Origin of the sequence: Streptomyces sp. NPDC056128 (assembly GCF_042263835.1) — a bacterium.
Lineage (GTDB): Bacteria > Actinomycetota > Actinomycetes > Streptomycetales > Streptomycetaceae > Streptomyces.
In genome coordinates this window covers 56,471-97,671 of the sequence record NZ_JBHJVQ010000023.1, presented here as the reverse complement: position 1 = coordinate 97,671, position 41,201 = coordinate 56,471, and the positions used below count along the sequence as shown (strand labels likewise).

Below are 41,201 nucleotides of genomic sequence, written 5' to 3'. Positions count from 1 at the left end.
GTCTCACCTCCGCTGACACTCCCCCCCCCCCGCCGCGCATACTGGGCGCCCGGCGGTTGCCGGGGGGGCCCCCCCCGCCACCCCGGGGGCGCCCGCCCGTGCTCGTGCCCGAAGGGCCCTCAGCGGCCGTCAGGCGCTCTCGCGCCGTCGCTCGGCGGTGGCCGTCGCGGCGGCCGTGTCCCAGCCGAGCGTCCGCAGCATCGAGGAGACGCGCGTGTACACCCCGGGACTGCCGGGGCGCCCGCAGCCGCTACCCCAGGACACCAGGCCGATGAGCCTGCCCTGGCCGACCAGCGGCCCCCCGCTGTCCCCCTGGCAGGCGTCGCGCCCGCCGGCGTCCTCGCCCGCGCAGAGCATGCTGCCCTCGAGGTAGCGCCCCTCGTCACTCCCCGGGTACGCCTGCCGACAGCTCGCGTCGGGGAGTACGCGTACGCGTGCCGCCCGCAGGCCGTTCGCGTAGTCCCCGGCCCCCGAGGCGTCCCCCCAGCCGTACACGAGCGCTCCCGTGTCCGGCGTGTAGGCCGGGTCGCCCTCGGCCGCCATCCCTATGACCGAGCCGGCGGGCAGGGCTTCGGAGAGGGTTAGTACCGCGAAGTCGCCGGCGTTGCTGGCGTCGTCGTGCCCCGGGTTGACCCAGACGGCGCGGACGCGGATCTCCTGGCCCTGGAGCGACTGCAGGTCGGTCCGGCCGGCGATGACCTTCAGGTCGTCCACCTGCTCCGGCGGCGAGCCGAGCACTTCCTCCCCCAGGCAGTGGGCCGCCGTGAGGACGGTGGTCCGGCCGACGGCCACTCCCCCGCAGAACTGTCCCGCCCGCGCACCTCCGAACCGGTCACGGCTGGACAGGGCGACGGTCCACGGGCTGTCGGAGACTTCGACCGGAAAGCCCCCGACGACGATGCTGTCGGCGGACGCGGGGGCGGCTGATCCCAGCGGTATCGCGGTCGCGGCGGCCGCCAGGACCAGCGGCCGGGCCAGTGCCCGGGCAAAGAGGCGACGCATGCAGGCTCCTCACTCCTAGGTGGTCGTGGGACACCCAGAGTGATCCAGTACGCCGTGACACGCACCCGCTGATCAACGCGAAGGCCCGGTTCCGCTGTGCCGGAACCGGGCCTTGTCGCTCGTAGGACGAGTCCTAGTCGAGGTAGTCGCGCAGCACCTGGGAGCGCGACGGGTGACGCAGCTTCGACATGGTCTTGGACTCGATCTGGCGGATGCGCTCGCGCGTGACGCCGTACACCTTGCCGATCTCGTCGAGGGTCTTCGGCTGACCGTCGGTGAGACCGAAGCGCATGGAGACGACGCCTGCCTCGCGCTCGGACAGGGTGTCGAGAACGGAGTGCAGCTGCTCCTGCAGGAGGGTGAAGCTGACCGCGTCGGCCGGGACGACCGCCTCGGAGTCCTCGATGAGGTCACCGAACTCGCTGTCGCCGTCCTCGCCCAGCGGGGTGTGCAGCGAGATGGGCTCGCGACCGTACTTCTGGACCTCGATGACCTTCTCCGGGGTCATGTCGAGTTCCTTGGCCAGCTCCTCCGGGGTGGGCTCGCGGCCCAGGTCCTGGAGCATCTGGCGCTGCACACGGGCCAGCTTGTTGATGACCTCGACCATGTGCACCGGGATACGGATGGTGCGGGCCTGGTCGGCCATCGCGCGGGTGATCGCCTGGCGGATCCACCAGGTGGCGTACGTGGAGAACTTGTAGCCCTTGGTGTAGTCGAACTTCTCCACCGCGCGGATCAGACCGAGGTTGCCCTCCTGGATGAGGTCCAGGAAGAGCATGCCGCGGCCGGTGTAGCGCTTGGCCAGGGAGACCACCAGGCGGAGGTTGGCCTCCAGGAGGTGGTTCTTGGCGCGGCGCCCGTCCTCGGCGATGATCTCCAGCTCACGCTTGAGCTTGGGCGCGAGCTTGTCGGAGTTCGCCAGCTTGTCCTCGGCGAACAGGCCGGCCTCGATGCGCTTGGCGAGCTCGACCTCCTGCTCGGCGTTGAGCAGGGGGACCTTGCCGATCTGCTTCAGGTAGTCCTTGACCGGGTCGGCGGTGGCACCGGCGGCGGCGACCTGCTGGGCCGGAGCGTCGTCCTCGTCGTCGTCGGACAGCACGAAGCCCGCGTTCTCGGTGCCCTCGGGCTCCTCCGTCGCAGCCTTCGGCTCCTCGATCGCCTCGTCCTCGGGAAGCTCGCCGTCTTCCTTCTTGGCGGTCGTCTTCTTGGCCGCGGTCTTCTTGGCGGTCGTCTTCTTGACCGCGGTCTTCTTGGCGGTGGTCTTCTTGGCCGCCGCCTTCTTGGCGGGCGCCTCCACCTCTTCCTCGACGGCGGGCTCGGGGGCGGGCGCCGTCGGGGTGGCGGGAGCGGCGGCCTTCCTGCCGGGCACCGCCTTCGCCGCGACCGCCTTCGTGGCGGTGCGCTTGGCGGGGCTCTTCGCTGCGACGCTCTTTCGGGTGCGCTTGGGCTCTGCGGCACTGACCATCAGCGTCACACCCTCTTCCTCGAGGATCTGGTTGAGGCTGCGCAGTACGTTCTTCCACTGAGTGGCCGGAATCTGGTCAGCTTCGAAGGCCCGACGCACGTCGTCGCCGGCGATCTGCCCCTCAGCCTTTCCCCGCTCAATGAGCGCCATGACAGAGACGGACTCGGCGATCTCCGGCGGGAGCGTACGGGATGTGCTGGCCGACACGAACAACCTCTCGGAACGTTGGAAAACGGCTTCCGGCCCCGTCCACGGCGGACTGGAGCCGACCACCGGCTTGGGGATGGGCCGACGGTGCGGGCGGCGCCGGGGGAGATGCACAGCGCCGTGAACGGCGCCCGTATTCCCTCCGCGGCTGTCACCTCTTAGGTCATCGTGTTGTTCCCGGGAGCGTTACGCCCAATCCGCGTGGCCCGAGTCACACCCCGTAAGCAATCAAAATCGGTCAGACACGGATAAACAAGGCCATCAACTCACACGATTCGACCGAGCGGGGAGGCTCAGCCTCTCATCACACGGTCGGACCCCGTGGCGTCACTGAGGACACCACGGGGTCCGACGGTGGCGGCGTTCGTCCGGTCACTGCCACAGGAGGGGTTTGGCGTGCCCGGACCGCGCCGATCCGGCGGGACGCGGTCAGTGCTCGCGCGGGGCGGGCACCACGCGTTCCACCTCGGGGTGGACGGTCAGAAGCTGGCGCATGGCGGTCTCGGCCGCCGCGCCGTCGCCCGCGGCGAGGGCGTCGACGATCCTGCCGTGCTGGGCCAGCGACACGTCGTTCGGCCGGTCACAGCCCGTGACCGGGCCGCCGGAGACATGGAGGGCGGCGGAGACGATGCCCGAGAGGTGGTCCAGCATGCGGTTCCCGGCGACCTGGATGAGCAGTGTGTGGAACTCGGCGTCGGCACGCGAGAAGGTCAGCGCGTCACCCTGCCCCATGGCGTGGCCCATGATCCCGACCATGTCCGACAGGCGCTGCTGGACGTCCTCGCGCCCGTGCCCGGCGGCCAGGCGCGCGGCGAGCGGCTCGATCGTCCAGCGCAGCTCGCTCAGCTCGCGGCGCTGGTCGTCGCGCTGCGGCCCGAAGGCGCGCCATTCGATGATGTCGGGGTCGAGGAGGTTCCAGTCGCTCACGGGGCGCACGCGCGTGCCCACGTTCGGGCGCGCGCTGACCAGGCCCTTGGCCTCCAGCACCCGGAGGGACTCCCGGACCACGGTGCGGGACACCTCGAAACGCTGGCCGATCTCCTCGGGCACCAGCGGGCGGTCGGCACCGAGGTCACCCGAAACGATCATCTGGCCAAGCTGCTGGACGAGTTGCCCGTGCAGTCCGCGGCCACGGTTGCCCGCGGTGCGCCGGCCCACGCGCCCCAGCTCGGGTTCCACCCCTTCCCAGGAGGGCGTCCCGACGCGGTCGACGGCGGGCGTCTCCGCGTAGGGGTAGCGGTCGAGTTCGCCCGGATTCGCGAGGCCGGAGTCGGCGGAGCGGGCGGCGGTCATCATGGTGTGCGCAAGGGTACTCACGCATCCTTTGTCGGCGCCGTTCCCAACTCCCTTGAGGTCTTTGGTGAAAAGCACACGAAAGGGTGATCGCTCACCCCGTCGCAATTGACGCCTTATCGGAAAGAAATGGGCTTTCCCCGGGAAGTTGCGCGCAGGGTCGGACCGGAGGAGCGCGACGACCGTCACCGGACCCTGCTGCGCAGGGTCGTGAGCAGGAAGGCGCAGAGCAGAGCGGTCAGCGACAACGTCATTGCGCCGCCCACCGGTTGGACGACGACGCGCAGCACCTCTGCCACATAGCGCTCACCGCCGAACGGCCACTGCGTCAGGAGGACCTCGCGCACCCGCAATGGCAGGCCGGCCGCGGTCCGTACGTCCGGCCCCTCCCAGACCTTCTGTACGAGCGGCACGACGACGACCGGAACGGCGACCACCGCGGCGAGTCCGGCGGTGGTGGAACGGAAGAGGCCCGCGGCGAGCACACCGGACCAGGCGCACGCGACGACGAGCCCGGCCCAACCGGCGCCCAGCACGGCCCAGTCGGCGGGAATTCGCGCGAGTTCTCGCCCGTAGAACAGATGGAGCACTTCGGCGTTGCAGCCGGCCGTCAGGGCGGCCAGCACGAGTGCGACGGCGGCGGACACGAGCAGTTTCGCAGTCAGCAGCCCCAGCCTGCGCGGCACCGTGCCGCGGTCCGCCGCCAGGGCGGGGTGGCGGAACTCGTCGCCGAAGGCGAGCGCGCCTAGCAGCCCCGCGCCGAGCGCCGCGGGCGGCAATGGCAGTTCCCGCGGCCACGCCGCCAGGAGCCGCGCCTGCGGGGTGTGGCCGACCCGCGCGAGGACCACGGCCATGACGGCGGACACGACGAGCACGACGGCGCCGATGACGAACCCGGTGCTGATGCCGACCGCACGCCGGATCTCGTAGCGGAGCGGACGGAGCGGGCTGGGGGCGGAGCGCACGGAGATGGGCGGCGGAAGCACGGACGCCGCGCCGGGGGTGAGGGCGGCGTACGTGGGCTGGGTGGGCTGGGTGGGCCGGGGGCGGTCGGTGGGGTCGGGAGTCGCGGGGGCCGTGGGAGCCGTGGGAGCCGTGGGAGCTTCGACGGCGGTGGACTCGGCGGCTTCGGGGCGCCGGTCTCTGGCGGAGGACGTCTGGTCGTCGCTGGTGGAGGACGCCTGGTCGCCACTGGTGACGGTGGGGTGGTCGTCCGGGGGTGGCTGTGGGGCGTCGGCGCGGGAGGGGTCGGAGGCGGGCGACGGGGGATCCGTCGCGGGCATCGCGGTCGCTGGTAGATCGACCGCCGGTTGCTCGGGTGCTGGCGGCTCGGTCGCCGCAGGACCAGTCCCCGGCAGCTCGCTCGCCGAGGGTCCGGTCACGGCAGGATCGATCGCCGCAGAATCGACCGCAGACGGATCGGGCGCCGGTGTATCGACCGCCAGTGGGGCGGTGGCGGTCGGGCGCGGTGGGCCCGTGGGTGAGGGCCGGGTGACAGTCGGCCTGCGGGGGGCCGGTGCCCGCTCGCCGTCCGCCGCCCAGTGACGCGCCGGGGGAACGACCGCGCCGGCCCCGGCATCCGCACGAGCACCACCACTGTCGTCGGCACCGGCACCGGCACCAGGGCCCATGTCGCCCACCTCGTCGGCGAGTTGATGTACGAGGATCCCGTGCCGGAAGGCGGTCTCGCCGATGTCCGCGCATGTGCTGCCGTACACCGCCAGCCGGTTGCCGCCCTCGCGTACGACCTCGACGGAACGGCGTGCCGAGCGGGCCTCTTGGGCCAGCAGGGCACCGAGGCGCGCGGCGTGCGGGCTGCGGACGGCGACGCGTGGGCGCAGCCGGGTGCGGGAGAAGTCCGCCGCCTCCTGGTCGGCGACGACCCGACCCTGTTCCAGCGTGACGACGTGGTCGGCGGCACGCGCGGCCTCCTTGGGGTCCGCGGTGCTGAACAGGACGGTCCCGCCCTGGCCGGCGTGCGCACGCAGGGCGCCGTGCAGCCAGCGGGCCTCGCGCACGGAGAGTGCGCCCGCGGGGTCGTCGAACACCAGGGTGTGCGGGTCGGGGACCAGCGCGCAGGCCAGTCCGAGGCGGCGGTCCATGCCCCGCGACAGGGTGCCGAGGCGTTCGTCGCGCAGACTCACGAGTCCGACCGACTCCATGACTTCGTCCGCCCGCTGGACCGGGACTCCCGCCGCCGCGCACAGCATGCGGAGGTGGCCCCGCACGGTGCGGGCCGGATGTCCCGGAACGTCTCCGAGCAGTACGCCGACCTCGCGCGAGGGGTGGGCGATGCGGTGCAGGGGGCGGCCTCTGAAGTAGGTGAGCCCCCGGCCGTGTTGCAGTTCGAGCATCAGTCTGAGCGCTGTCGTCTTGCCGGCGCCCGGCACTCCGAGCAGTGCGGTGACGCGGCCCGCGCGCACTTCGAAGGAGACGTCGTCGACGGCGGGCGGAAGCTCCTTGCGGGGGTTGCTGGTCAGTCCGAAGGCCTGGATCACCCGCAGCAAGATAGCGTGCCATATCCGGTTTTTCGGGCACCGCAGGGCCTATCGGGGGCGAGGAACCCTCAGACCTCGGGACGCAGCATCGGGGGGTTGAGGAGCGTCGCGCCGCCCGCCCGGAAGAGTTGGGCGGGACGGCCGCCCTGGCGGGTGGTCGTGCCCCCGGTGGGAACGAGGAATCCGGGCGTGCCCGTCACCTTGCGGTGGAAGTTGCGCGGGTCGAGGGCCACGCTCCACACCGCCTCGTAGACGCGGCGCAGCTCGCCGACGGTGAACTCGGGCGGGCAGAACGCGGTCGCCAGCGAGGAGTACTCGATCTTGGAGCGGGCTCGCTCCACCCCGTCCGCCAGGATCTGGGCGTGGTCGAAGGCGAGCGGCGCCAGAGGCTCGCCGGCGCGGCCGTAACCGCTCTGTTCCAGCAGTTCCTCGACCGGCGCCCAGCGCGCGTTGCTGGCGTCACCGCCCGCGCGCGGTGCGGGCAGGTCGGGGGCGAGCGCGAGGTGGGCGACACTGACCACGCGCATCCGGGGGTCGCGCTCGGGGTCGCCGTACGTGGCGAGCTGCTCCAGGTGGGCACCGTTGTCCTGGGTGGGCGCGCTCGGGTCGTGGACGCACAGCCCCGTCTCCTCGGCGAGCTCGCGCGCCGCCGCCTGCGCCAGATCCTCGTCCGCCCGTACGAAGCCTCCGGGCAGGGCCCAGCGGCCCTGGAACGGCGGCTCTCCCCTGCGCACCGCCAAAGCGCACAGGGAGTGACGGCGCACGGTCAGCACGACCAGGTCCACAGTGACGGCGAAGGGTGGAAAGGCTGACGGGTCGTAGGGCATGCGGCGATCATAGTCGTCTGCCTGACGATAAACACTCCCTTCACCGACCGCTTCGCACGCTGATCCACGTCAGTCCGACAGGTACCTCGCCGTCTCCTCCCGATCGCCGGGCGGGGCCACGTCATGCCAGGTCAGGCTCAGCTTGCGACCTCCCCTTCGCCATCATTCGCCGCCTCCCTCGGCCGGTGTCCCCGGGGTACGCGAACGCGTCCGGCCAGTCCGCCCGGCTCCAGAGCGTTCAGCCCTCGACGGGGTGCGGGGGTGCGCGTTCTCCGGCCTCGGCTCGCGATTCTGCGGCTTCGCACGGCGCCGGGTGCCGTCCGCCGAGGGGAGGGAACGCGTGCGGCGCCGACGGCCGGACGGCGGCCGCGGAGCGGGTGAGGGCTCTCCCGGCTCTCGGGACCCGGGCCCGCCGGTCCGCTCGCCGTCGTCGGAGCTGCTGACTTCCGCGCTGCCACGGTCCTCGCGCTCCGCGCGCAGACAGCGGCGGATCGACTCGGGATCCAGGCCCTCGTTGCACGCCTGGTGCAGGAGCCGGGCGAAGAGGTAGTCGGAATCTGCGCCGAGTGCCATGGCCAGGGCCTCGCGTGCCTCCAGTTCGTCACCCGTGGACCAGGCGACCCAGCCCGCGAGGGTGAGCGGCGCGGCCGCGTGTTCCCCGTACGGTCCGACGCAGCGACGGGCGAGGGCCCGCCAGAGGCGCAGCGCGGGTCCTGCCTCGTCGCCCTCCATCCACCCGGCCGCGCGGTCGCGGGTGGTGCGGTCCTGGAGGCCGAGAATCAGGGCCGCCGCCTCGTCGTGCCCGAGCAGGTGGTCGTCGCGCAGATCCTCGGCCGGCATGCCGGACACCGGCGTGGCATCGGCGAGCCGGCGCATGACCCGCTCCGCCGTCTCCAGCGTCTCCCGGGCCACCTCCGAGCGGCCGTCGGTGTCGAGGATCCGGGCGACCAGAGTCGTGGCGGCGGCATCAAGGGCGGCGGTCTGCTCCGCCGCCTCCGCGTTCTCCCCCGGCAGCAGCCTGGCCCGCAGGTCGCTCAGCGAGCCGCGCACCTGAATACCGGCGTAAGTGGCCGCCGCGGCCAGCACCGAGGTCCCCGGCAGCCCCATGGGCAGGCCCTCGGCCGGGCAGCATGCCTCGTCGTCGCAGCAGTAGGACCAGAAGCGTCCGGCCGAGATGCACAGCGCCTCGACCACGGGTACGTCGAGCGTGCCGCACTCGACGCGCAGGCGCTGGGCGAGTGGTCGCAGTCGCTCCATCACGTCTCGGCCGGTCTCGCCCCGCGCCGGTTCCTGGCAGAGGTAGGCGACCATCTGCTCGGGACGGACGCCTCGGCGCTCGCTGCCGGTGACCAGGCCGTGGACCAACTGTCCGGCCGCGCACGCCCAGTCGTCCGGGCTGGCGGGGATGCCGAGCCGCGCCCGGCCGCCGAAACGGCCGCGCCCCTCCCTGTCACGCAGGGCGGCCAGGACGATGCTGTCCTCCGGGCGGTAGCCGAGGAGATAGGGCAGGGCGTCGGCCAGTTCGGCGGGGGTGCGCAGGGTGACCTGGTGCTCGTCACCGGGACCCTCATACGAGGTCAGGGCCTTTCGGCTTGGCTGCTCGGGGCGCGGGATGTCACCGTTGTCGGAGGGTCCGGTCGTTTCGCTGTGGTTCGTCATGGCCCGACGATCTCGCGGATCGAGACGTTCCGCTTGCCCTGTGGATAACTTCAATCAGGGACACGTCACCCTCGGACGCCGAGCCGGCCTCAGCGCCTTCCTCCGTCCACAGCTCGCCCGCTTGTCGGTCCCGTCCTGTTGTATGGAACGCATGGAGCACACGAGCAACGCGGATCTGCGGACAGCGGCCGACACGGTCCTCGCCCGTCTCGTTGGGGACGCCTCCGGCGGCGCCCGGCTGCGGGAGGACCAGTGGCGGGCGATCGAGGCGCTGGTCGCCGAGCGGCGCCGGGCCCTGGTCGTCCAGCGCACGGGGTGGGGCAAGTCCGCGGTGTACTTCGTGGCGACCGCTCTGCTCCGTGACCGGGGCGCCGGGCCCACGGTGATCGTCTCCCCCTTGCTCGCACTGATGCGCAACCAGGTCGAGGCCGCGGCCCGGGCCGGCATCCGCGCCCGGACCATCAACTCCTCCAACACCGAGGAGTGGGACACGGTCCAGGACGAGATCGCGGCGGGCGAGGTCGACGTGCTGCTGGTGAGTCCCGAGCGGCTCAACAACCCGGACTTCCGCGACCAGGTACTGCCCAAGCTCTCCGCCGCGACCGGACTGCTCGTGGTGGACGAGGCCCACTGCATCTCCGACTGGGGCCACGACTTCCGCCCCGACTACCGGCGGCTGCGCACCATGCTCACCGATCTCCCGCCCGGTGTCCCCGTCCTGGCGACCACGGCCACGGCCAACGCGCGGGTGACCGCCGACGTGGCGGAGCAGCTCGGCACGGGTGGCACGTCCGACGCCCTGGTGCTGCGCGGTCCGCTGGACCGGGAGAGCCTCAGTCTGGGGGTGCTGCGGCTGTCCGACGCCGCGCACCGGATGGCCTGGCTCGCCGACCACCTCGACCGGCTCCCGGGTTCCGGCATCATCTACACGCTCACCGTGGCCGCCGCCGAGGAGGTCACCGCCTTCCTCCGGCAGCGCGGCCACACCGTCGCCTCCTACACCGGCAAGACCGAGAACGCGGACCGGCAGCAGGCCGAGGACGACCTGCTCGCCAACCGGGTCAAGGCGCTGGTGGCCACCTCGGCGCTCGGCATGGGCTTCGACAAGCCCGACCTGGGTTTCGTGGTGCACCTGGGTTCGCCGTCCTCCCCCATCGCGTACTACCAGCAGGTCGGCCGCGCGGGGCGCGGTGTCGAGCACGCCGAGGTGCTCCTGCTGCCCGGGAGGGAGGACGAGGCGATCTGGCAGTACTTCGCCTCGCTGGCCTTCCCGTCGGAGGACCTGGTGCGCCGCACGCTCGACGTCCTCGCGCGCGCCGAGCGTCCGCTGTCGCTGCCCGCGTTGGAGCCGTTGGTGGAGCTGCGCCGTTCCCGCCTGGAGACCATGCTGAAGGTCCTCGACGTGGACGGGGCGGTCAAGCGGGTCAAGGGGGGCTGGATCGCGACCGGACAGCCCTGGACGTACGACGCGGAGCGCTACGACTGGGTCGCCCGCCAGCGGCAGGCCGAGCAGCAGTCGATGCGCGACTACGCCGCGACGACCGAGTGCCGGATGGAGTTCCTGCAACGGCAGTTGGACGACGAGGGCGCGAAGCCCTGCGGCCAGTGCGACAACTGCGCGGGCCCGCGTTTCGCCGCCGACACCTCCTCCGACTCCCTCGACGCCGCGCGGGTCGACCTGGGGCGGGCCGGCGTCGAGGTGGAGCCGCGCCGCATGTGGCCGACCGGGCTTCCGGCGATCGGCGTCGACCTGAAGGGCCGGATTCCGGCGGCGGAACAGGCGGCGTCGGGCAGGGCCCTGGGCCGGCTGTCCGACATCGGCTGGGGCAACCGGCTGCGGCCGATGCTCGCGGCCCAGGCGCCGGACGGTCCGGTGCCGGACGATGTCGCCCAGGCCGTCGTGACGGTGCTGGCCGACTGGGCGAAGGGGCCCGGCGGCTGGGCCCCGGGCGCGGCCGACGCCCAGCCACGGCCCGTCGGCGTGGTGACCGTCGCCTCACGCGCGCGGCCTCAGCTGATCCACTCCCTCGGTACCCGCATCGCCGAGATCGGCAGGCTGCCGCTGCTCGGTTCGGTCGAGTACACGGGTGAGGCGCCCGGCGGCTCCCGCAGCAACAGCGCGCAGCGGCTCAAGGCGCTGGACGGTGCCCTGACGGTGCCGCCCGCCCTCGCCACGACCCTCAGCGGGCTGGACGGCCCGGTACTCCTCGTGGACGACTGCACCGAGACCGGCTGGACCCTCGCGGTGGCCGCCCGGCTGCTCCGCCGTGCCGGCGCCCAGGGGGTGCTGCCGCTCGTCCTGGCGGTGCAGGGGTGATCGCGCGCGCCGCGCGCCTGCCGCGTCCCAGGCGTCACCCGGCGGCACTCCGGGTAGGGATATAGGACGCGCATCAGCAGATAACGGTCGCCGGTCCCAATTGCTCGTTGCCGCATCCAAGTTCGACAGGAAGAATTGAAGTCCGCTCCCCGCACGGCCCGGCCGTGATCCGGCAGGGCTTCACTGCGGTGCGCGCTCCCCGAATCCGACCCCTGCCCGCAGTGTGGGCGCGTAGCCGAAGGGAGGAACGTGACCTTCGGATTCGCTCCGTCCTCGGCCGCCTCGTTTTCCTCGTCCGCCGCTTCCGCCACTCGCCTGCTCGAACCGGCGGAGTGGGCCGCCGCCGGAATCCCGCTGCTGCGCAATCCGCGGGAGGTCGTCAGCGGCCTCCACTCCCGGCACCGCCCCAGGCCGGCGACCGCGATCGTGGCCGTACTCGATCCGGACGAACGGCTGCGCGCCAGCGCCTCGTTCACCAGCCGCCGGTCACCGGCGGACGGCTGGATGTTCCGCAACGCGCTGCTCTCGCAGTTGCGCCGCGTCATCCCGCACGATCTGCGGCGCCGCACACCGGTGCGCACCGCCGTACTGCTCTACTGCCGTGACGGCGACGGGCGTTGGACGGAGGAGGACGGCGCGTGGATGTGGGGGCTGCGGGACGCCTGCACGTTGCACGGGCTGCGCTGCGGCGCGTACATCACGCTGACCCGGGACGGCTGGCAGGTCCTCGGCGAGGGCCGCGGCGGGCGCCGGCCCAACGCGGCGTCGGCGCCGGAGCCCTTCGCCACGTCGGCGACACCGCCCCCGCCACCCCGCACCGGCGGTGTCGCCTCGGAGGTACTGCGCCGCGCGGCGGCTCGCTGAGCGCCACGGACACACCACGGTGCACCGCGGTGTTACCGCCGCGGTGCACCGAACAGGCACACCACGGCGGTCCGCACCGGTACAACCCTGGTCAGCCCGAGGACGGAAACACAGGCGCACGCCGAAGCGACCGCCGTGCCAGTACCCCTGACCGAGGTCCGCCGCACGCGGCGGAAACGGCTCAGACGCCCGCGCCCAGCACCGAGTTGATCCGCTGCGGGTCTCCGCAGACGATCAGCAGGGCACCGGCCCGGGTGTGGGCCACGCCGAGGGCGCGGGCGGCTGCCGCTTCGGGGCCGCCGTTGACCGCGACCACGACCACGGCCCGCGAGGCCGCACGGTCCGCGACGGCGGCGTCCGCGTAGAAGACGTCGTCGCCCGCGTCGTGCTGCGCCCAGTAGGCGGCGTCGCCGAAGGACAGTTCGTGGGCGGCCCACGGGTGCGGTTCGCCGGTGGTGAGCACCAGCACGTCACCGGGGGTCCGACCCGAGTCCAGCAGCAGGTCCACGGCCTCTTCGGCGGCGTCGAGCGCGCCGTCGGGGGTGGCCGGGATCAGCTGGATCTGCGGAGCCGCGACGGTGGCCGCGTTGGCCGCCGGAGCGGCTTGGGCGACCGGAGCGGCCGGGGCTGCCGGGGCTGCCGGACCCGGGGGTCCGGGCTTGGTGGTGGTCGTGTCGCGTGGCGCGCGTTGCGCCGGCGCGGTCGGCCGCACCGGGCCGGGACGACCGGGGCGCGGCGGGGCCGCGGGACGGGGGCCGGGTACGGGGCGAGGGGTCGGCGCGGTGCGGCCGCTGGCCGGAGTGGCGCGGGGACCCTGGGCCTTCTCGTGAATCTGAGGCTCCTCGGGAATGAGAGGCATGAGCTGATATTTATCAAACGTTGGTGCGGCTCGCGTCGGCGGGTGGCACATGTCTGCGAGCGGAACCGTCAGAAATCGAATCCGAGCTGACCCTCGATTTCCGGAACGCTTCCCTCCACCCAACTGCGGACCTTCTTGAGGTGCCGCCACTGGGGCAGCGCATCAAGATACGCCCACGACAACCGGTGGTACGGGGTGGGCCCCCGCTCCTCCAGTGCGGCCCGGTGCACGGGTGACGGATACCCGGCGTTGTCCGCGAAGGCGAAGTCTGCATGGTCGATGCCCAGTTCGGCCATCATTTTGTCGCGCTGGACCTTGGCCAGGACCGAAGCCGCGGCGACGGCCACGCAGGACTGGTCACCTTTGATCACCGTACGGACCCGCCAAGGCGCCCCGAGATAGTCGTGCTTGCCGTCGAGGATGACGGCGTCGGGGCGGACCGGCAGGGTCTCCAGGGCGCGCACCGCCGCCAGTCGCAGCGCGGCGGTCATCCCCATGGCGTCGATCTCCTCGGGAGAGGCGTGCCCCAGGGCGTAGGACGTCACCCAGGTCCGCAACTCGACGGCGAGTTCGGTGCGTCGCTTGATGGTGAGCAGCTTGGAGTCGGTGAGGCCGGCCGGGGGCCGGCGCAGTCCGGTGATCGCGGCGCAGACGGTCACGGGACCGGCCCACGCACCGCGCCCCACCTCGTCGACACCGGCAATGATCTTCGCTCCGGTCGTGGCGCGAAGGGAGCGCTCGACGGTGTGTGTGGGTGGTTCGTACGGCATGGCGCACCTAGCGTACGCCGCTGGGAACCCCGGGCGACACCCCGGTTCCCCAAACGGGCCCGGGGCCCTCCACGGCGAGGATCAGGTGGCGTCGGGCCGCAGCAGCGGCACCATCAACTGGTCGATCATTTCCTCCAGCTCCAGGTCCGGCCATTCACTTGCACAAATCTTGGAGCGGTACATCATCATCGCCGGGATGGCGTCGAAGACGTATCCGTTGGCCGCGTCGCGCCTGACCTCTCCCCGCTCTATTCCACGGTTGATGACCTCGCGGAGCATCTCGAGCGTCGGCTCGACCACACCCTTGAGGATCACCGTGTGGAAGCGCTCGGCCTGCACGCTGTCGCATTCGTGAATGACCGAGCGAAGGGCGAACCCCGGCCGGGAGTACATCGCGTCGCGTGCCCTGCGGCACAGCGCCAGCAGGTCCTCGCGCACGCTCCCGAGGTCGGGCACCGTGTCGAAGCGCGGCAGCCCGGCCCGCAGCGCGTCGGCGACGAGGTCCTCCTTGGACGGCCAGCGCCGGTAGACCGCCGCCTTGCCGGTCTGGGCGCCGGCGGCGACGCCCTCCATCGTGAGGCCGTTCCAGCCGACGGTGCCGAGTTGCTCCAGCGCGGCGTCGAGGATCGCGCGTTCGAGGACGGCACCACGCCGCCGCGAGGACGTCTGGGCGGAGGCGGCCGCCCAGTTCGAAGCAACCATGTCGCGGGTCTCCAGTAAGCGGGTGCAGCGGGTTTTCGGGGGCGGGGGAAGCGCCGCGCGGCCACAAGGGGGACGGGACACACGACGACGCCACAAGTGAACGGTTGCGTTCACTGTCGGGGAGTCACTAACGTTGGCGCAACAGTGAACGCGGGCGTTCACTAAGTGATTCGTGGGGGACACACAGTGACAACCTCATCTCTGATCCGAGACCAGAAGCCGGGAGCGGCCCGCCGGGAGGGGCATCCCGGCATCGCGCTCACCGTCATCGCGGCCTGCCAGCTCATGGTGGTACTCGACGCGACGATTGTGAACATCGCACTCCCGCACATTCAAGACGCGCTCAAGTTCAGCACCACCGACCTCACCTGGGTCGTCAGCGCCTACACGCTCACCTTCGGCGGCCTGCTCCTGCTCGGCGGCCGAGCCGGTGACATCCTCGGCAGGCGCCGGGTCTTCATGACCGGCATCCTGCTGTTCACCTTCGCCTCGCTGCTCGGCGGCTTCGCCCAGGAACCCTGGCAGCTGCTGGCGGCGCGCGTCCTGCAAGGTGTGGGAGGCGCGATCGCCTCGCCCACGTCGCTCGCCCTCATAACCACCACCTTCCCCGAGGGCCCGGAACGCAACCGGGCCTTCGGCGTCTTCGCGGCCGTGTCCGCGGGTGGTGGCGCCATCGGTCTGCTGGCCGGCGGCATGCTCACCGAGTGGCTGGACTGGCGCTGGGTGCTCTTCGTCAACGTGCCGATCGGCGTGCTGATCGCGGTGCTCACCCCGATGTACATCAGTGAGTCCGAGCGGCACTCCGGCCGCTTCGACATCGCCGGGGCGGTGACCTCGACGGCGGGTATGGCGTCCCTCGTCTACGGCTTCATCCGCGCCGCGGACGAGGGCTGGCGGGACAGCCTGACCATCGGTTCCTTCGTGGCGGCCGTGGTGCTGCTGCTGTCCTTCGCGTTCATCGAGTCGCGCGCCAAGGAGCCGATCACCCCGCTGCGGATGTTCGCCGACCGCAACCGCTCGGGCACGTACGTGATCATGCTCAGCCTGGCCGCGGCGATGTTCGGCATGTTCTTCTACATCGTGCTGTTCGTCCAGAACGTGCTGGGCTACACCCCCATCGAGGCGGGTCTGGCCTTCCTGCCGGTCACGGTGGTGATCGCGCTCGGCGCGGGGATCTCGCAGCGGTTCCTGCCGGTCCTCGGACCCAAGCCGTTCATGATCGTGGGTTCGGCGCTCGCCGCGGTCGGACTCGGCTGGCAGGCCCTCATCAGCTCCGACAGCTCCTACGTGGGCGGCGTGCTGGGGCCGATGCTGATCTTCGGCTTCGGCATGGGACTGAACTTCGTGACGCTGACGCTGACCGCGGTCTCCGGGGTCGCCCAGCACGAGGCGGGCGCGGCCTCCGGTCTGCTCAACGCCATGCAGCAGGTGGGCGGATCGATCGGCCTGGCCATCCTGACCACGGTCTTCGGCACGGCCGGCAGGGACGAGGCGGAGAAGCAGGTGCCGGACTTCCTCACCAACGGCTCGCCGGAGCAGAAGGCCGAGTTCGCCCAGACGCAGCAGCTGCCGGCGCCGTGGGGGCACGAGGTCCTGGCGCAGGGCATCTCGGCGGCCTTCATCCCGGCCGCGGCGATGGCCGTACTCGCCCTCGCCACGGCATGGCTGGTGATCCGGGTCCGCAAGAGCGACCTGGAGGCCCTGTCCGGCTCGGCGGGTCCAGGGGTCGGCTGACCGTGTGGTCTCGCGGGGGCGGGCACCGGGAGGCGTCGGAACCGCCTCCCGGCGCCCGCCCCGCCGTCGGCGTCCGGCGGTCGGCAGCGCGAGCACGTCCATGTCCCACCCCCTCGTGACTCTCACGGCCCCGTCCGGGGGCCGGACCGCGCACAGCGGATGTCTCGACAACGCCCGAGCCGTCACGGAGAGTTCCCACCCTGCACGGAGAGTTCCGTCGTACGGGAGAAGTCGACTAGGACCGGGCCGCCATCCACTCGGGCAGCTCCTCGACCCGTCCCGCCCACTCGGCCGGGGGCGCGCCCGCCTCGCCGGCCGCGATCACTCCGCCCACGATCGCGCAGGTCGTGTCCACGTCCCCGCCGACCTGGGCGGTCGTCCAGAAGGCCGTTTCGTAGTCCCCGAGGGCGCGGGCGGCGGACCAGAGGGCGAAGGGCACCGTGTCGTGCGCGGTCGTACGCCTGCCGCAGCCGAGGACCGCCGCGACCGTGGCCGCGTCGCCGTAGTCCAGCATGTCGCGGGCGCGCCGGAGTCCGGCGCCCACAGCGCTCTTCGGCACCAGGGCGATCACCCCGTCGAGGAGCGCGTGCGCCTTGGGCGGTCCGGCCGGGTCCGCGGCCAGTGCGGCGGCTGCGGCGACCGCCATGGCGCCGACCACCGCCTCGCGGTGCTGATGCGTGGGGTAGGCGGAGATCTCGGCCTGGTGGGTCGCCTGTTCCGGGTCGTCCGCGTACCAGGCGCCCAGCGGGGCGATGCGCATCGCGGCACCGTTGCCCCACGAGCCCTGGCCGTTGAACAGGGCGGCGGCCAGCTCGCGCCAGTCGCCGCCCTCGCGGACCAGCCGCAGCAGTCGGTTGACCGCGGGGCCGTAGCCGCGGTCGAAGTCGTGGTGCCGGGCGAAGGAGAGGGCCAGCGCGTCCTGGTCGACGCGCTGGTGGGTGGCCAGGACGGAGACCACGGAGCAGGCCATTTCCGTGTCGTCCGTCCACTGCCAGACGCCGGGCGGCAGCTCGCGGCGCTTCAGCAGCGGATAGTTCGCGGGCACGAAGAACTGGGAGCCCAGCGCGTCGCCCACCGACAGTCCGCGCAGGCTGGACAGGGCCCGGTCCAGGCGCCCGTCAGGAGATGAATGAGCGGTCATCGCCCTGCCACTCTATCCGGTGATCCCGTACGGTTCCGGATCTCGCCAGCGTTCGAAGGGCCGGTCAAGGGTGTACTTGCCGTCCTCACCGAGAACGAGCATCCGCATCTCGGCGTTCCCGGGGTTCGACAGGGACTCGAACTCCGCGACCGTCCAGTGGAACCACCGCATGCAGAACAGCCGCATGGCCAGTCCGTGGGTCACCAGCAGCACGTTCGGCGGATGGTCGGGGTCCTCGAAGCTGCGGAACAGGCTCTCCAGGAAGCCGCCGACCCGGTCGTACACGTCGGCGCCGGACTCCCCCTGGGCGAAGCGGTAGAAGAAGTGGCCGTAGGCGTCGCGGTAGGCCTTCTGCAGGCGTACGTCGTCGCGGTCCTGCCAGTTGCCCCAGTCCTGCTCGCGCAGCCGGGGCTCCTCCCGTATCCGTATCAGTCCGGGGTCCAGGTGGAAGGCGCGGAGCGTCTCGTGCGTCCGGCGGTACGGGGAGACGTACACGCTGACCCGCTCGCGGCCGAAGACGTCGCGCAGCTCCTTGCCGGTCTCCTCCGCCTGCACCCGGCCCCGGTCGGTGAGGGCCAGCGCGTGGTCGGGTTCGCGCTCGTACACGGTGTCATCGACGTTTCCGGTCGATTCGCCGTGCCGGACAAGAACGATGCGCCGTGGTCGTGCCATGCCAGCACCCTAGATCGAGTCGGCCGGAACCAAGCACTCGTACGGGCGCCGTACGGCGTACGTCACACAGTTTCCACACCCCGGCGGCGGGAGGGCGGGTCCGGATCTCAAATCGTCCAGGTGGGCTCCATCTGCACGACGTCCCCGGTCAGCGCCGAGATGTCGGCCTCCGTCTGGGCGCGCAGGGCGAGCCGTTCGACGCGCTCGGTGCGGTACTTGCCGTGCTCGGCCGCCGACCGCCACATGGACAGCACGAGGTACTCGTGCCCCGGAGCCTCGCCGAACAGGCCGCGGACCATGCCGGGCGAGCCGGCCATCGCGGGGTTCCAGACCTTCTCCTGCATGAGGACGTAGTGCTCGGCCCGCTCCTCGTGGACCCGGCAGAGCGCCACCCGCAGCAGGTCGGCGTCGGTGAAGCGCGGTTCGAAGCCCGTCTTCACGTCGAAGCGGTAGTCGAAGAGCCTGACGCGGGCGTCCTTGAAGGTGCCCACCTGGGCGGAGGCCAGCCGGTCGTGGGAACGGGCCATGAAGGAGTCGTAGAAGGCACGGCTCTCCCAGAACGCGAAGACGTGCGCCACGTCCGGACGCCGCCGGCTCCAGCCACCCCCCTGTCCCCGAAATCCCGGCTCCCCCGGAAGCCCCGCCCACTTCCGCTGCCCCCGCTCGAAACCGCGGCGGTCCACCACGGTGCAGCGAATCCACTTGACCAGCACCGCGCCATGGTAAGGCCAGAGAACGTGGCACCGGTCACGCTCCGGCGGACCGCTCGCCCCACGTGCGTCGCTGTGCGTGGCAGGATGGACAACCGGCCGTCACCGCTCGGCAGTTCAGGTCGCCGGGCAGGGCGGGGGACCTGGGAAGGGGAAGTCTGTGAACGGCCTCAGCAAGGGGACGGGCAAGGTCGAGATCGCGCTGCGGTGGGACCCGAGTCCGGCGGGAGAGCCACCCGCCGACCTGGACCTCGTCGCCGCGACGTATGCGGCGGACGATCCGTACGGCGAGCCCTCGTACATCGTGCACTTCGACAGCCGCTCCCCCGACGGCACCATCTATCTCAACCGGGACAGCAAGGACGGCAAGGGCTTCGGCTTCGACGAGGTCATGACGCTCGAACTGGAGCGGCTCGACGCCCGGTACGCGCGCGTGGTGGTGGGAGTCGCCATACAGCAGCGCGCCGAGGACCGGACCTTCGCCGACGTGACCAACCCGGGTCTGCGGATCCGGGAGGGCTACACGGACCTGGCCGCGGACGACTTCACCGGCGTCCTCGGCGCCACCGCGGCGACCGTCGCGGAGTTCGTCCGGGACGAGACCGGAGCGTGGGAGTTCCGGGCCGGGGTGCACGGCTTCGAGGAGGATCCGGCGACGTTCACCCGCGCCATGGGTGCGGCGCGCCGTTCCTGACCCTCATAGGCATGAGTAAGGGGCGTCCGCCACGGCGGACGCCCCTTACTCAACGGTGATCAGGCTTCAGTGATACTGGCGCAGGCCACTTTTTCCGGGCGTGCGGTATTCAGAGGTGGCCGTTGATCAGTTCCGGGTGTCCCGTTTGCGGGCAGCGACATAATCGGTCCAGTCACGCTTGGCGAAGTTCGACCATCGGACGGCGTTGTCGACGCTGGTGCCGGTGAGGTCCGCGAGGACGGATGCCGGCAAGTTCGCGGCCAGAGCCAGGCGTGCAGTGTTGCGACCGCCAAGCCCGTAGAGGCCGTACTCGCGGAACTTCAGGCTGAGGTATTCCACACGCAAGGGGCGCGCTGGGCTCTGGCCGGGCATGAGCCAGGGCCGTGTGTCAGCAAGTTGGTTCAACCGCCAGCGATTCGCGGACTGATCACGCAGGCGTCGGATGAGGTGCGCTAGCTTCGGCAGCAGGTGTAGGCGTCGGCCACTGAGGTCAATCTGAAGCGACGTTCCATCGTCGACGAGGTCGTCCTTGGTGAGCTGCAGAACCCTTGAGCCCTGGAGTCCGAACAGCAGCATGAGTGCGCCTGCGACCCGCACCCAGAGAGGGAGTTCTTCGTCATCGATGCATCGGCGTAACTGGGCCACCCGCTCGGCGTCTTCAATAAAGGTGACGGGGTGGGCTCTGCCGGGCAGTGGAACCTTAAGGTCGCCGATGAGATTGTGCTTGCTGGCCCAGACGATGAAGGCCCGGATGTGCTGTCGGGTGCTAGTTCCCTCGTCCAGCCATCGGGCTAGTTCAGGCTGCCTGAACTCTCCTAGGTTTATGCCTTGTTGGTCGAGCCAGACGAGAAGTTCCAGCGTGCGTCGAAGGCGTGATCGGAGGATGCTCTCCGTGCCGCCCTGAACCCGTTTTCCCCCACGCCGGTGATGAGCTTGCCTGAGACGGCGTAAAAGGAACCAATGGGCGAACGGGGCCGCGATCTTTCGGTGATGCTCAGGGGCGGTTGCCAGCAGTTGTTCGACCCAGACTGGCTGCCGCTCGAGGTATTCGTCCCGAAGCGGTAGGACACCTGCGGTGACCAGGAGTTCGCGCGCGTAGTGCGTCGCATGGGTGGCAGGGAATGCGTCCAGACGCTCGTGAGTGATGGGCTCGCCGGTTGCGGCCAACTCCACCAGCAGGCGGGGGGCTTTGCTGCGGTCGAGCCAGCTGAATAGGCTGCGCGGCCGGTCGGCCGCGCAGAGCGCCTGCCTCACCAGCTCAAGGTGGGATGGATAGTGCCGTCGTCTGCACTCAGGAGATCGGTGAGTCGCTCGGCCAGGACGCAGCGAGCACAGCATCCTGCCTGGTAGAGATCCCCGCTGCGGTCACACTTGCGGCACGTGTAGGTCAGCTCGACTCCCACGCAGGGGCCGCAGAGCTCCTCGCCTGCAGGGTTGAGCCCGATGAGCGGGCGCTGTTCGCCGCAAGCAGCGCAGGAAGCTGGATGGGAACGAACGTATTCGTAACATGTTCGGCAGACGGGCCCCATGGGCCATTCTGCGTGGACCGGCTGCGACCTCGAACAACGGGAGCACGGTCGGCGGGGCCGGGGTCGGCACCCCTGGCAGACCGGCGTTCCAGATGCAATTCGGTCGCAGGGACGGTGGCGGCCGCAGGTCGCGCAGACCGCGGTCTGCGGCCGGTAGCAGTGCGCGCAAAGATCGGGTTGCTCGCCCCTGGCTCGCTGCACGATGCGGCTGACGGAGCCGCATTTCCCGCAGGTCCTCTCAGGCTGTCGGTAGCACCGGCGACAGACTGGGCCCACGTCTGTGAACGCTTGCGCAGGGGCCATCACTCCGCAGCTGCTGCAGAGCCGATCCGGCCGAGGAACGCACCTCTGACAACGAACGGTTCCGTCTGCCAGACGGGCTGCGGGGCGCCGTACTCGACCACACCCGCCGCATTCCAAAACCACTTCCTTGCCGTAACAAGAGCCGCAGAGCGCACCCTCCGGCCTGCGGGCATAGATTCGTGCCACCCGCCGACAACGACCACATGCCTCCCGTCGCTCTCTTCCTGAGCAGTTGGAGCAAACACGGCCCGCCGACGTCCGGTGATCCAGATGGACCGTGACTTTGCCGCAGCCGGAGCAGGCCGGCGGCGCGATGTCAGCGTGCCCCCTGTTGATCAGGGCGTGAGCAAGCCGCACCAAGGCAATCGGGAAATCGGCTCCCGGCTGCTGCAAAGCCTCGGGGCGCTGTCGGAAGTGCTCTTCAAGCAGGTTCCAGGAGCGGCCTCGAATCCGTGCCGCATCGGTGACCTGGATCGCTCCCTCTGGCGTCAGATCGCCGACCGCCTCTGTCAGGAATGCCAGCACGATGGCGCGTGCCGCCGCCGCCTTCGTCTCTTTCATGTCAGGTCGGGGCGGCGGATCGTACTGCGCCGGACGCGCGGAGCGGTTGCGGACTGGCCTCCATCCGCTTTGCGGACCTCGGCGTTGACGACGTTGATATCGATCAGATCGTTAGGACGGCAGTCGAGAATGTCGCAGAGCGCCGCGAGGGTGTCCATCGACAACCTTTGTGGCGTCTGAGTTACCAGGCGGAAAACCTGTTCCCTCGACAGGTGGATGCCGCGTTCGGCCAGCAAGGGCACCAGGTCCGAGGTCTGAAACATGCTCTTCTCGGCCATTCGTAGCCGTAGTTGCCAGGTGATCCCCATCTTCCGGATCACGGTGAGCCCTCCCATAGGTCTGCGTGACGCTCCTTCAGCACGCGCTGCAGGAGCCGGTTGCGGTAGTCATCGGAGACACCGGTATAGATCGCCATGGTGCTTGCGTAGGCGTGGCCGACCTGATCCTGGACGAAGCGTTCGGGGTAGTCGAACTCGATCAAGTGCGTCACGTAGCTGTGCCGCAAGGAGTGCAAGTCGAGTTCGTCGGGCAGGTCTGCCGATCGGCGAGCGGTGTCGAAGGCCTCGTCGAGGCGGCGGGGAGATAACCGTCCCCGCCGCTCGGTGACCCAGAGCGCGGGATGCTTGGCCGGCTCGAAAGCCGGACGGACCTCGTCGATGTACTGGTTCAGCACGTCCACGACCCAGTCCATCTCCGGGACGGTGAGCACACTGCGTCGCTTGGGCGGCCCGCCCTTGGAGGCCTTGCCGTGCCGAACGAACAGAGCACCAAATCGCCCGTAGTCCGGTGCCTTCGGGTTTCTGCGTAGATCAGCAAGATCCAGGCCTCATGCCTCCCGACGGCGCAGGCCGTAGGCGTACACAGTCTTGAGAAGTATGGCGTCGCGCAAGGCGGCCAGCGAACCCTTGCGCCCTCGGCGACGGATTTCCTCGACCCGAGCATCCGCTGCGTCGAACAGCGCCTGCACTTCATCGTATGTCAGCGGTCGACGACCGGATCGGCCCTCGTATTCGCTGGTGTGCACGACGGTGTTCCACTCGTGCAGGATCTGTACGGGCACCTGCCCGAAGCGGTCCGTGCAAGTGCACGGCCAGCCGTAGCGCGCATCGGTGGTGTACTCGCAGAAGAGCCGCAGGGCGTTCTGATAGTTCCGCGCCGTCGACACAGCCAGCTGCGGGTTCCGGGTCCTGAGGTGATCGAAGAACGCCTCCACCTCCACCGGCGCCCACTGCCACGGGTACTGGTTGGAGAACTCCGCGAAGCGCCGGACCAGCGGCACCCGCGGCTTGATCGTCGCCTTCTCATCCAGAAAACGGGTGCGCTGCTGGCGAGCCCACCCCTCCAACATGGCCTCAAAGACGGCCGGTTCGGGATCGAGATGAACGACCCCGTCAGCGAGAACCAGGTGCGCAGCACCGGGCAGATCCACCGCTCGACTCACGTTGCATTCAACGCAACATCGTTAAATTGGTTACGCCGAGGACCTGACCAGCGGTCATGATGCGACCGCCCCAGGCGAGAGTCCTGGCCTGGGGCGGCCAGGGTCACTTCTTCTTGCTCTTGCTCGACGGCGCCTGCGACAGCGCGCTTGCCGCCGCGGACTTCTCCGCCTTGGTTGACTTCGGGTTGGCCAGGACCTTAGCTGCGGCCGAAGCGGCCTTCTTACCCGTTTGTCGCGGATTCTTGGGCATGATCACGTTTCCTTTCGTACCACTTTGCGTCGCGGCTCAGAACGTGATGTCATGCATGCCTGGATGCGGTACAGGACGTCACGTTCTGGCTGCGGTGATCGTCTGACCCGTCCGAAGGGTCAGACGATCACCAATCCGGCGGCTCTTCCGCCGGAATTCTCAAACAGTTCGAGTCACCCAGCATCACGTTGGGCGTCGCCCTCTCGAATCACGCTGGCGATCTCATTGGCGATTTCCTCGACCGTGTACTGTGCGGTACTCCTCGCCAACTTGTCAGCCAGGGACGGGCTTTGCGCCATGACCTCGTCCTTGGTGATGTTGTGCCAGATGGGCAATAGGTTTTGTTGCCCTGTCACGTACCTCGTCACCAAGCCGTCAAGCTCGTACTGGGGCCACCCCTTCTCGAAGAAGGGGCGCGAGAGAATTACGATGCCGAACTGGCTGCTAGCCAAACCGTGGTCGATCTTGCGGCGGAGGCTGTCGCCGATCCTCAGTTCGAGAATGTCGAGCCACACGGAGATGCCGGCTTCTTGCAGATACTGCGCGAGCGGTCGGGCCACGGCCTCTTTGTCTTCACTGGCATGGGAGATGAAGACATCTCGTACGGGCTCGCTGCGGCCTGCAGAGTAAGGCGGCAACTCATGCCTGATGCCCGCCAGGGAACCAGCATTGCTCGGGCGGAGCGCAGGCAGCGGGGGCGGTTCGACGGAGGCCGAAGACCTCACCTTGCCCTTGAGTCCCATTAGATCAACGGTCACGTACCAGTGGCCGCTGCTCGGAATCGCAAGACGTACCGGAGAGCGCCTTGCCAGCCCACCGATACACCGGTGGTCTCGCCCGCTTTTGTACTTCTGATAGTTGCTGCTGCCCATCAGACGCACATTGGCTGCGCTTCCGGACAGATTGATGACTGCGGTCGCACCCTTGGACTGGCGACCGAGATCGTGGACTACGTAGTCCATGAATTTTCCGCTGTATCACCTTCACCGGGGACCTGTAGGGCGGTTGCGCCGGATGCAACATTGTTGCGTGCGCTTCAGCGGCGGGTGTATCCCCAGGCCAGCCGCTACGCGGGAGGGGCGTCAGCACGAGGCTGACGCCCCTCTCATCAGGGATTACTTGTCAGGTGAGCGTTTGCCGAGTGTTGCACTCGATGCAATTCCGCCCAGTTTCAGCTGCAACCGCTGGTCGAGCCGCAGCCCTCGCAGATGTAGCAGGAACCGGCCCGCTGCATCTTCGTGCCGCAGGAGAAGCAGAGCGGGGCGTCCGCCTGGATGCCCAGCTGCATCTCCACCAGCTCGGCGCTGGTGTGCGCCTGCTGCGGGACGGGCTTGACGGCCTCGACCTCGGCCTTCGGCGTGGCGACGGCCTTCAGTTCCTGGGCGCGCGGCGCGGACTGCGCCAGGCCCTCGACGTCGACCTCGTCGTCCGAGGGCTCGTACGAACCCGTCTCCAGGTGGCGCTGACGCTCCTCGGCGGAGTGGATGCCGAGCGCGGAACGCGTCTCGAAGGGCAGGAAGTCCAGCGCCAGGCGGCGGAAGATGTAGTCGACGATCGACTGCGCCATCCGCACGTCCGGGTCGTCGGTCATGCCGGCCGGCTCGAAGCGCATGTTGGTGAACTTCGAGACGTACGTCTCCAGCGGCACTCCGTACTGGAGGCCGACCGAGACCGCGATGGAGAAGGCGTCCATCATGCCCGCGAGGGTCGAGCCCTGCTTGGACATCTTCAGGAAGACCTCGCCGAGGCCGTCGTCCGGGTAGGAGTTGGCCGTCATGTAGCCCTCGGCGCCGCCGACCGTGAAGGAGGTGGTGATGCCGGGACGACCCTTCGGCAGGCGCTTGCGGACCGGGCGGTACTCGATGACCTTCTCGACGGTCTCGCGGATGGCCGCCTCGGTCTTCTCCGTGACGGCGTCGGCCTCGGTCTTCTCCTTCTCCTTGGTCTTGGCGGAGAGGGGCTGGCCGACCTTGCAGTTGTCGCGGTAGATGGCGAGCGCCTTGACGCCCATCTTCCAGGCCTCGAAGTAGACCTCCTCGACGTCCTCGACGGTCGCCGACTCCGGCAGGTTCACCGTCTTGGAGAGCGCGCCGGAGATCCACGGCTGGATGGCGGCCATCATGCGGACGTGGCCCATCGCGGAGATGGAGCGCTCGCCCATGGCGCAGTCGAACACCTCGTAGTGCTCGTGCGCGAGACCGGGGGCGTCGATCACGTTGCCGTTGTCGGCGATGTGGGCGACGATCGCCTCGATCTGCTCCTCCTGGTAGCCCAGGCGGCGCAGGGCCTGCGGGACGGTGCCGTTGACGATCTGCATCGAGCCGCCGCCGACCAGCTTCTTGAACTTGACCAGCGCGAGGTCGGGCTCCAGGCCGGTGGTGTCGCAGGACATCGCCAGACCGATGGTGCCGGTCGGGGCGATGACGGACGCCTGGGAGTTACGGAAACCGTTCTTCTCGCCGAGGCGCAGCACGTCCTGCCAGGCCTCGGTGGCCGCGGCCCAGACCGGCGTGTCGAGGTCGTCCACGCGGACGGCCTTGCCGTTCTCGTCGGAGTGCTGCTTCATGACCCGCAGGTGCGGCTCGGCGTTGCGGGCGTAGCCGTCGTACGGCCCGACGATCGCGGCCAGCTCGGCGGAGCGCCGGTACGACGTGCCGGTCATCAGGGAGGTGATGGCGCCGGCCAGCGAGCGGCCGCCGTCGGAGTCGTACGCGTGGCCGGTCGCCATCAGCAGGGCGCCGAGGTTGGCGTAGCCGATGCCGAGCTGGCGGAAGGCGCGGGTGTTCTCGCCGATCTTCTGGGTCGGGAAGTCCGCGAAGCAGATGGAGATGTCCATCGCGGTGATGACCAGCTCGACGACCTTCGCGAAGCGCTCGGCCTCGAAGGACTGGTTGCCCTTGCCGTCGTCCTTGAGGAACTTCATCAGGTTCAGCGAGGCGAGGTTGCAGGACGTGTTGTCCAGGTGCATGTACTCGCTGCACGGGTTCGAGCCGTTGATGCGGCCGGACTCCGGGCACGTGTGCCACTGGTTGATGGTGTCGTCGTACTGGATGCCCGGGTCGGCGCAGGCCCAGGCGGCCTCGGCCATCTTGCGGAAGAGCGACTTGGCGTCGACCTCCTCGATGACCTCGCCGGTCATCCGGGACGTCAGGCCGAACTTGGCGCCGTCCTGGACGGCCTTCATGAACGTGTCGTTCACGCGGACCGAGTTGTTGGCGTTCTGGTACTGGACGGACGTGATGTCGTCGCCGCCCAGGTCCATGTCGAAGCCCGCGTCGCGCAGGGCGCGGATCTTCTCCTCCTCCTTCACCTTGGTCTGGATGAAGTCCTCGATGTCGGGGTGGTCGACGTCGAGGATGACCATCTTGGCGGCGCGGCGGGTGGCACCGCCGGACTTGATGGTGCCGGCGGAGGCGTCGGCGCCGCGCATGAAGGAGACCGGCCCGGAGGCGTTGCCGCCGGAGGAGAGCAGCTCCTTGGAGGAGCGGATCCGGGAGAGGTTCAGGCCGGCGCCCGAGCCGCCCTTGAAGATCATGCCCTCTTCCTTGTACCAGTCGAGGATCGACTCCATGGAGTCGTCGACGGACAGGATGAAGCAGGCGGAGACCTGCTGCGGCTGGGGCGTGCCCACGTTGAACCAGACGGGGCTGTTGAAGCTGAAGATCTGGTGCAGGAGGGCGTAGGCCAGCTCGTGCTCGAAGATCTCGGCGTCGGCGGGCGAGGCGAAGTACTTGTTGTCCTCGCCGGCCTTCCGGTACGTCTTCACGATGCGGTCGATGAGCTGCTTCAGGCTCACCTCGCGCTGCGGGGTGCCCACGGCACCGCGGAAGTACTTGCTGGTGACGATGTTGACCGCGTTCACCGACCAGAACTCGGGGAACTCGACGCCACGCTGCTCGAAGTTGACCGAGCCGTCGCGCCAGTTGGTCATGACGACGTCACGACGCTCCCAGGCCACCTCGTCGTAGGGGTGGACTCCGGGAGTGGTGTGGACGCGCTCAACGCGGAGTCCCTTGCCCGCCTTGGTGCCCTTGGCGCGGGTACTCCGTGCCGGACCGCTCGCCGTCTCTGTCATGCCGCCTCCCTGTACGGGCGAAAACGCCCTGAAGTGCCGCGTTTGTTCCCGTGGCACGGTGTTTCTGTCTGGTGTCGAGGACATCTCTCACTGCGTCCCCGACAGGTCTTTGTGACGCGCCGCCGTCCGGCCGGGCCCGGGCGCCGAAGCCGGGTCCGGCCCGCCGGTCAGTCGGCGGCGCCTGCGGGCTCGGGGACCTGTGCCGCCCCCGTGGACCCGCGGTCCTTCTGGTTCTCCCGGCTCCCCTCGACGGCCCCGTCGCCGTCGTCGCCGGGATGCCCCGTCGCCTCCCTGAGCTCCGCGATCGCGGCCTCGAAGTCGTCGAGCGAGTTGAACGCCCGGTAGACGGAGGCGAATCGCAGATAGGCGACGAGGTCGAGCTCCTGCAACGGGCCGAGTATGGCCAGCCCCACGTCGTGGGTGGTCAGCTCGGCGCTTCCGGTGGCCCGCACCGCCTCCTCGACCCGCTGGCCGAGCTGGGCGAGCGCGTCCTCGGTGACGGGCCGGCCCTGACAGGCCTTGCGCACACCGTTGATGATCTTCGTGCGGCTGAACGGCTCGGTGACCCCGGACCGCTTCACCACCATGAGCGAGCACGTCTCCACGGTCGTGAACCGACGGGAGCAGTCAGGGCACTGGCGGCGCCTGCGGATCGACGTGCCGTCGTCGGTCGTACGGCTGTCGACGACACGGCTGTCGGGGTGCCTGCAGAAGGGACAGTGCATGGCTTCCGAACCCTCCTCACAGCAGACTCCATAGCCTCGAAAGGCCCTTCAGGCCCCTCGAAGCAGCCCCCAGCATAGGCGATCTCGGCGGGCTCGAAGACCCGGGGGACCACAACTTATGGGCTGCTGTTGCAATCCAACCACTAGATGTGGGGATTGGCGCATACGAACACGCCCCGCACGCATGTCGTCTCCGTACGCACAGACCCGCCCGCGCCCCGCACACCCGGACGGACGTATCGCCGGGAGGCATGCGGAGATAGCGTGGGCACCGCGCGGAGGGGACGTGGGACTACCGCAACAGATGCGGGCCCCACCCCGTCGAACGGGCTGCTGGATGGCAGACTGGGGCGACATCCCCGAGGTTGTCACCACGGCGGTGAAGAGTACAGCAATGTGCCCTTTTGCCGCGTTTTCGCCTGTCGGCCACCGCGGTAGCCATACACCCAGACACACAGTACGAGCGAGCGATTCACGTTTTTTCACTCGAACGTGTGTTTGGCGCAACCTTTCGAAAGCTACTACCGTTGTGCAGCAGGGAGACCATCGAGAGGGGCCGACGTGACCACCACCGCCGACAGTGCCACCATCACTGGCCAGGACCGCCCCCAGGGCCGACCTGAGCCGGCGCACGCGATGAGCGACGCCGCGAATCCCGAGGGACACAAGCGCTCCCTACCGGGCCGACCTCCCGGCATCCGGGCGGACAGCTCGGGGCTCACCGACCGCCAGCGCCGGGTGATCGAGGTCATCCGCGACTCCGTGCAGCGCCGCGGCTACCCGCCGTCGATGCGGGAGATCGGCCAGGCCGTCGGTCTCTCCAGCACCTCCTCCGTCGCGCACCAGCTGATGGCGCTGGAGCGCAAGGGCTTCCTGCGCCGCGACCCGCACCGCCCGCGCGCCTACGAGGTGCGCGGCTCCGACCAGGCCGCCAGCGTGCAGCCGACGGACACCGCGGGAAAGCCGGCCGCGTCGTACGTCCCGCTCGTCGGCCGCATCGCCGCCGGTGGCCCGATCCTCGCCGAGGAGTCCGTCGAGGACGTCTTCCCGCTCCCCCGGCAGCTGGTCGGCGACGGCGAGCTGTTCGTCCTCAAGGTCGTCGGCGACTCGATGATCGAGGCCGCCATCTGCGACGGCGACTGGGTCACGGTCCGCCGCCAGCCGGTCGCCGAGAACGGCGACATCGTCGCCGCGATGCTCGACGGCGAGGCCACCGTCAAGCGCTTCAAGCGCGAGGACGGCCACGTCTGGCTGCTCCCGCACAACTCGGCCTACGAGCCGATCCCCGGTGACGACGCGACCATCCTCGGCAAGGTGGTGGCCGTACTGCGTCGCGTCTGAGCGCCACGGCGGGCGGGCACGCCACGACAGCGCCCCGCCGACCCGACCGGGCCCCGGAACCTCTGCGCCGGTTCCGGGGCCCAGCGCTGTGCGGGACCCCGTGCCGGGCCGGACCTCAGGCGCCCTCCGTCTCCCCGGCGCCCTCCGCCTCCCGGGCCTTCGCGTCGATGGCGGCGAGGGACCTGCGGACCTGATTGCGGTCGGTGGTGAACCAGAAGTCGGGCAGGGACGCCTTCAGATAGCTTCCGTACCGGGCCGTCGCCAGCCGCTGGTCCAGTACGGCGACCACGCCGCGATCGCCCGACGCCCGCACGAGCCGGCCCGCGCCCTGCGCCATCAGGAGGGCGGCGTGGGTGGCGGCGACCGCCATGAAGCCGTTGCCCCCGGCCTCCTCCACCGCCTTCTGGCGCGCGCTCATCAGCGGGTCGTCCGGGCGCGGGAAGGGGATCTTGTCCATGACGACCAGCTGGCAGCTGGGCCCGGGGACGTCGACGCCCTGCCACAGCGACAGTGTGCCGAAGAGGCAGGTCGCGGGGTCGGCCGCGAAGTTCTTGATCAGCTCGCCCAGGGTCTCCTCGCCCTGGAGGAGGATCGGGTACTCCGGGATGCGGGAGCGCAGCTCCTCGGCGGCCAGCTGGGCGGCGCGCATCGAGGAGAACAGCCCCAGGGTGCGGCCGCCCGCGGCCTGGATCAGCTCGGTCAGCTCGTCGAGCATGTCGCCGCGGTCGCCGTCGCGCGCGGGACGGGCCAGGTGCTTGGCGACGTAGAGGATGCCCTGCTTGCGGTAGTCGAAGGGCGAGCCGACGTCGACGCCCTTCCACTGGGGCACGTCGTCGCCCTCGGTGCCCTCGGGTGCGAGTCCGAGGGAGGCCCCGACCCCGTTGAAGTCCCCGCCCAGCTTCAGGGTCGCCGAGGTCAGGACGACCGAGCGGTCGGTGAAGAGCTTCTCGCGCAGCAGGCCCGCGACGGACATCGGCGCGACCCGCAGCGAGGCCCCGCTGTGTCGATATGCGGCTCCGCCGCGGGGCTCGTGCCGCTCGTACCAGACGACGTCCCACTCGGAGCCGTTCGTGATGCGCTCCGCCACGTCGTGCACGGCCTCGACGGAGGCCAGGGCCTGCTTGCGGACCGCGTCCTCGTCCTGCACGGACTTGTCGCGGGTGGCCCCGATGGCCGAGATGACCGTGCGGCAGGCGTCCCGCAGTGCCATCAGGGCGTAGCCGAGGTCCTCCGGGATCTCCTCCAAGCGGCCCGGCAGCGCCAGCTCCATCAGCCGCTCGAAGCCCTCGGCGGCCGTCTGGAGCTGGTCGGCGGCCTTCTCGTTGGCCAGCTTCGCGGCGCGGCGCACGGCGCGGTTGACCTGGCCGGGGGTCAGCTCGCCGGTGGCGACGCCGGTGACGCGGGAGACCAGCTCGTGCGCCTCGTCGACGATCAGCACCTCGTGCTGCGGCAGGACGGGGGCGCCCTCGATGGCGTCGATCGCGAGCAGGGCGTGGTTGGTGACGACGACGTCGGAGAGCTTGGCGCGCTCGCGGGCCATCTCGGCGAAGCACTCGGCGCCGTAGGCGCACTTCGTGGCGCCCAGGCACTCCCGGGAGGAGACCGACACCTGTGACCAGGCCCGGTCGGAGACGCCCGGCGTGAGGTTGTCGCGGTCGCCGGTCTCGGTCTCGTCGGCCCAGTCGCGCATCCGCAGCAGGTCCTGGCCCAGCTTGCTGGTGGGGGCGGCCGCCTCGAACTGGTCGAAGAGGCCCTCCTCCTCGTCCTGCGGGGCGCCCTCGTGCAGCCGGTGCAGGCACAGATAGTTCGACCGGCCCTTGAGCATCGCGAACTCCGGGCGGCGGCGCAGCTGGGGGTGGAGCGCGTCGACCGTGCGGGGCAGGTCGCGCTCGACCAGCTGGCGCTGGAGGGCCAGCGTCGCGGTGGCCACGACGACCCGCTCCCCGTGCGCCAGCGCGGGCACCAGGTAGCCCAGGGACTTTCCGGTGCCGGTGCCGGCCTGGACCAGCAGATGGGAGCCGCCGTCGATGGCTTCCTCGACGGCTTCGGCCATGGCCACCTGGCCGGGACGCTCCGTGCCGCCGACGGCGGTGACGGCGGCGTGCAGGAGTTCGGGGAGTGAGGGCTTCGTCATAGCGCGACCACCCTACGACCCGGCACTGACAAACGGGCGGGCAAGGCGGGTTCGAGGGACGGGAGAGGCGATGCGAGGGGCTGGAGGGACAGGTGGGGCAAGGGTGTCTCCGGGACGGGCGACTGGCTGGCGGGGAGGCGGATGGGGCCCCAGGGGGCGGGCCGGCGCTTCACGGTGACTCGCGCGGCGCCCGTTCGCGGATCATGAGGGCGGCCCGCTTGCCGGGCAGGTCGACCTCGGCGGAGTACCGGTACCCGGCGCCGAGGAACGCCGCGACGGAGGGCGCGTTGCGGACGTCGGGTTCGGCGAGGACCCGCGTGCAGGCGGGCCGCGCGGCGAGGACGAGGCCGGTGACGGCCCGGATGAGCGCGGTCCCGATGCCCTGCCCGCGGTCGGCGCCGTCGCCGATCAGGAGGTGGAGGCCGGTGTCCTGCGGCCTGACGGGACAGTACCGGGCCAGCGGGTCGAGGTCGGCCCGGTAGATCTCCCAGTAGCTCATCGGCACACCGTCGAGCACGCCGACGCACGGGACGCTGCGTCCGTCGCCGGTGAGCTGCGCCCTCACGTGGTCCTCCGTCACGCTCGGCGGCCCGGTCAGTTCCCAGTACGCGGCGACGGCGGGGTCGTTCATCCAGCGGGCGATGAGCGGAACGTCCCGCTCGGCGTGGACGGGCACCAGGTGGAACACGCCCGCCGGTGTGTCGGCGGGGCCCCAGTCGGCGACCCGGCCGAGCAGGTCGTCCCCCGCCTGCCCGTAGAGGGCGACGAACTCCGCGGGAAGGTGCAGGTCGAGGGTGTCGTCGGCGCTCGCGTCGGTGGAAACCAAGGGTTCGCTCCTTCGAGGACGGAGGGGACGGAGGGGGCGGAGGCTGCGGAGGGGACAGGGACCTGGATGGGCTGGAGTCGGGGCGGCGCCCCGCTCAGGCGCGCAGTGGGTTGGCGATGGTGACGTAGACGGACTGCGTGTCCACCGGGCCGACGAGTTCGTCGAGTCCGCGCAGCCGGGTCAGCAGGTTCGCCTTGCAGCGCAGGACGGGCGAGTCGAGCAGGTGCGCCGGAAGTGAACCGCCCAGCGGGGCGGAACCCGGGGCCGGCCCGCTCAGGAACCGTCGGAAGGCGGCGAGCAGCAGTCCCTCGTCGGCGAGGCGCTGGGAGCCGAAGGCACCGATGAGCCCGAACACGTTGTTCACCGCGAGGTAGTACGCGAAGCGCTCGTCGGTGACCGCGTCGGCGACGAACGTGTCGCTCCGCTCGCCGATGCCGGGCAGCCGGGCGTCGAGTACCGCGCGGTGGGACTCCCGGAAGTAGTAGCCCTGGTTGTCGCGGTAGCGGCCGCCGGCGGGCCAGCCGTCGGCGTCCAGCAGGAGGAGCGTGTTCTGCTGGTGCGCCTCCAGGGCGATCCCCGCGTGGGCGTCCAGCCACAGGACGGGACGTACGACGTGGTGGAGGTAGCGCAGGAACCACTCGGCGGCGACGGCTCCGCGCGTGCGGCCGGTCCGCCGGGCGAGTCGTGTGACGAGACCGGCTAGCCGGGAACGGGGGGCGTCGGCGTCGGAAGCCTCCGGGCCGCCGGAACCGTCCACCCGCGCGTGCGGCTGCGGCGCGACGAGGCCGGCGACGCAGGAGACGTCGTCCGAGGGCCGGAAGGGGTTGTGCCGGACGACCACGTCGAGTCCGCGCGCGGGACTGCCGTCCGGTCCGTCGACGGCGAGCCAGGCCGGGTCGCGGACGATGTCGAAGTCCGGGTGGACGGCCTGCCACTGGCGGGACAGTCCGCCGCGCAGCAGCCGGTGGACCTCGACGCCGCGGTGGAGCTCCTTGCGGAGGTTCTCGCGGCGGGAGTTGGTGATGTGCAGGGCCAGCGAGAGCTTGAGCATGGCGGGCGCGCCGGTGCGGTGGACGGTCCGCAGCGAGGATGTGGGATGCCATGGGGCGCCCCGCGCACCGAGGTCCCTGAGCAGCCCGGCGTCGAGCAGCGCGGCGGTCGCGGGGCGGTGCTGGACGGCGCGGAACTGCCAGGGATGCAGCGGCAGGAGTGCGTATCCGTCCGGCGGCGCCGGCCCGTCCGCCGCCAGGCGGGCGGTGAGGTCGGGCGCCGTGACCCGGCGGCCGCGCTCGGTCCAGGCCGAGTCGGTGGCGAGGACGGACGGGGCGACGGCCACCCAGTGCAAGGGGAAGGAGCCGCGCAGTTCGGGTGAGTACCGCCGGGCCTCCGCCTCGGTGAGGCCCTCACGGCTCTTGGGGGTGGGATGCAGCGGGTGCCCGAGCAAGAGCGCCTGCTCGGCGGCGAGGAACAGGTCGGTGCCGGCTTCGGCCGGGGAACCGCCGTCGGGGCTTGCCTCGCGGTCGCGGAGGAATACGGTGGTACGGCGGACGGAGTCGGCCACGCGCGCGACGAGGTCGGTGCCGTCGGGTCCCGGGTCGCCGGACGACTCCCGCGCGAGCAGCGCGGCGAGCGTGACCGCGTCCACGGGCGGCGCCGAGACCGGGGCGCCGGCCAGGCGCGGGAGGCCGAAGCGGTGGTGTCCGGTCGGGGACCGGTGGCGGACGGGAACGGCCAGGGCGGTGCCGCAGGCCGGGAGCGGGATGTGCAGGACGCCGTCGTCCGGAGCGTCCAGGCCGGCCTCGCGGACCCAGCAGCGGAGCAGGTTCTCGACGGTCGCCGCCTGGGCCACGGCGTGATGGCCTGCCATCGCAACACCAGGCGCCGCCGGAACGGCGGCGGTCGCCGGTCTCGGAGCGGGGACCGTCCTCGCGGCGAGTGCCGCCGGCGGGGTGGCGGGCGGGCGGGTACCGGTCGGCTCGGGGGTGGGGGTGGTGTGCAACGCGGTCCTCGTGACGTGCGGGAGTGGGTGCGGCGGGTCTCGGTCTCAGCGCGCGTCGCGCGCCCGGTGGGGTGGGCCGTGGTCGCCGCGGCCCCGTTCCACCGCCTGCACGGCGTCGGCGAGGCGGTCCAGGACCGCCGACGTCTGCTCCTCGGTGACGATCAGGGGCGGCAGTAGTCGTACGACGTTCCTGGCCGGACCGGTCAGGTCCACGATCAACCCGCGGCGCAGACACTCCCGTTGGACGGCGGCGGCGAGTTCGCTCGCGGTGTCGCGGCGCCCGCCGCGGCCAAGGGCCTCGCACACACCGCCCGGCGCCGTCAGTTCCATGCCGATCATCAGTCCGCGCCCGCACACGGCCCCGACGCACGCGAACTCCTCGGCCAGGTCGCGCAGTCGGGACAGTATCCGGTCACCCAGGGCGGCGGCGTGCGCGGCGAGGCGGTGCTCGCGGACGTGGGCGAGGGTCGCCGCGCCCGCGGCCAGGGCGAGTTGGTTGCCACGGAAGGCGGCGGCCCGGGGCCCCGCGGCGTGTCCGCCGTCCAGGTCGGCCCGGTGGACCACCGCGGCCAGCGGCAGGCTGCCGCCGATCGCCCTGGAGAGGACCAGCACGTCGGGGGTGACTCCGCTGTGCTCCACCGCCCAGAAGGCACCGGTGCGGCCGACGCCCGTCTCGGTCTCGTCGGCGATGAGCGGCACGGACCCTTCGGCCGTGATCCGCCGCAGGTCGCGCAGCCAGGGGTCGGGGACGGGCAGGACGCCGTCCTCGCCGCGTACCGGTTCGAGGAGTACTCCGGCGGGTGGTTCACCGGCGTCGGCCGGGCAGCACGCCGTGGCGTCCGCCGCGTGGTGGGCGCCGGTGAGGGTGACGATGCGGGTCCGGCCGGTGGCGGCGCGGACCAGGGCGACGGCGGTGGCGACCGGGTCGGTTCCGCCCGGTCCGCAGAAGCGCACGCGCGCGTGGTCGGCGAGGCCGGGCGGCAGGGTGCGCAGCAGTTCGGTGACGAAGGCGTCCTCGACCGGGGTGGTGAGGCCCATGACCTGCAAGGGAGCGCCCGAGTCGAGAACCCTGCGGATCGCCTCCAGCACGACGGGGTGGTTGTGCCCGAGGGCCAGGGACCCCGCTCCCGAGGCACAGTCGAGGTAGCGGCGGCCGTCGGCGTCCTCGATGGTCAGTCCCCGGGCCCGCACGGGCACCACCGGCAGGGCGCGCGCGTAGGTACGCGCCGCGGTCTCGCGCGCGGGCTGACGCCTCGGAGCGCCCCCGCCCCCACCCCCGCCCTCGGGCCGGGCACACGCGCGCACGACACTCCCGCCACCGGCCGCGATCACCTCGTACGCGGATTCCATCACGGCTTCCCCCACCTCCCGCTGTCCGGACGCGATCCGTCGACGGCGGACCCCCACCGCTAGCAACCGCGGCGGGTGCCGGGGGTTACGGGTTGCCCGAAGATCCTTGCCGGCCGGGCGGCTGTGTCCGAACCGTTGCCGTTCCGTCGGAACTCCCCCACAGGCGCCGCATAGTGTGTGGTCCCGTTCCAGGTCGCCGCCGCTCCGCGGAGTTCGGGAAGCCCGGGAGACCGGGCCGATGCAGCGGAGCGACCGGCGCGGCACCACGTTCGTTCACAGCAGGGGGAGTCGACACCATGCGATCCATACGTCCGTCGTTCAGCATGCGCGGAAAGGGGCGCGGACGGCGCGGGAGCTCCTCCGCGGCCGCCGTGGCGCTCGTCTCGGCGCTCGCCCTCACCGCCACGGCGTGCGAGTCCGGGGACCCGGAGGCGGGCGGCGACGCCTCGGCCTCCGCGACGGCCGCGGACGACGGCAGCGGCAACGGCAACGGCGGGATCCGGATCCCGGACCACATCAAGGACAAGCTCAAGGAACGCGGGATCGACGTCGACGACTGGAAGAACGGCGCCTGGAAGGACTGGAGCAAGGACGACTGGCTGCGCGAGGCGCAGGACTACGTCAACCCGATCATCGCGGGCCTGTGGGACCCGGACCGCATGCGGGACGCCGAGGAGCCAGGCAAGGAGGTCGACGACAACGACATCTCGGGCGACCAGGGCGTCACCGACCCGGAGCCTGCGCCCGTCGAGGCGCGGGCCGTCGAGCCCAAGTACCACGACAACGCCGCCACCGCGGGCAAGGTGCTCTTCGACTCCCCCCAGGGCTCGATGGTCTGCTCGGCGACCGTGGTGAAGGACCCGGCCAACCCCGGCAAGTCCAACCTGGTCTGGACGGCGGGCCACTGCGTGCACGCCGGCAAGAAGGGCGGCTGGTACCGCAACATCGCCTTCGTGCCGTCGTACAACGACGCCGGCAAGTCGGCCGAGCAGCTGCAGAACGCCACCAAGGAGGAGGTCGCTCCGTACGGCGTCTGGTGGGGCGACTGGGCGCAGACCTCGGACCAGTGGATCGAGCAGGGCGGTGCGACGGGCGGTGACGGGGCCCCGTACGACTACGCCGTCATCCATGTGACGCCGGAGAAGGGCAGCGGCGGCAAGTCGCTGGAGGAGACGGTCGGCGCCGCGCTGCCGGTGGACTTCGACGCGCCCGCGGTGCCCGAGGTCGAGAGCATCGAGGCGACCGGCTACCCGGCCGCGCCGCCGTACGACGGCCAGAAGCTGTACCAGTGCCAGGACAAGCCCGGGCGGCTGTCCATCAACGCCGCCGACCCGACGATGTACCGCATCGGCTGCACCATGACCGGCGGCTCGTCCGGCGGCGGCTGGGTCGCGACCGGCTCCGACGGCAAGCCGGCGCTGGTGTCCAACACCTCGATCGGCCCGGTGACGGCGGGCTGGCTGGCCGGTCCGCGGCTGGACAAGGGCGCCAAGGGCGTGCTCGACGCGGTGAGCGGCAAGTTCGCCGGCCAGTGAGGGCGGCCCGTACACCGCGCTGAATCAAGTCCACTCACACACGTTTCACACACGTTCCAACGGGGGTCGTCCCAGCATGCGTTCCACACCCATGTCCGCCGCGCCACGGCGCGCGCGGCGCACCGCACTCGTCGCGGCCGGTCTCGTCACCGCGCTGACGCTCACCGCCTGTGGCGGCTCGGAGAAGGACGAGGCGGACACCAAACCCGCCGGTGGCGCGTCCCAGGCCGCCGAGGCCGGTGACACCGGTGGCGGCGAGGGCGGTCTGCCCGCAGGTGTCGCGGACCGGCTCAAGGAGCAGGGCATCGACGTCGACCGGTGGAAGGACGGCGGCTGGAAGAACTGGGACAAGGACAAGTGGCTCACCGAGGCCAAGGACTTCGTCAACCCGGTGATCGAGGGCCTGTGGAAGCCTGACCGGATGAAGTCCGCCAAGGAGGCCGACAAGACGGTCACCACCAAGGACGCGTCCGCCGACCAGGGCGCCACCGACCCGGAGCCGGCCCCGGTGGAGGCCGTCGCCGAGAAGACGCCGTACCACGACAACGCCGCCCCCGTGGGCAAGGTCTTCTTCGACTCGCCCGAGGGCTCGATGGTCTGCTCGGGCACCGTCATCAAGGACGTCAACCACCCGGGCAAGTCCAACCTGGTGTGGACGGCGGGCCACTGCGTGCACGCCGGCGGCAGCGGCGGCTGGTACCGCAACATCGCGTTCGTGCCGTCGTACAACGACCTCGGCAAGTCCGAGGCGCAGCTGGCCAATGCGACCACCACCGAGATGGCGCCGTACGGCACCTGGTGGGCGAACTGGGCGTCGACCTCGAACCAGTGGATCCAGGGTGGTTCGGAGAACGGCGGCGACGGTGCCGCGTACGACTACTCCGTGCTGCACGTGAAGCCCGAGCAGGGGAGCAAGTCCCTGGAGGAGACGGTCGGTGCCGCGCTGGAGGTGGACTTCTCCGCCCCCTCCGCGACCGAGGTTCCCAGCATGGGTGCCTGGGGCTACCCGGCCGCGGCGCCGTACAACGGGCTGAAGATGTTCAAGTGCGTCGACCGGCCCGGCCGGCTGTCGCTGAGCCCGTCGCTGCCGACGATGTACCGCATCGGCTGCACCATGACCGGCGGTTCGTCCGGCGGCGGCTGGTTCCGGGTGGTGGACGGCGAGACCAAGCTGGTCTCGAACACCTCGATCGGCCCGCTGGAGAACACCTGGCTGGCGGGACCGCAACTGGGCCCGGAGGCCCGGTCGATGTACCAGAACATGAGCAAGACGTACGGCGGCCAGTGACCGCGCGGCCTGCCGGGGCTCGTGCTCCCGGCAGGCCGAAGGCCCGCCTCCGCGACGTGCGGGGGCGGGCCTTCTTCGCGCTTGCGGCACTCGGGTGCCCGGGCGCTGGGGTGCTCGGGCGCTCGGGTCAGAGCGCGGGCGCCGGAACGTACGGCGTCAGTTCCGCCGCCAGCTCCTCGTGCACCCGCACCTTGAGCAGGGTGCCCTCCGCGGTGTGCTCCTCGGAGATCACCTCGCCCTCGTCATGGGCGCGGGCGACCAGCTTGCCGTGGGTGTACGGCACGAGCGCCTCGATCTCGACCGAGGGACGCGGCAGCTCGTTGTCGATCAGCGCGAGCAGCTGGTCGATGTTCCGGCCGGTGCGTGCCGAGACGGCGATGGCCCGCTTCTCGATTCGCAGCAGCCGCTGGAGCACCAGCGGGTCGGCCATGTCGGCCTTGTTGACCACGACGATCTCGGGTACGTCGGTGGCGCCGACGTCCCTGATCACCTCGCGCACGGCGGCCAGCTGCTCCTCCGGGACCGGGTGCGAACCGTCGACCACGTGGAGGATCAGGTCGGATTCGCCGACCTCCTCCATCGTGGAGCGGAACGCCTCGACCAGGTGGTGCGGCAGATGCCGGACGAAGCCGACGGTGTCGGCCAGCGTGTACAGCCGGCCGCTCGGCGTCTCCGCGCGGCGCACGGTCGGGTCCAGGGTGGCGAACAGGGCGTTCTCCACCAGCACGCCCGCGCCCGTGAGGCGGTTGAGCAGCGAGGACTTGCCGGCGTTGGTGTAGCCCGCGATGGCGACGGAGGGCACCTTGTGGCGCTTGCGCTCTTGGCGCTTGATCTCGCGGCCGGTCTTCATCTCCGCGATCTCCCGGCGCATCTTCGCCATCTTCTCGCGGATCCGGCGCCGGTCCGTCTCGATCTTGGTCTCACCGGGACCACGGGTGGCGAGGCCGCCGCCCTTGCCGCCGCCCATCTGACGGGACAGCGACTGACCCCAGCCTCGCAGCCTGGGCAGCATGTACTGCATCTGCGCGAGCGCCACCTGCGCCTTGCCCTCTCGGGACTTGGCGTGCTGGGCGAAGATGTCCAGGATCAGGGCCGTACGGTCGATGACCTTGACCTTGACGACGTCTTCGAGGTGGATCAGCTGTCCGGGGCTCAGCTCACCGTCGCAGATGACCGTGTCGGCGCCCGTGTCGAGGACGACGTCGCGCAGCTCCTCGGCCTTGCCGGAGCCGATGTACGTCGCGGCGTCGGGCTTGTCGCGGCGCTGGATCACGCCGTCGAGCACGAGGGCGCCGGCGGTCTCGGCGAGGGCGGCCAGCTCGGCGAGCGAGTTCTCCGCGTCCTGCACGGTGCCCGAGGTCCATACGCCGACGAGGACGACCCGCTCCAGGCGGAGCTGGCGGTACTCGACCTCGGTGACGTCCTCGAGCTCGGTGGACAGGCCCGCCACGCGGCGCAGGGCCGCGCGGTCGGAGCGGTCGAACTGCTCACCGTCCCACTGCGAGCCGTTCTCGTGGTTCCAGGCGACGTCCTCTTCCATCAGGGCATCGGCCCGGAGGCCCTCGGGATAGGTCTGCGCGAGACGCTTGGTGTCCTGGGAGGGGGAAGAAGAGGAGGTCATTGGATCCTTACGTAGTCGAGAGAGGGATCGCGCGGCACGTCGGCTGCGACATTCTGCACAACGCACGAGCCGCCGGGGAGATTCCCGCGGCCCGTACCGCGCCGTCCCGAAGATGGTCGCACGGCACGGGCCGTCTCGTCACCGGCTTATTCGCCGTGCGCCTTGTGGGACCCGTGCGCCTTGTGGGACCCGTGCGCCTTCTGGGACGCGGGCGCCTTGGCGGCGGCCTTCGGCTTCCAGTCCGGGTGGCCGGGCATCGGCGGGGTCTTCTCGGCGTAGAGCCAGCCCTGGAAGAAGGCGCGGAGGTCGCGGCCGGAGATGTCGGAGGCGAGCCGGACGAAGTCGGCGGTGGTGGCGTTGGCGTCCCGGTGGCGGTCGACCCAGGCCGCCTCCAGGCGCTCGAAGGCGGTCCGGCCGATCTCCTGGCGCAGCGCGTAGAGCACGAGCGCGGCACCGTCGTAGACGTTGGCGCGGAAGATGCCGGTCTTGCTGCCGGAGGTGGGCGGCTTGGGGGCGGCCGGGGGGCCTCCCTTGGCGCGCCAGCCGTCGGAGGCGCCGTAGGCGGCCTTCATCCGCGCCGCCACGGGCTTGTCCGCGGTCTCCTCCGCGTACAGCGCCTCGTACCAGGTGGCGTGCCCCTCGTTCAGCCACAGGTCGGACCAGGTGCCCGGGCTGACGCTGTTGCCGAACCACTGGTGGGCCAGCTCGTGGACCATGATCGACTCGACGAACCACGCGGGGTAGCCGGGCTCCGTGAACAGTTCGCGCTCGAAGAGGGAGAGCGTCTGGGTCTCCAGCTCGAAGCCGGT

31 protein-coding genes and 1 pseudogene (1 of these 32 cut by a window edge) are annotated in these 41,201 nt (G+C 70.8%); 7 read left to right on the top strand and 25 right to left on the bottom strand.

Annotated features, from left to right (window positions below; translation table 11 throughout):
• Positions 1-129: 129 nt before the first annotated feature.
• The 6 genes from ACFC1X_RS30275 to ACFC1X_RS30250 form a co-directional block, all read right to left on the bottom strand.
• Entirely contained in the window at positions 130-1,002 is an 873-nt protein-coding gene (locus ACFC1X_RS30275) for a trypsin-like serine protease (protein WP_376359515.1), read from the bottom strand.
• Positions 1,003-1,135: 133 nt separating this feature from the next.
• Positions 1,136-2,674, bottom strand: coding sequence for an RNA polymerase sigma factor (locus tag ACFC1X_RS30270; protein ID WP_376359512.1), 1,539 nt, complete (start codon positions 2,672-2,674; stop codon positions 1,136-1,138).
• A 429-nt stretch (positions 2,675-3,103) separates the two neighbouring features.
• The gene (gene whiH, locus ACFC1X_RS30265; protein WP_361365746.1) at positions 3,104-3,991 is read right to left on the bottom strand and encodes a sporulation transcriptional regulator WhiH; all 888 of its coding nucleotides are present in this window, start codon (positions 3,989-3,991) and stop codon (positions 3,104-3,106) included.
• A 161-nt stretch (positions 3,992-4,152) separates the two neighbouring features.
• Positions 4,153-6,465, bottom strand: a complete 2,313-nt coding sequence (locus ACFC1X_RS30260; RefSeq protein ID WP_376359507.1) for an ATP-binding cassette domain-containing protein — start codon at positions 6,463-6,465, stop codon at positions 4,153-4,155.
• 68 nt (positions 6,466-6,533) lie between these two features.
• Entirely contained in the window at positions 6,534-7,292 is a 759-nt protein-coding gene (locus ACFC1X_RS30255) for an NUDIX domain-containing protein (RefSeq protein WP_376359504.1), read from the bottom strand.
• A gap of 162 nt (positions 7,293-7,454) precedes the next feature.
• On the bottom strand, positions 7,455-8,951 hold the full coding sequence (locus ACFC1X_RS30250) for a DUF4192 domain-containing protein (protein ID WP_376359501.1): 1,497 nt from the start codon (positions 8,949-8,951) through the stop codon (positions 7,455-7,457).
• A 151-nt stretch (positions 8,952-9,102) separates the two neighbouring features.
• Between ACFC1X_RS30250 and ACFC1X_RS30245 the strand changes: the two genes are divergently transcribed.
• Both ACFC1X_RS30245 and ACFC1X_RS30240 read left to right on the top strand, forming a co-directional pair.
• Positions 9,103-11,268, top strand: coding sequence for a RecQ family ATP-dependent DNA helicase (locus ACFC1X_RS30245; protein ID WP_376359498.1), 2,166 nt, complete (start codon positions 9,103-9,105; stop codon positions 11,266-11,268).
• 249 nt (positions 11,269-11,517) lie between these two features.
• Positions 11,518-12,132 (top strand): hypothetical protein, encoded by a 615-nt coding sequence (locus ACFC1X_RS30240; protein ID WP_376359495.1) that lies wholly within the window; start codon positions 11,518-11,520, stop codon positions 12,130-12,132.
• 181 nt (positions 12,133-12,313) lie between these two features.
• On the opposite strand, the gene ACFC1X_RS30235 is transcribed toward ACFC1X_RS30240, so the two are convergent.
• The 3 genes from ACFC1X_RS30235 to ACFC1X_RS30225 all read right to left on the bottom strand — a co-directional run bounded on the left by ACFC1X_RS30235 (position 12,314) and on the right by ACFC1X_RS30225 (position 14,463).
• On the bottom strand, positions 12,314-12,991 hold the full coding sequence (locus ACFC1X_RS30235; protein ID WP_376359492.1) for a hypothetical protein: 678 nt from the start codon (positions 12,989-12,991) through the stop codon (positions 12,314-12,316).
• A 68-nt stretch (positions 12,992-13,059) separates the two neighbouring features.
• Positions 13,060-13,761, bottom strand: coding sequence for a ribonuclease HII (locus ACFC1X_RS30230; RefSeq protein WP_161328815.1), 702 nt, complete (start codon positions 13,759-13,761; stop codon positions 13,060-13,062).
• Positions 13,762-13,842: 81 nt separating this feature from the next.
• Positions 13,843-14,463: a TetR/AcrR family transcriptional regulator gene (locus tag ACFC1X_RS30225; protein ID WP_376359488.1), complete on the bottom strand. Its 621-nt coding sequence runs from the start codon at positions 14,461-14,463 to the stop codon at positions 13,843-13,845.
• Between the two features lie 186 nt (positions 14,464-14,649).
• Between ACFC1X_RS30225 and ACFC1X_RS30220 the strand changes: the two genes are divergently transcribed.
• Positions 14,650-16,197, top strand: a complete 1,548-nt coding sequence (locus ACFC1X_RS30220; protein ID WP_376359485.1) for an MFS transporter — start codon at positions 14,650-14,652, stop codon at positions 16,195-16,197.
• Positions 16,198-16,432: 235 nt separating this feature from the next.
• On the opposite strand, the gene ACFC1X_RS30215 is transcribed toward ACFC1X_RS30220, so the two are convergent.
• The 3 genes from ACFC1X_RS30215 to ACFC1X_RS30205 form a co-directional block, all read right to left on the bottom strand.
• Positions 16,433-17,338, bottom strand: coding sequence for an ADP-ribosylglycohydrolase family protein (locus ACFC1X_RS30215; RefSeq protein ID WP_376359482.1), 906 nt, complete (start codon positions 17,336-17,338; stop codon positions 16,433-16,435).
• Positions 17,339-17,350: 12 nt separating this feature from the next.
• Positions 17,351-18,010 (bottom strand): histidine phosphatase family protein, encoded by a 660-nt coding sequence (locus ACFC1X_RS30210; RefSeq protein WP_125494885.1) that lies wholly within the window; start codon positions 18,008-18,010, stop codon positions 17,351-17,353.
• 107 nt (positions 18,011-18,117) lie between these two features.
• Positions 18,118-18,723, bottom strand: a complete 606-nt coding sequence (locus ACFC1X_RS30205) for a YdbC family protein (RefSeq protein WP_376359478.1) — start codon at positions 18,721-18,723, stop codon at positions 18,118-18,120.
• Positions 18,724-18,880: 157 nt separating this feature from the next.
• On the opposite strand from ACFC1X_RS30205, the gene ACFC1X_RS30200 reads away from it, so the two are divergent.
• Positions 18,881-19,414, top strand: a complete 534-nt coding sequence (locus ACFC1X_RS30200) for a TerD family protein (RefSeq protein ID WP_376359475.1) — start codon at positions 18,881-18,883, stop codon at positions 19,412-19,414.
• 126 nt (positions 19,415-19,540) lie between these two features.
• On the opposite strand, the gene ACFC1X_RS30195 is transcribed toward ACFC1X_RS30200, so the two are convergent.
• The 7 genes and pseudogenes from ACFC1X_RS30195 to nrdR form a co-directional block, all read right to left on the bottom strand.
• Entirely contained in the window at positions 19,541-20,668 is a 1,128-nt protein-coding gene (locus tag ACFC1X_RS30195; protein WP_376359472.1) for a hypothetical protein, read from the bottom strand.
• Positions 20,669-21,803: 1,135 nt separating this feature from the next.
• Complete coding sequence (locus ACFC1X_RS30190) at positions 21,804-22,127, bottom strand: helix-turn-helix domain-containing protein (RefSeq protein WP_376359469.1); 324 nt, start codon at positions 22,125-22,127, stop codon at positions 21,804-21,806.
• A pseudogene (locus tag ACFC1X_RS30185) lies at positions 22,124-23,248 on the bottom strand (tyrosine-type recombinase/integrase). Before ACFC1X_RS30185 ends, ACFC1X_RS30190 begins: the two are co-directional and overlap by 4 nt.
• A 103-nt stretch (positions 23,249-23,351) precedes the next feature.
• Complete coding sequence (locus ACFC1X_RS30180; RefSeq protein WP_376359466.1) at positions 23,352-23,498, bottom strand: hypothetical protein; 147 nt, start codon at positions 23,496-23,498, stop codon at positions 23,352-23,354.
• A gap of 173 nt (positions 23,499-23,671) precedes the next feature.
• Positions 23,672-24,460, bottom strand: coding sequence for a DUF1883 domain-containing protein (locus ACFC1X_RS30175; RefSeq protein WP_376359463.1), 789 nt, complete (start codon positions 24,458-24,460; stop codon positions 23,672-23,674).
• Between the two features lie 209 nt (positions 24,461-24,669).
• On the bottom strand, positions 24,670-27,573 hold the full coding sequence (locus ACFC1X_RS30170; RefSeq protein ID WP_376359459.1) for a vitamin B12-dependent ribonucleotide reductase: 2,904 nt from the start codon (positions 27,571-27,573) through the stop codon (positions 24,670-24,672).
• A gap of 167 nt (positions 27,574-27,740) precedes the next feature.
• A complete protein-coding gene (gene nrdR / locus ACFC1X_RS30165) occupies positions 27,741-28,298 on the bottom strand; it encodes a transcriptional regulator NrdR (protein ID WP_376359456.1) in 558 nt (185 codons plus the stop codon).
• Between the two features lie 561 nt (positions 28,299-28,859).
• Here nrdR and lexA point away from each other — a divergent pair.
• Positions 28,860-29,639, top strand: coding sequence for a transcriptional repressor LexA (gene lexA / locus ACFC1X_RS30160; RefSeq protein WP_122618505.1), 780 nt, complete (start codon positions 28,860-28,862; stop codon positions 29,637-29,639).
• Positions 29,640-29,754: 115 nt separating this feature from the next.
• Here lexA and ACFC1X_RS30155 read toward each other — a convergent pair whose 3' ends face one another.
• The 4 genes from ACFC1X_RS30155 to ACFC1X_RS30140 all read right to left on the bottom strand — a co-directional run bounded on the left by ACFC1X_RS30155 (position 29,755) and on the right by ACFC1X_RS30140 (position 35,948).
• Entirely contained in the window at positions 29,755-31,773 is a 2,019-nt protein-coding gene (locus tag ACFC1X_RS30155; RefSeq protein ID WP_376359452.1) for an ATP-dependent DNA helicase, read from the bottom strand.
• 169 nt (positions 31,774-31,942) lie between these two features.
• Positions 31,943-32,599 carry a GNAT family N-acetyltransferase gene (locus tag ACFC1X_RS30150; RefSeq protein WP_376359449.1) on the bottom strand — a complete coding sequence of 219 codons (657 nt, stop codon included), beginning with the start codon at positions 32,597-32,599 and terminating at the stop codon, positions 31,943-31,945.
• Positions 32,600-32,693: 94 nt separating this feature from the next.
• Positions 32,694-34,598 (bottom strand): IucA/IucC family protein, encoded by a 1,905-nt coding sequence (locus tag ACFC1X_RS30145; RefSeq protein WP_376359446.1) that lies wholly within the window; start codon positions 34,596-34,598, stop codon positions 32,694-32,696.
• 45 nt (positions 34,599-34,643) lie between these two features.
• On the bottom strand, positions 34,644-35,948 hold the full coding sequence (locus ACFC1X_RS30140) for an aminotransferase class III-fold pyridoxal phosphate-dependent enzyme (protein WP_376359562.1): 1,305 nt from the start codon (positions 35,946-35,948) through the stop codon (positions 34,644-34,646).
• A gap of 296 nt (positions 35,949-36,244) precedes the next feature.
• On the opposite strand from ACFC1X_RS30140, the gene ACFC1X_RS30135 reads away from it, so the two are divergent.
• The gene (locus ACFC1X_RS30135) at positions 36,245-37,483 is read left to right on the top strand and encodes a trypsin-like serine peptidase (protein WP_376359443.1); all 1,239 of its coding nucleotides are present in this window, start codon (positions 36,245-36,247) and stop codon (positions 37,481-37,483) included.
• Positions 37,484-37,559: 76 nt separating this feature from the next.
• Positions 37,560-38,771 (top strand): trypsin-like serine peptidase, encoded by a 1,212-nt coding sequence (locus ACFC1X_RS30130; RefSeq protein WP_376359440.1) that lies wholly within the window; start codon positions 37,560-37,562, stop codon positions 38,769-38,771.
• A 127-nt stretch (positions 38,772-38,898) separates the two neighbouring features.
• Here ACFC1X_RS30130 and hflX read toward each other — a convergent pair whose 3' ends face one another.
• A complete protein-coding gene (hflX, locus tag ACFC1X_RS30125; RefSeq protein WP_376359438.1) occupies positions 38,899-40,392 on the bottom strand; it encodes a GTPase HflX in 1,494 nt (497 codons plus the stop codon).
• Between the two features lie 146 nt (positions 40,393-40,538).
• Positions 40,539-41,201, bottom strand: partial view of a M1 family metallopeptidase gene (locus ACFC1X_RS30120; protein WP_376359435.1) — the final stretch only. 921 nt of this gene lie beyond the right edge of the window; 663 of the gene's 1,584 nt are visible here — the last part of the coding sequence; its start codon lies beyond the right edge, outside the window; it ends in the stop codon at positions 40,539-40,541.

Excerpts from the sequence above, each read along its gene's own strand:
- ACFC1X_RS30275 (WP_376359515.1), bottom strand. The coding sequence starts at position 1,002 with ATGCGTCGCCTCTTTGCCCGGGCACTGGCCCGGCCGCTGGTCCTGGCG.
- ACFC1X_RS30255 (WP_376359504.1), bottom strand. The coding sequence starts at position 7,292 with ATGCCCTACGACCCGTCAGCCTTTCCACCCTTCGCCGTCACTGTGGAC.
- ACFC1X_RS30250 (WP_376359501.1), bottom strand. The coding sequence starts at position 8,951 with ATGACGAACCACAGCGAAACGACCGGACCCTCCGACAACGGTGACATC.
- ACFC1X_RS30245 (WP_376359498.1), top strand. The coding sequence starts at position 9,103 with ATGGAGCACACGAGCAACGCGGATCTGCGGACAGCGGCCGACACGGTC.
- ACFC1X_RS30235 (WP_376359492.1), bottom strand. The coding sequence starts at position 12,991 with ATGCCTCTCATTCCCGAGGAGCCTCAGATTCACGAGAAGGCCCAGGGT.
- ACFC1X_RS30230 (WP_161328815.1), bottom strand. The coding sequence starts at position 13,761 with ATGCCGTACGAACCACCCACACACACCGTCGAGCGCTCCCTTCGCGCC.
- ACFC1X_RS30225 (WP_376359488.1), bottom strand. The coding sequence starts at position 14,463 with ATGGTTGCTTCGAACTGGGCGGCCGCCTCCGCCCAGACGTCCTCGCGG.
- ACFC1X_RS30215 (WP_376359482.1), bottom strand. The coding sequence starts at position 17,338 with ATGACCGCTCATTCATCTCCTGACGGGCGCCTGGACCGGGCCCTGTCC.
- ACFC1X_RS30210 (WP_125494885.1), bottom strand. The coding sequence starts at position 18,010 with ATGGCACGACCACGGCGCATCGTTCTTGTCCGGCACGGCGAATCGACC.
- ACFC1X_RS30180 (WP_376359466.1), bottom strand. The coding sequence starts at position 23,498 with ATGCCCAAGAATCCGCGACAAACGGGTAAGAAGGCCGCTTCGGCCGCA.
- ACFC1X_RS30175 (WP_376359463.1), bottom strand. The coding sequence starts at position 24,460 with ATGGACTACGTAGTCCACGATCTCGGTCGCCAGTCCAAGGGTGCGACC.
- ACFC1X_RS30170 (WP_376359459.1), bottom strand. The coding sequence starts at position 27,573 with ATGACAGAGACGGCGAGCGGTCCGGCACGGAGTACCCGCGCCAAGGGC.
- nrdR (WP_376359456.1), bottom strand. The coding sequence starts at position 28,298 with ATGCACTGTCCCTTCTGCAGGCACCCCGACAGCCGTGTCGTCGACAGC.
- ACFC1X_RS30155 (WP_376359452.1), bottom strand. The coding sequence starts at position 31,773 with ATGACGAAGCCCTCACTCCCCGAACTCCTGCACGCCGCCGTCACCGCC.
- ACFC1X_RS30140 (WP_376359562.1), bottom strand. The coding sequence starts at position 35,948 with ATGGAATCCGCGTACGAGGTGATCGCGGCCGGTGGCGGGAGTGTCGTG.
- ACFC1X_RS30135 (WP_376359443.1), top strand. The coding sequence starts at position 36,245 with ATGCGATCCATACGTCCGTCGTTCAGCATGCGCGGAAAGGGGCGCGGA.
- ACFC1X_RS30130 (WP_376359440.1), top strand. The coding sequence starts at position 37,560 with ATGCGTTCCACACCCATGTCCGCCGCGCCACGGCGCGCGCGGCGCACC.
- hflX (WP_376359438.1), bottom strand. The coding sequence starts at position 40,392 with ATGACCTCCTCTTCTTCCCCCTCCCAGGACACCAAGCGTCTCGCGCAG.